Origin of the sequence: Actinokineospora guangxiensis, from assembly GCF_042657845.1 — a bacterium.
Lineage (GTDB): Bacteria > Actinomycetota > Actinomycetes > Mycobacteriales > Pseudonocardiaceae > Actinokineospora > Actinokineospora guangxiensis.
In genome coordinates this window covers 1-57,671 of record NZ_JBHSKF010000006.1, presented here as the reverse complement: position 1 = coordinate 57,671, position 57,671 = coordinate 1, and the positions used below count along the sequence as shown (strand labels likewise).

Annotated in this window: 39 protein-coding genes, 1 pseudogene and 1 riboswitch (1 of these 41 running past the window's edge); of the genes and pseudogenes, 13 read left to right on the top strand and 27 right to left on the bottom strand. The window is 75.0% G+C overall.

The genetic code is table 11. The annotated features are described in order from the left end of the window. The 12 genes from ACFPM7_RS14555 to ACFPM7_RS14500 form a co-directional block, all read right to left on the bottom strand. Positions 1-15,095 carry the 5' portion of an amino acid adenylation domain-containing protein gene (locus tag ACFPM7_RS14555; protein ID WP_378248092.1) on the bottom strand. Its footprint begins 4,090 nt before the window's first position, so 15,095 of the gene's 19,185 nt are visible here — the first part of the coding sequence; the start codon lies at positions 15,093-15,095; its stop codon lies off the left edge, out of view. Between the two features lie 101 nt (positions 15,096-15,196). Continuing rightward, complete coding sequence (locus ACFPM7_RS14550; protein WP_378248090.1) at positions 15,197-16,000, bottom strand: siderophore-interacting protein; 804 nt, start codon at positions 15,998-16,000, stop codon at positions 15,197-15,199. Position 16,001: 1 nt separating this feature from the next. After that, positions 16,002-16,247 (bottom strand): MbtH family protein, encoded by a 246-nt coding sequence (locus tag ACFPM7_RS14545; protein ID WP_378248088.1) that lies wholly within the window; start codon positions 16,245-16,247, stop codon positions 16,002-16,004. A 102-nt stretch (positions 16,248-16,349) separates the two neighbouring features. After that, positions 16,350-18,026, bottom strand: a complete 1,677-nt coding sequence (locus tag ACFPM7_RS14540; protein ID WP_378248086.1) for an ABC transporter ATP-binding protein — start codon at positions 18,024-18,026, stop codon at positions 16,350-16,352. Further along, complete coding sequence (locus ACFPM7_RS14535; RefSeq protein ID WP_378248084.1) at positions 18,019-19,659, bottom strand: ABC transporter ATP-binding protein; 1,641 nt, start codon at positions 19,657-19,659, stop codon at positions 18,019-18,021. The genes ACFPM7_RS14540 and ACFPM7_RS14535 overlap by 8 nt, the downstream gene beginning before the upstream one ends. Before the next feature lie 44 nt (positions 19,660-19,703). Then, complete coding sequence (locus tag ACFPM7_RS14530; RefSeq protein ID WP_378248082.1) at positions 19,704-20,780, bottom strand: FecCD family ABC transporter permease; 1,077 nt, start codon at positions 20,778-20,780, stop codon at positions 19,704-19,706. Further along, positions 20,777-21,814: a FecCD family ABC transporter permease gene (locus ACFPM7_RS14525; protein WP_378248080.1), complete on the bottom strand. Its 1,038-nt coding sequence runs from the start codon at positions 21,812-21,814 to the stop codon at positions 20,777-20,779. The genes ACFPM7_RS14530 and ACFPM7_RS14525 overlap by 4 nt, the downstream gene beginning before the upstream one ends. Continuing rightward, positions 21,811-22,026: a phosphopantetheine-binding protein gene (locus ACFPM7_RS14520; protein ID WP_378248078.1), complete on the bottom strand. Its 216-nt coding sequence runs from the start codon at positions 22,024-22,026 to the stop codon at positions 21,811-21,813. The genes ACFPM7_RS14525 and ACFPM7_RS14520 overlap by 4 nt, the downstream gene beginning before the upstream one ends. Beyond that, the gene (locus ACFPM7_RS14515; protein WP_378248395.1) at positions 22,023-23,678 is read right to left on the bottom strand and encodes a (2,3-dihydroxybenzoyl)adenylate synthase; all 1,656 of its coding nucleotides are present in this window, start codon (positions 23,676-23,678) and stop codon (positions 22,023-22,025) included. The genes ACFPM7_RS14520 and ACFPM7_RS14515 overlap by 4 nt, the downstream gene beginning before the upstream one ends. Before the next feature lie 5 nt (positions 23,679-23,683). Continuing rightward, entirely contained in the window at positions 23,684-24,358 is a 675-nt protein-coding gene (locus tag ACFPM7_RS14510; protein WP_378248076.1) for an isochorismatase family protein, read from the bottom strand. Continuing rightward, positions 24,355-25,425 carry an isochorismate synthase gene (locus ACFPM7_RS14505; RefSeq protein ID WP_378248074.1) on the bottom strand — a complete coding sequence of 357 codons (1,071 nt, stop codon included), beginning with the start codon at positions 25,423-25,425 and terminating at the stop codon, positions 24,355-24,357. The genes ACFPM7_RS14510 and ACFPM7_RS14505 overlap by 4 nt, the downstream gene beginning before the upstream one ends. Before the next feature lie 120 nt (positions 25,426-25,545). Then, entirely contained in the window at positions 25,546-26,316 is a 771-nt protein-coding gene (locus ACFPM7_RS14500) for a 2,3-dihydro-2,3-dihydroxybenzoate dehydrogenase (protein ID WP_378248072.1), read from the bottom strand. A gap of 216 nt (positions 26,317-26,532) precedes the next feature. Between ACFPM7_RS14500 and ACFPM7_RS14495 the strand changes: the two genes are divergently transcribed. From ACFPM7_RS14495 to ACFPM7_RS14470, 6 genes are all read left to right on the top strand, one after another. Continuing rightward, on the top strand, positions 26,533-27,648 hold the full coding sequence (locus ACFPM7_RS14495; RefSeq protein ID WP_378248070.1) for a hypothetical protein: 1,116 nt from the start codon (positions 26,533-26,535) through the stop codon (positions 27,646-27,648). Between the two features lie 111 nt (positions 27,649-27,759). Continuing rightward, positions 27,760-28,614 carry a DUF4132 domain-containing protein gene (locus tag ACFPM7_RS14490; RefSeq protein WP_378248068.1) on the top strand — a complete coding sequence of 285 codons (855 nt, stop codon included), beginning with the start codon at positions 27,760-27,762 and terminating at the stop codon, positions 28,612-28,614. Next, entirely contained in the window at positions 28,611-33,458 is a 4,848-nt protein-coding gene (locus ACFPM7_RS14485) for a hypothetical protein (RefSeq protein WP_378248066.1), read from the top strand. Before ACFPM7_RS14490 ends, ACFPM7_RS14485 begins: the two co-directional genes overlap by 4 nt. Continuing rightward, complete coding sequence (locus ACFPM7_RS14480) at positions 33,455-34,618, top strand: ATP-binding protein (RefSeq protein ID WP_378248064.1); 1,164 nt, start codon at positions 33,455-33,457, stop codon at positions 34,616-34,618. The genes ACFPM7_RS14485 and ACFPM7_RS14480 overlap by 4 nt, the downstream gene beginning before the upstream one ends. After that, positions 34,599-38,033 carry a DUF5682 family protein gene (locus tag ACFPM7_RS14475; protein ID WP_378248062.1) on the top strand — a complete coding sequence of 1,145 codons (3,435 nt, stop codon included), beginning with the start codon at positions 34,599-34,601 and terminating at the stop codon, positions 38,031-38,033. Before ACFPM7_RS14480 ends, ACFPM7_RS14475 begins: the two co-directional genes overlap by 20 nt. 27 nt (positions 38,034-38,060) lie before the next feature. Next, positions 38,061-39,932 (top strand): hypothetical protein, encoded by a 1,872-nt coding sequence (locus tag ACFPM7_RS14470; protein ID WP_378248060.1) that lies wholly within the window; start codon positions 38,061-38,063, stop codon positions 39,930-39,932. Positions 39,933-40,003: 71 nt separating this feature from the next. On the opposite strand, the gene ACFPM7_RS14465 is transcribed toward ACFPM7_RS14470, so the two are convergent. Beyond that, the gene (locus ACFPM7_RS14465; protein ID WP_378248058.1) at positions 40,004-41,311 is read right to left on the bottom strand and encodes a serine/threonine-protein kinase; all 1,308 of its coding nucleotides are present in this window, start codon (positions 41,309-41,311) and stop codon (positions 40,004-40,006) included. A gap of 52 nt (positions 41,312-41,363) precedes the next feature. Then, positions 41,364-42,014: a hypothetical protein gene (locus ACFPM7_RS14460; RefSeq protein WP_378248056.1), complete on the bottom strand. Its 651-nt coding sequence runs from the start codon at positions 42,012-42,014 to the stop codon at positions 41,364-41,366. Positions 42,015-42,045: 31 nt separating this feature from the next. Between ACFPM7_RS14460 and ACFPM7_RS14455 the strand changes: the two genes are divergently transcribed. Beyond that, on the top strand, positions 42,046-42,213 hold the full coding sequence (locus tag ACFPM7_RS14455; RefSeq protein ID WP_378248054.1) for a hypothetical protein: 168 nt from the start codon (positions 42,046-42,048) through the stop codon (positions 42,211-42,213). Here the strand turns inward: ACFPM7_RS14455 and ACFPM7_RS14450 are convergent, their stop codons facing one another. From ACFPM7_RS14450 to ACFPM7_RS14430, 5 genes are all read right to left on the bottom strand, one after another. Beyond that, positions 42,214-43,083, bottom strand: a complete 870-nt coding sequence (locus ACFPM7_RS14450) for an ABC transporter permease (RefSeq protein WP_378248052.1) — start codon at positions 43,081-43,083, stop codon at positions 42,214-42,216. A 5-nt stretch (positions 43,084-43,088) separates the two neighbouring features. After that, positions 43,089-44,057 (bottom strand): ABC transporter ATP-binding protein, encoded by a 969-nt coding sequence (locus tag ACFPM7_RS14445; RefSeq protein WP_378248050.1) that lies wholly within the window; start codon positions 44,055-44,057, stop codon positions 43,089-43,091. Between the two features lie 2 nt (positions 44,058-44,059). Beyond that, positions 44,060-45,118: a hypothetical protein gene (locus ACFPM7_RS14440; protein ID WP_378248048.1), complete on the bottom strand. Its 1,059-nt coding sequence runs from the start codon at positions 45,116-45,118 to the stop codon at positions 44,060-44,062. Then, on the bottom strand, positions 45,102-45,704 hold the full coding sequence (locus ACFPM7_RS14435; protein ID WP_378248046.1) for a sigma-70 family RNA polymerase sigma factor: 603 nt from the start codon (positions 45,702-45,704) through the stop codon (positions 45,102-45,104). Before ACFPM7_RS14435 ends, ACFPM7_RS14440 begins: the two co-directional genes overlap by 17 nt. A 157-nt stretch (positions 45,705-45,861) precedes the next feature. Further along, positions 45,862-46,212 carry an RICIN domain-containing protein gene (locus ACFPM7_RS14430; protein ID WP_378248044.1) on the bottom strand — a complete coding sequence of 117 codons (351 nt, stop codon included), beginning with the start codon at positions 46,210-46,212 and terminating at the stop codon, positions 45,862-45,864. A gap of 185 nt (positions 46,213-46,397) precedes the next feature. On the opposite strand from ACFPM7_RS14430, the gene ACFPM7_RS14425 reads away from it, so the two are divergent. Beyond that, the gene (locus ACFPM7_RS14425) at positions 46,398-47,351 is read left to right on the top strand and encodes an NADP-dependent oxidoreductase (protein WP_378248394.1); all 954 of its coding nucleotides are present in this window, start codon (positions 46,398-46,400) and stop codon (positions 47,349-47,351) included. On the opposite strand, the gene ACFPM7_RS14420 is transcribed toward ACFPM7_RS14425, so the two are convergent. Beyond that, positions 47,335-47,631 carry a hypothetical protein gene (locus ACFPM7_RS14420; RefSeq protein ID WP_378248042.1) on the bottom strand — a complete coding sequence of 99 codons (297 nt, stop codon included), beginning with the start codon at positions 47,629-47,631 and terminating at the stop codon, positions 47,335-47,337. The genes ACFPM7_RS14425 and ACFPM7_RS14420 overlap by 17 nt on opposite strands. A gap of 68 nt (positions 47,632-47,699) precedes the next feature. Between ACFPM7_RS14420 and ACFPM7_RS14415 the strand changes: the two genes are divergently transcribed. Continuing rightward, positions 47,700-48,467, top strand: coding sequence for an alpha/beta fold hydrolase (locus tag ACFPM7_RS14415; protein ID WP_378248040.1), 768 nt, complete (start codon positions 47,700-47,702; stop codon positions 48,465-48,467). A 9-nt stretch (positions 48,468-48,476) separates the two neighbouring features. Here ACFPM7_RS14415 and ACFPM7_RS14410 read toward each other — a convergent pair whose 3' ends face one another. The 5 genes from ACFPM7_RS14410 to ACFPM7_RS14390 all read right to left on the bottom strand — a co-directional run bounded on the left by ACFPM7_RS14410 (position 48,477) and on the right by ACFPM7_RS14390 (position 54,022). Next, positions 48,477-48,854 carry a hypothetical protein gene (locus ACFPM7_RS14410; RefSeq protein WP_378248038.1) on the bottom strand — a complete coding sequence of 126 codons (378 nt, stop codon included), beginning with the start codon at positions 48,852-48,854 and terminating at the stop codon, positions 48,477-48,479. Between the two features lie 45 nt (positions 48,855-48,899). Then, complete coding sequence (locus ACFPM7_RS14405) at positions 48,900-49,718, bottom strand: alpha/beta hydrolase family protein (RefSeq protein WP_378248036.1); 819 nt, start codon at positions 49,716-49,718, stop codon at positions 48,900-48,902. 76 nt (positions 49,719-49,794) lie between these two features. Then, complete coding sequence (locus ACFPM7_RS14400; protein WP_378248034.1) at positions 49,795-51,099, bottom strand: aminotransferase family protein; 1,305 nt, start codon at positions 51,097-51,099, stop codon at positions 49,795-49,797. After that, a complete protein-coding gene (locus ACFPM7_RS14395; RefSeq protein WP_378248032.1) occupies positions 51,096-52,457 on the bottom strand; it encodes an aminotransferase class III-fold pyridoxal phosphate-dependent enzyme in 1,362 nt (453 codons plus the stop codon). Before ACFPM7_RS14395 ends, ACFPM7_RS14400 begins: the two co-directional genes overlap by 4 nt. Then, positions 52,454-54,022 carry an aldehyde dehydrogenase family protein gene (locus tag ACFPM7_RS14390; protein ID WP_378248030.1) on the bottom strand — a complete coding sequence of 523 codons (1,569 nt, stop codon included), beginning with the start codon at positions 54,020-54,022 and terminating at the stop codon, positions 52,454-52,456. The genes ACFPM7_RS14395 and ACFPM7_RS14390 overlap by 4 nt, the downstream gene beginning before the upstream one ends. After that, a riboswitch (adenosylcobalamin (AdoCbl) riboswitch) is annotated at positions 54,021-54,159 on the bottom strand. Its footprint overlaps the gene before it by 2 nt. 56 nt (positions 54,160-54,215) lie before the next feature. Between ACFPM7_RS14390 and ACFPM7_RS14385 the strand changes: the two genes are divergently transcribed. The 3 genes from ACFPM7_RS14385 to ACFPM7_RS14375 are packed head-to-tail and all read left to right on the top strand — an operon-like array spanning position 54,216 to position 56,460. Next, positions 54,216-55,013 carry a CoA transferase subunit A gene (locus tag ACFPM7_RS14385; protein WP_378248028.1) on the top strand — a complete coding sequence of 266 codons (798 nt, stop codon included), beginning with the start codon at positions 54,216-54,218 and terminating at the stop codon, positions 55,011-55,013. A 20-nt stretch (positions 55,014-55,033) separates the two neighbouring features. Then, positions 55,034-55,708, top strand: coding sequence for a CoA-transferase subunit beta (locus ACFPM7_RS14380; protein WP_378248393.1), 675 nt, complete (start codon positions 55,034-55,036; stop codon positions 55,706-55,708). Further along, on the top strand, positions 55,705-56,460 hold the full coding sequence (locus ACFPM7_RS14375; RefSeq protein WP_378248026.1) for an IclR family transcriptional regulator domain-containing protein: 756 nt from the start codon (positions 55,705-55,707) through the stop codon (positions 56,458-56,460). Before ACFPM7_RS14380 ends, ACFPM7_RS14375 begins: the two co-directional genes overlap by 4 nt. A 24-nt stretch (positions 56,461-56,484) precedes the next feature. Here ACFPM7_RS14375 and ACFPM7_RS14370 read toward each other — a convergent pair whose 3' ends face one another. Continuing rightward, positions 56,485-56,712 (bottom strand): hypothetical protein, encoded by a 228-nt coding sequence (locus tag ACFPM7_RS14370; RefSeq protein WP_378248024.1) that lies wholly within the window; start codon positions 56,710-56,712, stop codon positions 56,485-56,487. Between the two features lie 107 nt (positions 56,713-56,819). On the opposite strand from ACFPM7_RS14370, the pseudogene ACFPM7_RS14365 reads away from it, so the two are divergent. After that, positions 56,820-57,323: pseudogene (locus ACFPM7_RS14365) on the top strand (DinB family protein); the annotation flags it as partial. 52 nt (positions 57,324-57,375) lie between these two features. On the opposite strand, the gene ACFPM7_RS14360 reads toward ACFPM7_RS14365, so the two are convergent. Further along, positions 57,376-57,671 (bottom strand): fasciclin domain-containing protein (locus tag ACFPM7_RS14360; protein WP_378248022.1); only part of this gene is annotated, 296 nt, incomplete at its 5' end.

Below are 57,671 nucleotides of genomic sequence, written 5' to 3'. Positions count from 1 at the left end.
GTGCGGCCGGTGGACAGCGCGGGGAAGCAGGCGCGCAGGTTGGGGTGGCGGTCCAGCAGACGTTGCGCGGCGGCGCGCAGGGCGGGGCCGTCGATCTCGCCGCTGAGCGAGAGCACCAACTGCGTGGTGTAGACGTCCATCCCGGCGTCGTCGAAGCGGGAGAGGAACAGCAGCCCCTCCTGCAGCGGGGCGACCGGCCAGACGGCGACGGCGGTCGAGTGGGCGGCGTCGATCTCATCGACCTCGCTCTGGTTCAGCCCGGCCAGCGGCCAGTCCGAGGGGGTGTGCCCGCCCGCGCCCGGCCGCTCGGCCAGGTCGGCGAGGTCGGCCACCGCGCTCAGCCAGGCGTCGGCCAGGTCGCGCACGGTGCTCTCGGCGACGGCCTCGCCCGCCCAGGAGAAGTGCGCGGTGAGCGCGGGCCCGTCGGGGGTCTCCTCGGCGAGGATGTTGAGCGCGACCGCGTGGCTGACCGGCATGCCCTGGTCCGCGCCACCGCCGAGCGCGGCGGCCTCCGGCGCGGCAGACCAGTCGCCAGCCTCGCCGACGCCGATCCGGCCGAGGTAGTTGACCAGCAGGTCGCGGGCCGGGACGTCGAGGTCGAGCACACCGAACCCGATGCCGTCGTCGGGCAGCGAGCGCAGGTGCTCCTTGACCGCGCGCAGCGTGTCGGCCGGGTCGTCGGCGGGGGTCAGGCGGACCGGGACGACGCTGGTGAACCAGCCGACGGTGCCGGTCGGGTCGAGGCCGGGGGCCAGGTCGGGGACCCGGCCGTGGCGCTCCAGGTCGACGGTGACGGCCGCGCCCCTGGCGTGGGCGACGGCGGTCAGCAGCACCTCGTCCGGCCCGGTGCGGAAAAGCGCGGGCAGCGTGGTGAGCAGGGCACGGGTGCGCTCTGCGGACACGGTCACCGTGTGCGTCCCGGCGGTGGCGACGGTGTCGATGGCCGGGTCGAGCAGGCGGTGCGCCAGGCGCGGCCCGGGATCACCGGTGATCTCCCGCCAGAACGGCTCCTCGGCCGAGCGGTCGGTCTCGGCGAGCGCCGCGGCCCACGCCCGGAACGGCGCGGTCGAGGGCTGCGGCGTCGCGCCCGAGGTCGCGGCGGCGAGCGCGGGCACGAGCACGCGCCAGGAGACGCCGTCGACCACGAGGTGGTGCACGGCCAGCAGCAGCCTGCCGGGCTCGGCGGGACCGCGGTCGAACCACACGGCGCTGACCATGGTCCCGGCTCGCGGGTCGAGGGCGGCGGTGGCGCGGTCGTGGCCGTCGGCGAGCAGATCCGTCCACAGCAGACCCTCGCCGCCGGGCGGCAGGAGCAGCCCGTCGGAGCTGGGCAGACCGGTCGCCGCCTTGGCGTCGGTGGCCAGGAGCCCGGTGGCGTCGATGCGCTGGAGCACGGCGTCGGCGCCGGGCGGCGGGACGTGCAGGCGGCCGTCGGCGAGGCGGGCGCGCAGGATGGCGTGGGTGTCGAGCAGGGCGCGCAGCCCGGCGGCGAGCGTGTCCGCGGTGAGCCCGGCCGGGGTGGTGAGAACCCTGGTCTGGGCGAAGCGGCCGATCGGGCCGCCGCGGGAGAGCAGCTCGCGCATGACCGGGGTGAGCGCGACGTCGCCGGTGTCGGTGTGCGCGACGGGCGCGGCCTCGACCGCGCCGAACTCGGCGGACTCGGCGAGCGCGGCGATGGTGCGCGCCTCGAACACCTGGCGGGTGCTGATCCGGACGCCCTTCGCGCGGGCGCGGGCGACCAGCTGCATGGAGACGATGCTGTCGCCGCCGAGGGCGAAGAAGTTGTCGTCCACGCCGACGGAGTCCAGGCCGAGGGCGCCCGCGACCAGATCGGCCACCGCGGCCTCGGCGGGGGTGCGCGGCGCGAGGCCCGCCGGGCGGGCGGCCCGGACGGGCTCGGGCAGCGCGGCGCGGTCTACCTTGCCGTTGACGGTAACCGGCATGGCGTCGAGCAGCACGATCGCCGAGGGCACCATGTAGTCGGCGAGGACGCCGCGCGACCACTCCGTCAGCTCGTCGGCGGTGAGCGGACCATCCGGGACGACATACCCGACGAGGTGATCGCCCCCGGTGCGGCGCACGACGACGGCCGCGCGGCGGACGGCCGGGTGCCGCGCGAGGACGGCCTCGACCTCTTCCAGCTCCAGGCGCATGCCGCGGATCTTGACCTGGTTGTCGGCGCGGCCGACGAAGTCCAGCGTGCCGTCCGGCGCCCAGCGCGCCAGGTCGCCGGTGCGGTAGAGCCGCGAGCCGGGCGGACCGAACGGGTCGGCGACGAACCGCGCCGCCGTCAGCGCGGGCGCGGTGACATAGCCGCGCCCGAGCAGGTGGCCCGCCGCGTACAGCTCCCCCGCGACCCCGACCGGCACCGGCTTCAGGTGCTCGTCCAGCACGTACAGGCGGGTGTTCGGGTTGGGTCCGCCGATGGAGGTGGCGATGCGGTCGGCGTCGTCGCGGTAGACCACGTGCGAGACACCGATGGTCGCCTCGGCGGGCCCGTAGCCGTGGTACATCGTGCTGTCCAGCCGCGCGCGGAAGCGCGCGAACAGCTCCGGGGTCAGCACCTCGCCGCCGCACCACACGTGCTTGAGCCCAGCCAGCGCCCCCGGCTCGACCGCAGCGGCGAGCAACGCGTCCAGCACCGACGACGGCAGGTACGCGAAGGTCACCCCGGCGCTGTCGATCAGGTCCAACAGGTACAGCGGGTCCCGCTCGCCCCCCGGCCTCGCCACGACGACCCGGCCACCGTGCACCAGCGGCAGGAAGATCTCGTTGACTGAGATGTCGAACGCCAACGGCGCCTTGAACAGCGTCGCGTCGTCGGCCCCGAACCCGAGCAGCCCCTCCTGCCAGCACAGCCGGGCCGCGATGGCCTCGTGCCGGATCATCGCCCCCTTGGGCTTGCCGGTGGACCCCGACGTGAAGATCACGTACGCCAGCCCGGCCCCGTCCACCCGAACCTCGGGCGCGTCCACGGCCTCCGCCGCGGAGTCCAGGTCCACCTCCACAACGGGCACCGAGTTGTCCCCAGCCCCCACAACTCCCGTGGCCGCGGCACTTCCGCCCTCGATAACCTGGCGGCGGGGGGCCGGACGCCCAGGCACCATGGCCGCCACCGCTCCCGAGTCGGCGAGCACCCGCGCCCGCCGCTCGGCGGGCCACTCCGGGTCCACGGGCACGAACGCCCCACCGGCCCGCAGCACGGCCACCAGCGCCACGACCATCTCCGCGCCGCGCGGCAGCGCGATCCCGACGACCCGCTCCGGCCCGACCCCCAGGGCCACCAGGTCAACGGCCAGCCGCGCGCTGCGCCGGTCGAGTTCCCCGTAGGTGAGGACCCGATCGCCGTCCACGATGGCCGGAGCGTCCGGCGCGGCGGTCATCCGCGCGTTCAGCAGGCCGGTCAGCGTCCGCGTCGGCTCCTCGACGGCGGTGTCCACGAACGTGGACAGCAGAGTCTGCCGCTCGTCCTCGCCCAACAGGTCGAGCGATCCCACCGCGCGACCCGCATCGGCCGCCAGAGCGGCCAGCGCCGCCCCGAGCCGCGCCGCCAGCTCCGCCGCCCGCGCGGGGGCTCGGTGCCGGACCCGCAGGTCGAACTCCGCGCCCGGCGTCGCGACGAGCGCCACCGGGTAGTGCGTCGCGTCGTGCCCGCTCACCCCGGTCAGCCGCAGCCCGGCCGCGGCCTCGGCGGCCCGGTTGGCGTCGGCGTCGATCGGGTAGCTCTCGAACACGGTGAGCGTGTCGAACAGCTCCCCGGCCCCGGCCGCCCGCTGGATCTCGGCCAGCCCCAGGTTCTCGTGGTCGATGAGCCGCGCCTGCTCGGCCTGCACGCGCGCCAGCAGCCCGGCCAGGCTCTCCCGCGCGTCCAGCCGCACCCGCACCGGCACGGTGTTGATGAACAGCCCGATCATCGACTCCGCGCCCGCCAGGTCGGCCGGCCTGCCGGAGACGGTCGTGCCGAACACGACGTCGGTGCGCCCCAGCGACCGCGCCAGCGCCAGCCCCCACGCCGTCTGCACGACGGTGTTCACCGTCACCCGGTGCTCCCGCGCGACCGCCGCCAGGTCGAACGGCACCCCGACGGTGATCTCCCCGAGGTCGCCGTCCCCCGCGCCGACGATGGTCGGCTCGGTGAACTCGGTCAGCGCGTCGGCCCACGCCTTCGCGCCCGCCTGCCGGTCCCGCGCGGCCAGCGCCGCCAGATGCTCCTTGAACGGGCGGCGCGCGGCGGGCTCGGTCCCGGCGTAGCGCGCGAGCAGGTCGCGCACGAGCAGCGGTCCCGACCAGCCGTCGAGCACGAGGTGGTGGTTGGTGATGACCAGCCTGTGCTTGTCCTCACCGACCTTGACCAGCAGGAACCGCACCAGCGGCGGCGCGGTCAGGTCGAAGGGCTCGGCGCGGTCGGCCGCCAGCAGCGCCTCCCACGACCCGTCACCGAGGTCGACCGCGCGCACCGGCGCCGCGGCCACCGGCAGGACGACCTGCACGGGGCTGCCCGTGACGGTGAACGCGGTGCGCAGGTTGGGGTGCGCGTGCAGCAGCCCGGTGGCCGCCGACCGCAGCCGCTCGACGTCGACAGCCCCGTCCAGTTCCAGCACCAGCTGGACGGTGTACACATCGTCGCCATCCACATCGGACAGGTAGAGCAACCCGGCCTGCAGCGGCGTCAGCGGCCAGACGTCCTCCAGCGACGGGAAACGCTCGTCCAGTTCATCCACATCGGACTGGGCGAGATCGGTCAGCGGGAAGTCCGACGGGCTGTGCCCGCCGGTCGGCGCGACGACCACGGCGGCGGCGATCCCGCGCAGCGCCTCGGCCCACGCCTGGGCCAGCCCGCTCACGTCGACCCCCGCGCACGCTCCCGGCGCGGACGTCCAGCGCGCGACCAGCACCGACCCGCCCGGCCGGTCCTCGACGGCGGCGTCGACGGTGATGGCGTGGGTCAGCGGCAGACCGGGGTCCGCCGCGCCGCCGACGGCGCTCTCCCCCACCGGCTGCCAGTCCCCGCCCGCGCCGACACCGAAGCGGCCGAGGTAGTTGACGACGATCTCCGCGCCGGACGGCTCGTGCCGCAGCCCGTACCCGATCCCGTCGTCGGGCACCGCCCTGACCTGGTCCTTGACCCGCTTGAGCGCGGCGACCGGGTCGGCGGCGCCGGTGGTGTCCACCAGCAGCGGGTGCACGGCGGTGAACCAGCCGACCGTTCGGGCCAGGTCCGCGCCCGCCACCGCCTGCTCCACGCGGCCGTGGCCCTCCACGTCGACGCGGACGGCGGGACCGGCGGCCGTGGCGAGCGCGGTCAGCACCGCTTCCCGCACACCCGCGCCGAACCGCTCGGGCAGGGCGGTCAGCAGCGCCTCGGTGGTCGCGGCGTCGAAGGCGACCCGCTCGGTGACCGCACCGCCGACGGTGTCGCGCTCGGCGTCCAGCGGCAGCGTCCCGAGGGCGCGGGCCGGTCCGGTCCGGGCGCGGTGCCAGTGGTCGGCCTCGCCTTCCGGGCGGGTGTGGGCGAGCAGCGCGCGGGCCCACACGGCGAACGGCGTGCCCTCGGCCTCGGGTGCGTCGGCGGCGAGCGCGGCGGCGAGCACGCGCCAGGAGACACCGTCGACCACGAGGTGGTGCGCGGCGATCTCCAGGGTGCGGGCGGCCGGGTCGAAGCGGGCCGCCAGCATCGCGCCGGACTCGGGGTCCAGCAGTGACACCGGGTCGGCGGCGGTGAGGGCGTCGGCGGCGCGCACCGATCCGACCGCGGGGACGACGAGGTGCCCGGCGGTCCGGTCGAGCCTGGCCCGGAGCATGTGGTGCGTGTCGAGCACCCGCTGTACGCGCGCGGTCAGCTCGTCCTCTGTCAGCCCCTCGGGAGTGGCGAGGACGGTGGTCTGGGCGAAGCGGCGGATCGGACCGCCACGGCGCAGCAGGTCGCGCAGGACCGGGGTGGCCGGGACGACGCCGAGCGGGTCGCCGTCGAGGGTGTCGCCCGCGGTCGTGCCCAGCCGGGCGAGGGCGGCGACGGTGCGGTGCTCGAACACGTCGCGCGGGCGCAGGGCGAACCCGGCGGCGCGGGCGCGCGAGACGAGCTGGATGGAGACGATGCTGTCGCCGCCGAGGGCGAAGAAGTCGTCGTCCACGCCCACCGACGGCAGGCCCAGCACCTCGGCGACGACCACCGCCAGCGCGGCCTCCGCGTCGGTGGCGGGCCGGGAGTCGGTGGTCAGCTCGGCGAACTCGGGCTCGGGCAGCGCGGACCGGTCGACCTTGCCGTTGCGGGTGAGCGGCAGCGCGCCCAGCACGACCACGGCGGCCGGCGTCGCGTGCTCGGGCTCCCGCTCGGCGACCGCGGCGCGCACGGTCGTCCCGTCCACGTCGCCGGTCACATAGCCGACAAGCCTGCCACCGCGCACGGCCGCGGCGGCCGACCGCACGCCCGGCACGGCGGTGAGGGCGGCTTCGACCTCGCCGAGTTCGAGGCGGTGGCCGCGCACCTTGACTTGGTCGTCGGCGCGGCCGAGGAAGCGCAGGTTGCCGTCGCGGGTGCGCTTGACGAGGTCGCCGGTGCGGTAGAGGCGGGTGCCGCCGGGGCAGGCGACGAAGCGGGCGGCGGTCAGCGCGGGCTGGCCGCGGTAGCCGAGCGCCACCTGCGCGCCGCCCAGGTACAGCTCGCCCGCCACGTTGGTGGGCACCGGGCGCAGGCGCTCGTCCAGGACGTGCGCGGTGCTGCCCGCGACGGGGACGCCGATGTGCGGCTGGTCTCCGGAGATCGGCCCGGCGGTGACCATGACGGTCGCCTCTGTGGGGCCGTACATGACGAAGGCGCGCGCTTCCGCCGCCAGCCGCCGCCACAGGGCGGGGGGCACGGACTCGCCGCCCATCGCCAGGGCGGGCTTGTGGGGTCCGTCGAGCGCGCCCGCCTCGACGATCATGCCGATCGTCGCGGGCGTGGCCTCCACGAAGTCGATCGCCCGCTCGGCGATCAGCGCGGCGAACGCGTCGGGGTCGGTGTAGTGCTCGCGGGTGAGCAGGTGCAGCTCGTGGCCGTCGAGCATCCAGAGCAGCTGCTGCCACGACGCGTCGAAGGCGAAGGAGAAGGCGTGCGCGACGCGCAGGCGCCTGCCCAGCGGCTCGAACAGGGCGGCGCGGTTGGCGTGGAACAGCGCGGTGATCTGCCGGTGCGTGACGGCGACGCCCTTGGGGGCACCGGTCGAACCGGAGGTGTGGATGACGTAGGCGACGTCGTCGGGGTCGATCGGGCGGGCGGCGGGGGCGTGCTGCCAGTCGGCGGCCTGGTCGAGGCGGACGGTGGTGATGTCGGTGTTCCAGTCGACGCCGCTGGTGACCAGGAGGGCGGGGCGGGCGGTCTGGATCAGGGCGTCGATGCGGGGGCGCGGCTGGTCGGGATCGATGGGGAGGTAGGCGGCGCCGGACTCGATGGCGGCGAAGGCGGCGACCACGGAGTCGGCGGTGCGGGGCATCGCGACGGCGACCGCGGTGCCGGGGCCCGCGCCGAGGGAGCGCAGGTGGCCTGCGAGGGCGGTGACGCGGGTGTGGAGTTCGGCGAAGGTGAGGGTGGTGTCCTCGGCGACGATCGCGGTGGCGTGGGGGTTCTGGGTGGCTTGGGCGGCCAGGAGCGCGGTGAGGGTCCGGGGGGTGGCGGGCTGGGGCTGGTGTGGCGGCGCCGGCGTCCGGCCCCCCGCCGCCAGGTTATCGAGGGGAGGCTGATGCGAGCCAGGTGAGGTTGGGGGCTGTGGATGGGTCGGTTCGGTGGTGGGGTGGACGTCTAGGCGCAGTTCGGTGGTGGTGCGGACGTCCAGGTCGGACAGGTGCAGGGTGGGGGTGGTGGTGACGTGGTCGAGGAGGGTGGTCAGGCGTTCGGCCAGGGATTCGGCGGTTTCGCGGTCGAAGAGGGCGGTGGCGTAGTCGACGGTGAGGTCGATGCCGCCTTCGGCGCGTTCGGCGAGGGTGATGGTGAGGTCGACCTTGGCGGTGGTCAGTTCGACGGGTTCGTGGACGCCGCCGTGGTCGGGGAGGCCGGGGGCGCCGGCCGGGGCGGCGCGGTGGACCAGGAGGGTTTGGAAGAGGGGGTTGCGGCCGAGTTGGCGGGGTGGGTTGAGGGTCTCGACCAGGCGGTCGAAGGGGAGGTCCTGGTGGGCGAACGCGGCCAGGTCGGTGCTGCGGACGCGGGCGAGCAGGTCGCGGAAGGTGGGGTCGCCGGAGGTGTCGGTGCGCAGGACGAGGGTGTTGACGCAGAAGCCGATCAGGTCGTCCAGGCCTGCGTCGGTGCGGCCGGCGACCGGAGCGCCGATGGGGATGTCGGTGCCTGCGCCCAGTTTGGTGAGCAGGGCGCAGACGGCGGCGTGGCCGACCATGAACGGGGTCGCACCCGCGTCGGTGGCCAGGGCGGACAGGCGGCGGTGGGTGTCGGGGCTGATGACGGCGGTCACGCGCGCGCCCCGGTGGTCGGGGTCGGCGGGGCGGGGGCGGTCGGTGGGCAGCGGGATCTCGGCGGGGAGTCCGGCGAGGGCGTCGCTCCAGTGGGCGAGGTCGGCGGCGGTGTCGAGATCGCGCTGCCAGAGCGTGTAGTCGGCGTACTGCACGGGCAGCGGCGGGAGTTCGGGGGCGCGGCCGGCGCGGCGGGCCAGGTAGGCGGCGCCGAGGTCGGCCCACAGGGTGGGCTCGGACCACTCGTCGGCGGCGACGTGGTGCACGAGGACGAGCAGCACGGGGGTGGTCTCGGGGGTGAAGAGCCAGGCGCGCAGCGGGATCTCGCCCGCCAGGTCGAACGGGTGCTCGGCGGCCCGGCGCAGCGCGGTCGGCAGGTCGTCGGTGTCGACCACCCGCAGTTCGGGCTCGGCGGAGTCCAGCACGTGCTGGTAGGCGCGGCCGTCGTGATCGCGCAGCAGGGTGCGCAGGCTCTCGTGGCGGGCGGTGAGGTCGGCGAGCGCGGCGCGCAGGGCGGCGACGTCCACCGGGCCGATCATCCGCGCGGTGAACGGGATGTTGTAGGTCGCCGACGGGCCTTCGACGCGGTGCTGGAACCACAGGCGCTGTTGGGCGTAGGACAGCGGCGGGTGCTCGGGGCGCTGCCGCGCGCCCACCGACGGCCGGGCCGGGCGGGCGTCGGCGACCCTCGCGGCCAGTGCGGCCGGGGTGGGGGCCTCGAAGACGTCGCGCACGGACAGCTCGCCGCCGAGGGCGATCCGGGCGCGGTTGACCAGCCGGGTGGCCAGCAGGGAATGTCCGCCGAGGGCGAAGAAGTCGTCGTGCGCGCCGACGCGGTCGATGCCGAGCAGGTCGGCGTAGACGGCGCAGAGCGCGCGCTCCCCCGGCGTGGACGGCTCGGCCGAGCCCGCCGCCTCGGCGACGGGGGCGGGCAGTGCGGCGCGGTCGGCCTTGCCGCTGGGTGAGAGCGGGATCGCCGCGACTCCGGCGATCAGCGCGGGCACGAGGTGGCCGGGCAGCGTGCGGGCGAGTTCGGCGCGCAGGTCGCGGCCGTCCTGCGGCGGGCTGACCCACGCGACGAGCCGGTCGCCGCGCACGGCGGCGACAGCCTGGCGAACACCATCCACAGCGGACAGCGCTGCTTCGACCTCGCCGAGTTCGATGCGGAAGCCGCGCAGCTTGACCTGGTCGTCGGCGCGGCCCGCGTACTCGACCACGCCGTCGGCGGTCCAGCAGGCGAGGTCGCCGGTGCGGTACAGGCGCTCACCCGTTCCGGCCGGATCGGCGACGAAGCGGGTGGCGGTCAGGGCGGCGCGGTCGTGGTAGCCCCAGGCGAGCTGGGCGCCCGCGAGGTACAGCTCACCCACGACACCGACCGGCACGGGGCGCAGCGCGGCGTCGAGCACGTGCAGCCGCGTGTTCCACACCGGCCGCCCGATCGGCACCGTCGGCGAGTCGTGAGCGACCCGGATCGCGGTGACGTCGATGGAGGCCTCGGTCGGCCCGTAGAGGTTGTGCAGCTCGGCCTGGCACACGGTGAAGAACTCGTCGCGCAGGTCAGCGGGCAGCGCCTCACCCGAGCACAGCACCCGGCGCAGCGACGGCACGGGCCGGTAGTCAGCCAGGAACGCGCGCAGCATCGACGGAACGAAGTGGACAGTCGATACGGCGTGCCGCCCAATCACCTCAGCCAAGTACGCCGGGTCCTGGTGACCGCCGGGCCTGGCGAACACCAACGTCGCACCCGTGATCAGCGGCCAGAAGAACTCCCACACCGACACATCGAAACTCGCCGGAGTCTTCTGCAAGACCCGCTCACCAGGGACGAGACCGTACTCATCCTGCATCCACAGCAACCGGTTCACGATGCCCGACTGCGGCACCACGACACCCTTGGGACGGCCCGTCGACCCAGACGTGTAGATCACATACGCCGCCCGGTCACCCGGGACCGCTTCACGCACCGGCTCACCCGAGGGCAGGGCCGAGTCCACGACGAACGCGGGCCGCGAATCCTCCACCATCAGCGCCAACCGCTCAGCCGGGTAGTCCGGGTCCAGCGGCAGGTAGGCGGCACCGATCCGCTGCGCGGCCAACAGCGACACGATCAGCTCGGCGGAGCGCTCCACCCGCACCCCGACGACCGAGCCCACGCCCACGCCGCGCTCGCGCAGCGCGCCCGCGAACGACGCGACCCGCTCGTCCAGCTCCGCATAGGTCAGCGACTCCACACCGTCGACCACCACGGCGACCGCCTCCGGCCGCAGCCGCACCTGCTCGGCGAACAGCTCCGGCAGGGTCGTCGCCGCGACCTCGGCGGCAGTCGAGTTCCACGCCGCGACGGCGGTGCGCTCGGCCGGGTCGGCGATGTCGAAGGCCGAGAGCGGCGTACTCGGCTCGGCGACGGCGGCGGTGAGCAGGCGGACGAGGCGGTCGGCGAGTCGGGCGGCGGTGTCGGGGGCGTAGCGGTCGGCGGCGTACTCCAGGAATCCGGTGAGGCCGGACCCGTCGGCGCGCTCGGTGAGGTCGACGGTGAGGTCGAACTTGGCGCGGCCGGTGTGCAGCAGCTCGGCGTCGGCCGCGACGCCAGCGAACCCGTCGGCCGACGGCAGCGGCGGGTGGTAGGCGAACAGCACCTGGAACACCGGGTGCCTGCCCGCCGCGCGCTCCGGCGCGACCGCCTCCACGATCCGGTCGAACGGGGTGCCCTGGTGGTCGAAGGCGGCCAGGTCGGCGGCGCGGACGCGGCGCAGCAGTTCGGTCAGGCCGGGGGCGCCGGTCAGGTCGGTGCGCAGCGGGACCGTGTTGACGAAGAACCCGACCAGCCCGTCCAGCGACGGGTCGACCCGGCCCGCGGTCGGGGTGCCGATGACGACGTCCTCGCCCGCGCCGTGCCGGGAGAGCAGGGCGGCGATGACGGCGTGCAACACCATGAACGCGCTGGTGCCGGTGTCCGAGGCGATGTCCTGCACCGCCTTGTGCACCTCGGCCGGGATGTCGATGTCGACCGCGCCGCCGACGCGGGAGGCCCGCGCGGGCCTCGGCCGGTCGGCGCGCGGGGTCACCTCGGCGGGCGCGCCGCGCAGCGCGTCGGCCCAGAACCCCAGGCCGTCCTCGGGGCGGGCGTGCTGCCAGAGCGCGAAGTCGGCGTACTGCAGCGGCAGCGGCTCCCACTCCGGAGCCAAGCCCCGGGTGCGCGCGGTGTAGGCCGTGCCGAGGTCGGCGACCAGCGGGCCCAGCGACCACTCGTCGCCCGCGATGTGGTGCAGCACCAGCAGGAGCATGTGCTCGTCGGCGGCGACCCGGAACAGGGTGGACCGCAGCGGGGTCTCGGCGCGCAGGTCGAACGGGTGGCGCGCGGCGGCGCGAACGGCGTCAGGGTCACCGGCGGGGTCACCGGGGTACCAGTCGGCCTCAACCAGCCCGGAGCCTTCCGCCAGCACCACCTGGCGCGGCTCGCCGTCGGGGTCGGCGACCACGGTGCGCAGGATCTCGTGGCGCGCCGCGACGTCGGACAACGCCGAGCGCAGCGCCTCGGTGTCGACCTCGCCGCGCAGGCGCAGCGCCAGCGGGATGTTGTAGGTCGGGTCGGGCCCGTCCAGCTCGTGGACGAACCACAGCCGCCGCTGCGCGAACGACAGCGGCAGCACGTCCGGGCGCTGCCCCGCGGCCGGTCCGTCGCCCGCACCCGCCGTGCCGAGCAGCGGGGCCATCTCGGCCACGGTCGGCGCGTCGAAGATCGTCCGGATGGAGACGGCGACGCCCAGCTCCGCTGCCGCGCGCACGGCGAAGCGCGTGGCCAGCAGCGATGTGCCGCCCAGGGCGAAGAAGTCGTCGTCGATGCCAACCTCGCGCACGCCCAGCACGGAGCCGACGAGCCCGCACAGCGCCCGCTCGCGCGGGTTGCGCGGCGGGCGTCCGCCCGCGCCCGCCAGGTCCGGCTCGGGCAGCGCGGCGCGGTCGACCTTGCCGTTCGGGGTGAGCGGGATGTCGTCCACAGCCACCACGACCGACGGGACCATGTACTCCGGCAGCGACTCCCGGCACAGCGCCAGCAGCCCGACCGGGTCGGCCCCGCCGCTCACGTAGGCGATCAGGCGCTGCTCGGCCAGCGAGGAGCCGTGCGCGACGACGACGGCCCGCCCGACGCCGGGGTGGCGGCCGATGACGGCCTCCACCTCGCCCGGCTCGACCCGGAAGCCGCGGATCTTGACCTGGTGGTCGACGCGGCCCAGCACGTCGAGCGCGCCGTCGGGCCGGACCCTGGCGACGTCGCCGGTGCGGTACATGCGCGCGCCCGCCGGGCCGAACGGGTCGGCGGTGAAGCGCTGCGCGGTCAGGCCTGGTCGGCGGTGGTAGCCGAGGGCCAGCCCGTCGCCCGCGATGTACAGCTCGCCGGGCACACCGTCGGGGACGGGGCGCAGGGCGGCGTCGAGGACGTAGGCGGTGGTGTTGGCGATGGGCACGCCGATGTGCGGATCGGCGTCGGCCACCTCGTGGACCGTTGACCAGACGGTGGTCTCGGTGGGGCCGTACAGGTTGCTCACGCCTCGGCTGGCCCGCAGGAGGTCGCTTGCGAGGTCGGTGGGCAGCGCTTCTCCGCCCACCAGCGCGCGCACCTCGCGCACGGCGTCCGGGCGGGCCGACAGCAGCGCCTGCCACAGCGACGGGGTGGCCTGCATGACCGTCGCGCCGCTGTCGCGCAGCAGCGCGTCCAGCAGCGCCGGGTCGCGCGCGGTGTCGGAGTCGGCGATCTCGACGGCCGCCCCCGACAGCAGCGGCACGTACAGCTCCAGCGCCGAGATGTCGAAGCCGACGGTGGTGACCGCCAGCAGGACGTCGTCCTCGGTGAGGGCGAAGCGCTCGGCCATGTCGCCGAGGAAGTTCAGCAGCGCGCCGGACGGCACGACCACGCCCTTGGGCAGTCCGGTCGAGCCGGAGGTGTAGAGCACGTAGGCGGGGGCGTTCGCGGGAACCTCGACCGGGTCCAGGGGCGCGGTGCCGGTGATGAGCGCCGGGTCGAGCGAGTCCGGCCCGTGGGCGACGGTGGCGGCCGGGGCGGCGTCGGCACGCATGTGGGCCAGGCGCTCGGCCGGGAAGCCGAGGTCCAGCGGCAGGTAGGCGGCTCCGGTGGCGGAGACCGCGATGAGCGTGGCGACCAGGTCGGTTGTGCGCGGCAGCGCCACCGAGACGATGTCGCCGCGGCCGATCCCGCGCTCGCGCAGCGCGGCGGCGATCGCGCCGGAGCGGGCGACCAGTTCGGCGTAGGTCAGGGTGCCCGCACCCGCGCGGACGGCGACGCGGTCGGGGTGGCGGCGGGCCCGCTCGGCGATGGCGGCGGCCAGCGAGCGCGGCTCGGCCTGCCGGGCGGGGCCGTTCAGCGCGGGGGTGTCGGCGCGGAGGCCGAGCCTGCCCGTCGGGGTGTCGGGGTCGGCGGTGACCAGCGCTTCGAGCAGGTGGGTGTAGGCGGCGAGCTGACTGGTCAGCTCGGCGTCGGTGTGGCGGGCCGGGTTGCCGTCGAAGGTGGCGGTCAGCGCGGCGCCGCGGCCGGACAGCCCGATCGACAGGTCGTCGACGAGACCGGCGGAGATGTAGTGCGTGGTCGCGGCGGGGCCGCCGAAGTCCAGCGACGGGGTGAACGGCTTGACGTTGATCCACGGCCCGAAGAGCCGCGCGGCGGCGGGGAGCCGCAGGTCGCGGCGCAGGTCTTCGCCCCGGTAGCGCTGGTGCGCGGCGACCGCGCGCACCTCGGCGGCCACCGAGCCCAGCAGCTCGCCGACGGTCGTGCGCGGGGTCGCCGCCACGCGCAGGGGCAGCACGTTGACCGTGGTGGTCGGGATGCGCGCCGAGATCGACCCGAGCCGGGTCATCAGCGGGAGGCCGAGCACCGCCTCGTCCGCGCCGCAGGCCCGCTGAAGCAGCAGCCCCGCCGCCGCGGCGGCGGGCACGGGGGTGCCGCGCTTGGACAGCAGCGTGGCGACGGCGGGGTCGAGTTCGGCGCGGGCGCGGCGGAAACCCCGGCCGGGGGCGGCCGAGCGGGCCGGGCTGATGACCTCGGGGCGGTCGGCCATCCGCGCCAGCCACCAGTCGCGGTCCTCGGCGAACTTGGCCGCCGAGCGGTAGGCCTGCTGCTCGGCGACGAAATCCGACAGCGGCGCGAACGGTGTCGGCGCGGGCTCCTCCCCCGCGACGAGCGCGCGGTAGACGTCGGCGACGCGGCGCGCGATCAGGGCGTAGCCGTAGCCGTCGAGCAGGATGTGGTGCGCGCGCTGGTACCAGGCGACGTGCTCGGGGCCGAGCACGAAGACCACCTCGGCCGACGCGGGACCGGCCGCCAGGTCGGCGGGCTGGGCGACGTCGGCGTCCACGAACGCCGTCACGGCCGCCCACGGGTCGGGCTCGCCGCTGAGGTCCACCACCCGCACGTCGACCGGCTCGGCCCCGCGCACCTGCCACACCCGCGCCCCCTCGGCGGTGAACACCGTGCCGAGCGCGCCGGACTCCTCAGCGGCCGTCCGCACCGCGCGCACCAGCGTGGGCACGTCGACGGACCCGCGCAGCTCCACGACCTCGGCGGTGTTGTGGCCGGGGTCGCTCGGGTCGATGTGGTGGGCGTACCACAGCCCGAACTGGGCGGGGGTGAGCGGAAGGCTCACGGACGGGGCTGGCTGGGGATCGGGCATGGAGCGGGTGACCCTTCCGGGCGCGGTCGTGGGGACCACCTGACGCTGCGGGTGGCCCGGGGGGTGTTCTCGGGCTAGTCCTCGTCCTCGGCTTGGCCGCGGCGCCAGTAACCGCTGAAGTAGAGGCGCTGGCGCGACAGATCGCGCTCGATGGCCAGGTGGGCGCGCACGTCGCGGACCATGCCCGCCTCGCCTGCCACCCAGGCGTAGGTCGTCGGGGCGATGTCGGTGAGCGCGCGGACGGCCGCGGCGGTCAGCTCGGTCGTGCCGGGCTCGGCGTCACCGCGGTGCAGCCAGGTGACCGCCAGGTCGGCGGCCGACGGCAGCGGCTGTTCCTCGCCTGCCGAGCCCACCTCGATGAGCACCCGCACCGGCAGGCCCGCCGGCGCGGTCTCGGCGATCCCGGCGATGGCGGGCAGCGAGGTCTCGTCGCCGACGAGCAGGTAGGCGGTGGTGTCGGCGGGCGGGGTGAAGCTGCTCAGGCACCCGTAGAGCCCGACGTCGTCGCCGACCTTCGCCGCCCTGGCCCAGCGCGCGGCCGGGCCGTGGTCGCCGTGCAGGACGAAGTCGATGTCGATCTCGCGCTGCTCCGGCCGCGCCGCCCGGACGGTGTAGGTGCGCACGACCGGCCGCAGGCTCTCCGGCAGCGCCCGGACGGCGTCCCAGAAGGGGACGTCGTCGGGCACGATGACGGGGGCGTCCGGGGCGGGCGGCAGCAGCACCTTGCACCGCGGCTCCGGCCCGACGGCCTGGTACTCGGCCAGGTCGGGGCCGGTCAGCGTGATCCGCGCGGTGGTCGGGGTGACCATGGCGCGGCCTGCGACGGTGAGCCGGTAGGGCCGCAGGGTCTCGCGGCCCCGGGCGGGCGCGGCGGCCACGTCAGGCGCCCGCTGCGGGCCGGGCCTGCTGGGCGGCGGAGTCCATGCGCTCGGCGAGGCTGCGCGGGCGCATGTCCGTCCACTCGCGCTCGATGTGGTCCAGGCAGGCCTGGCGGGTGTCGGGCCCCAGCGCGATGGTCCAGCCCGCGGGGACGTCCACGAACGTGGGCCACAGCGAGTACTGGCCCTCGGCGTTGACGAGAGCGTGGAAGGTCCCGTTCTCGTCGTCGAAGGGGTTGGTCGACATTGCCTCTCCTCGCGGTTGAGTGTAGTTAGGCTAACCTAATGTTTCCGGCGGATGCAGTTCTATGCCCGCCGCTGCGGGCTCGGTCACAGAGGGCGGCGCGCCTCACGACACCGACCCCCCGGACAGCCGAACCAGCTGCGGCAAACGCGCGATGGTGGCCTCGCGGTGGGCGATGACGATCAGGGTCCGGCCGCTGCGCAGCCGCTCGACGGCCCCCTCCAGCCGCTCGGAGGTCTCCGGGTCGATGTCGGCGGTGGCCTCGTCCAGGATCAGCACGGCGGGATCGACGAGCGCGGCCCGGATGAGGCCGATGATCTGCTGCTCGCCCGCCGAGAGCCGGTCGCCGCGCGCGCCGACCGGGCTGTCGAGGCCCTCGGGCAGCCCGGCGACCCAGCCGGTCAGCCCGAGGTCGGCCACGGCGCGGTCCATCGCGGCGCGGTCGGGCTCGGTGGGCGCCAAGGCGAGGTTGTCGGCGACGCTGCCCTCGACCATGTGCACCCGCTGCGGCACCAGCACGATGGCCCTGCGCAGCTCGGACTCGGCCAGCTCGTGCAGGTCCACGCCACCGAAGCGGACGGTCCCCCGGTCCGGCCGGTAGAGGCCGCTGAGGATCTTCGCCAGTGTCGTCTTCCCCGACCCGGTGTGCCCGACGAGCCCCGTCCTGCTGCCCACCGGCAGGTCGACGGAGATGTCGCGCAGCACGGCGACGCCGTCCACATAGGAGTACTCAAGTCCGGTGGCGGTCAGCTCGCCGCGCGCGGGCGCGGCGGCCTTCCCGGAACCGGCCTCGGTGTCCGTCGCGTCGAGCAGGTCGTGCAGGCGGGCCAGGCCGGTGCGCACCATCTGCAGCTCGGCCAGCAGCTCGGACAGCCCGAGCATGCCCTCGAACAGGTTGCGGGTGGCGAGCACGAACACCACCACCGTGCCGACGGTGATCGCATCGACCGACACCAGCCACACGCCGAGCACCAGCAGGACCGCCGTCGACAGGCCCTCCAGCAGCGTCATGCCCTCAAGCCGGTTGCGCACGGCCACGGTGCGGCCCGCGGTGCTCAGCACCTGGTCGTTCGCGCCGCGGAAGCGCAGCAGCCGGGCGGCGACACCGCCGTTGACGCGCAGCGCCTCGCGTGCGGTGACCAGCTCGGTGAAGTGCGCGGTCATCGTGGCGTCGGCGGCGGCCTGCGCGCCGTAGGCGTCGTCGGCGTCGCGGTCGAACCAGCGCAGCACGAGGATCGCGGCGGGCACGAAGACCACCAGCACGATCCCGGTCAGCAGCAGCGAGTGCACGGCGAGCACGACCACGGTCAGGGTCAGCGCGATCCCCACGCCCAGCAGGTCGGGCAGGCTCGCCCTGACGAACTGGGCGAGGTCGGCGATCTCGCCGGTGCCGCGGCGCAGCAGGTCGCCGGTGCGGTGCGCCTCGATGAACCGCAGCGGCGCGGACGACAGCCTGCGCACGACCAGCTCGCGCAGCCCCCGGACGATGTCCTCGCCGACCTTGGTCAGCTGGAGTTCGGCGGCGGCCAGCAGCACGAACCGGGCCAGGGTCAGCACGACCAGGGCGATGACGGCGAACCACAGCCCGTCGCGGTCCCCGGCCAGCACCGAGTCGACGGCCTGGCCGATGACCGGCGCGATGGCGACCACGGCGGCCGTGCTGAGCGCGGTCGTCAGCAGCGCCAGCAGGATGCGCGTGCGGTGCGGGCGCAGGTGCGGGCCGAAGCGGCCGTAGACGCCCTTGGTGGGCGGCTCCTCCGAGAGCAGGCGGACCTCAGCCACCGATGACCTCCATCCCCGCGGGCGCGCCGAGGCGCACCACGCGGTCGGCCGCCGCCACCACGGCGGGGCGGTGCGAGACGAACACCAGCGCGGTGTCCGGGGCGTGCGTGCGCAGGCGCCGCAGGATCGTCGCCTCGGTCTCGGTGTCCACAGCGGACGTCGCGTCGTCCAGCAGCAGCACGGGCGGGCGGGCCAGCAGGCCGCGGGCCAGCGCCAGGCGCTGCGCCTGGCCGCCGGAGAGGGTTTCGCCGCGCTCCCCCACCGGGGTGTCCAGCCCCTCGGGCAGACCGTCGACGAACTCGTCCAGGCAGGCCGCCCAGCACGCCTCGACCACGTCCGCGCGGTCGACCGAGCGGCCGAGGGCGATGTTGTCGGCGATCGTCCCGGACACGACGACCGGCCGCTGCGGCACGAGCCCGACCCGCAGCCACACCTGCTCGGGGTCGGCCTCGCGCAGGTCGACGCCGCCGAAGCGGACGGCGCCGGAGTCCGGGTCGTCCAGCCTGCACAGCACCCGGGCCAGCGCGGACTTCCCCGACCCGGTCGGCCCGGTCACGACCAGCAGTTCCCCGGGCCCGACGGCGAGGTCGACGGGACCGGCGATGACCCGGCCCCCGCGCACCACGCTCACACCCTCGGCGCGGAGCTGACCGGTTTCGGGCAGCTCCACCGGCTCGGCGGGCGCGGCGACGGCGGGCCGGGCGGCCATGACCTCGGCGAGCCTGCGCACCGCCACCCTGGCCTGGCCCCGGTTGACGAGCAGGTCGACCAGGACGGTGACCGCCGTGGTCAGGGTGACCATCCACGACACGAACGCGACGAGCCCGCCGACGGTGATCCGCCCGTCGATGGCGGCGAACCCGCCGATGCCCATGCCGACCGCGATCGCCATGCGCAGCACCGCGGGCGGGCTGGAGACCCACCACGCCGAGACCCGCGCGACGCCGATGGTGTGCCGGGTGACGTGCCCGCTGGCCGCGTCGTGCCTGCGCACCAGGACGTGCTCGCCGCCGAGGCCGCGCACGGCCGCGCTCGCCGACAGCAGGTCGGCGACGGTGTCGGCGCGGTCGCCGTGGGCGGCGGACAGCTTCTCGTTGGCCCGCCGGTAGCGGGCGGGGAACTGGGCGTTGAGGACGCCGAGCAGCGGCATCGCGACGGCCACGACCCACAGCAGCGCCGGATCGAGCAGGGCGATCGCGGGCACCACAGCGACCACGGTGACGATCACCCTCGCCCACCGGGTCAGCCCCTGCACCCAGCCGGTGATGAACTCGACGTCGCGGGTCACCCGCATCGCCAGGTCCCCCTCGCCGAACTCGGCGGCGGCGGCCCGGTCGAGGCCGACGGCCGCCGCGGCGAGGTCGGTGCGCAGGCGGTGGCCGATGCGGTTGGCCGCCAGGTTCGACCACCACGACGCGGCCACGCCCGCGGCCATCATCAGCACGGCGACCGCGGCGGTGATCCCGGCCCACAGCCAGGTGCGGCCCGCGTCGCCGGGCGTGATGCCGTCGTCGAGGCCGTGCTGCACGCAGAAGGGCAGGGCCAGCAGTGCGGTCTGCTGCACGGCCGAGGCCGCCAGGCCCGCGCCGTAGGTCAGCCGCTCGCGCAGCAGCAGGCTCCTGAGCAGGTCCACGCGGTCTTCCTCCACAGTCGTTCCGGGGGTGCCGGTTACGCGGGTCAGCGCCATCCGGACCGCCATTCCCTGGCGAGCAGCCAGGCCAGGTACACCCCGCCGACAGCGGCGGTCGCCACGCCGACGGGCAGGGTGTTCTGCCCGAAGAAGCGCTGCGAGAGCACGTCGCTGAGCAGCAGCAGGAACGCGCCCATCGCCGCGGCCGGCACGAGCCCTGGCCCGGTCGAGCGGCACAGCCGCTTGGCCACCTGGGGCGCGGCGAGCGCGACGAACCCGATCGGCCCGGCCGCCGCGGTCGCCGCGCCGGTCAGCGCGACGCTGACCACGACGAGGGCTAGCCTGCTGCGCTCGGGCCGCACGCCGAGCGCGGCGGCGGTGGCGTCGCCCATCTCCAGCAGGGACAGCCGCCTGCCCAGGGCGATGGCGGCGGGCAGCAGCACGGCGACCGCGCAGGCGATGAGCAGCACCTGGTCCCAGCCGCGGCCGTTGAGGCTGCCCATCAGCCACACCTGCGCGGCCTGCGCCTGCCGCAGCCCGGCGCGGGTCAGCACGAAGGTGTTGACCGAGGCCAGCACCGCGGACACGCCGATGCCGATGAGGATCAGCCGGTAGCTCTGCACCCCGCCGCGGTAGGCGAGGACGTAGACGACGACCGCGGTCGCGATCCCGCCGATGACCGAGCCCGCCGCGATGGCGAGCATGCCGCCGCCGGTGCCGATCAGCACCACGATCGCGCCGGTCGCCGAGCCCGCCGAGAAGCCGATGATGTCCGGGCTGCCGAGCGGGTTGCGCGACAGGCTCTGGAACACCGCGCCGCTGACGGCGAGCGCGGCCCCCACCAGCACGGCCGTGGTGAGCCTCGGCAGCCGCAGGTCGAAGACGACGTACTCCATGCCGCCGGTGCCGAAGCCGTTGAGCGTGTCGACGATCTGGCCGACGGTGAGCGGGAAGTCGCCGGTCACCAGCCCGAGGACGTACACGCCGAAGGTCCCCGCGAGCAGCAGCACCACCACGACGACCGAGCGCGGGTGCACCCGCACCGACCGGTCGCCGAGGCGGGCCACCACACCGGACAGGACCGTCGTGTGCACGCGGGACTTGCCCACCAGCCGGGACGTCACGCCGCCACCAGCTTCCTGCGCCTGCACAGGGCGATGAAGACCGGTGCGCCGAGCAGCGCGGTGACGATGCCGACCTCGATCTCCCGCGGCGACATCACCAGCCTGCCGAGGACGTCGGCCATGAGCAGCAGGGTCGGGGCCAGCACGGCGCAGTAGGGCAGGACCCAGCGCTGGTCGGGGCCGGTGATCGCGCGCGCAATGTGCGGCACGGTGAGCCCGATGAACGCGATCGGCCCGGCCAGCGCCACCGACGCCCCGCACAGCAGCGTGATCGCCAGGACGCAGCCGACGCGCACCTGCCCGACCCGCACGCCGAGCGCGCGCCCGGTGTCCTCGCCGAGCGCGAGGGCGTTGAGCGGCGCGGCGAGCAGCGCGGCGACCCCGAGCCCGGCGCACACGAAGGTCGAGACGGTCATGACGGCGTCGAGGTCGCGGCCGTTGATGGACCCGATCTGCCAGAACCGGAACTGCTGGAAGGCGGCCGGGTCCAGCAGCAGCACCGCGGCGACGACCGCGCCGAGCGCGGCGCTGATGGCCGCGCCCGCCAGCACCATGCGCTCGGGCGTGACCATGCGCCCGGTCGCGCCCAGCAGGTAGACCAGCACGGACGCGACGGCCGCACCGCCGAAGGCGAACCAGATGTAGTCGCCGATGGCGGTCACGCCGAACAGCGAGAGCGCCGCGACGACCGCGGTGGACGCGCCGATGTCGACACCGAGCAGCGACGGGTCCGCGAGCGGGTTGCGGGTCAGCGCCTGCATGAGCGCCCCGGCGACGCCGAGCGCGAGACCGCAGGTCAGGCCGATCAGCGTCCTGGGCACCCGGTGGTCCCAGATGATCGTGTACTCGTCGCCGGTGATGATCTCGCCGGTCAGCACCTTCCAGACGACGTCCAGCGGCAGCATCCGCGACCCGACCGCGACGCTGACCAGGCACACCATCGCCAGGACGACGACGGCGACCAGCAGCCAGCCCGCCCGTCTGCCCACCGGGCGGGAGACGGTCGGGCTCGCCGCCGTGATCGCCGTGCTCACGGGGTGAGCAGCTTCTGCCACCCGGCGAGGGTGGGCTGCTCCATCAGCGCGGCGACGTCGGCGTCGACGCCCTGCTGGCGCCAGGTCTCGGCGAGGGTCATCAGCCGCATCGAGTCCAGGCCGAGGTCGACCAGGTCGTCGTCGGCGCCGATGCCCGCCGGGTCGACGTCGAGCATCTCGGCGACGTCGGCCAGCAGCGATTCCGGGGTCATGGCTTCTCCTCGCGCAGCTGGGCGGCCACGGCCGCCCGCAGGTCCCGCTTGCTCGTCTTGCCCACCCCGGTCTCGGGGAAGGCCGCCACCACCTCGACCCGGTCGGGCACGGTCACCGCCGCCACCCCGCGGCCCCGGACGAACGCCCGCAGCTGCGCCGGAGTCGGCGCGGCGTCGGGGTCGACCGCGACGACGAAGGCGCAGCTGCGCTCACCGAGGTAGGGGTCGGGCATGGCCACCACGGCGGCGTCGAGCACGCCGGGGTGGGCGATCAGGTGGTTCTCGATCTCGTCGGCGGCGACCTTCTCCCCGCCCCGGTTGATCTGGTCCTTCACCCGGCCGCTGACCACCAGGTAGCCCTCAGGGGTCATCCGGACCAGGTCGCCGGTGCGGTAGAAGCCGTCCGCGGTGAAGGACGCGGCGTTGTGGGCGGCGACGTCGGGTCGGGTGGCGTCGTAGTAGCCGCGGATCGTGTACGGGCCGCGGGTGAGCAGCGCGCCGATCTCGCCGGGCGTGACGTCGTCGTCGTTGTCGTCCACCACGCGGATCTCGTCGTCCGGGGAGATGGGCCTGCCCTGGGTGTTGACGACCAGGTCCTCCGGGTCGTCCAAGCGCGTGTAGTTGACCAGGCCCTCGGCCATGCCGAACACCTGCTGCACCGCGCAGCCCAGCGCGGGCCCGATCCGCTTGGCCAGTTCCGGGGCGCAGCGCGCCCCGCCGACCTGGAGCACCGCGAGGCTGGACACGTCGAAGCCCGCGGTCGGCGCGGCCTGCGCCCACAGCGCGGCCAGCGGCGGCACGACCCCGGTGAAGGTGACCCGCTCGCGCTCGATCAGCCCGAGCGCGGTCGCGGCGTCCGGGCGCGGACACAGCACGACCCGCCCGCCGACGTGCAGCACCCCGAAGAAACCGGGCGAGGACATCGGGAAGTTGTGTGCGGCGGGCAGCGCCACCAGGTACACGGTGTCGCGGGTCAGCTCGCAGATCTCCGCGCTGGCCCGGACGCTGTAGAGGTAGTCGTCGTGGGTCCTGGGGATGAGCTTGGGCAGCCCGGTCGTCCCGCCGGAGAGCTGCAGGAACGCCAGGTCGTCGGCGGCGGGGCCGGGCAGCGCGCGGGCGGTGGCGCGCAGCGCGGCGAGGTCGACGGCACCCTCGGTCAGATCGCGGCCGTCGAGCACGCAGACGATCCGGTGCCGCACCGACGGCACCGCGGCGGCCACCCGCACGGCGGCCTCGGCGGCGGCGAAGCCCTCGTGCGCGTCGGAGGTCAGCAGCGCGACCGCGCCCGCCTGCTCGGCGATGTGGCGCAGCTCGGTCTCGCGGTGCGCGGGCAGGGCGAACACCGGCACCGCGCCGAGGCGGAACAGCGCGAACACGACCTCCAGGAACTCCGGCACGTTCGGCAGCTGCACCACGACCCGGTCGCCCTTGCCGACGCCGAGGTCGGCGAAGCCGGTGGCCATCGCCGATGCGCGCTCGTCCAGCTCGCGGTAGGACCAGCGGGCGTCGCCGCCGGTGAGCGCCTCGCGCTCGCCGTGCTCGGCGGCGCGGGCGGCCAGCAGCTCGCCGAAGGTCTCCCCCACCCAGTAGCCCGCGGCGCGGTAGCGCTCGGCCGTGTTCTCCGGGACCCCGACGACGGGCGCGGCGGTCACCGCGGTCACCGCGCGTCCAGCCAGCAGAGCACCGAGTCGGTCGCGGCGACCACGGCGCACCGGTTCGCCGCGTAGCGCAGCGCCATGTCGTGGTCGGCGCGGGAGAAGTCGGCGACCGCGTCGGCGACCAGGAACGCGCGCACGTCCCGGCAGAACGCCTCGGCCGCGGTGACCATGCAGCCGATGTGGGCGTAGATGCCGGTGATCACCAACTGGTCGCGGCCCTGCGCGGCCATGATGTCGGCCAAGTCCGTGCGGTGGAAGGCGTTGTAGCGCCACTTCGTCATGGTGATCTCGGCGCCCGAGGGGGCCAGCTCGTCCACGATCGCCGCGTCGGCCGGGTCGGCGCCGATGCCACGGCCCCACATGTCCAGCTGCAGGCCGCGCTGGTCCTCGCTCTGCCCGCCGGGCTGCGCCGAGAACACGACCGGCACCCCCGCGGCGCGGCAGGCCGCCCGCAGCCGGTTGATGTTGGCGAGCAGGTCGGTCAGCGGGGCCGCGTCCCGAGGGAAGGGGCGCAGGAAGTAGTTCTGCATGTCGTGCACCAGCAGCACCGCGCGCGCCGGGTCGACCTGCCACGAGGTGCGCGAGAGCGGCAGCTCGGCGGCGGTCGGCATCGGGTAGGCGTCGATGGCGGGCAGGCCAGGCCGGGTCCCCGGGTTGGCGCTGGGGGCGCTCATGCGTTCTCCTCGGCTCCGAGCGCGGACAGGAAGGTGCGGAACTTGGCGCTGGTCTCGGCCAGCTCGGCGTCCGGGTCCGAGCCCGCGACGATGCCCGCGCCCGCGAACAGCCGCGCCGTGTCGCCCGCGATCTCCCCGCAGCGCAGCGCGACCGCCCACTCGCCGTCGCCTGCGCTGTCGCACCAGCCGACCAGGCCGCTGTAGAAGCCGCGGTCGAACGTCTCGGTGCGGGTGATCAGCTCGCGCGCGGCGTCGGCGGGCGTGCCGCACACCGCGGGCGTCGGGTGCAGGGCGAGCGCGAGGTCGAGCGCGGTCGCCTCGGAGGTGGCGGTGACCCTGGTCGACAGGTGCCACATGGCCTCGGTGGCGATCAGCTCCGGCTCCGCCGGGACATCGATCGTGGCGCACAGCGGGGAGAGCGCGTCGGCGATGGCGCTGACGACGTAGGCGTGCTCGCGGCGGTCCTTGGCCGAGGCGAGCAGCTCGGCGGCGGTGGCCCGGTCGAGCGCCGGGTCGGCCGAGCGCGGCCGCGACCCGGCGAGCGGGTTGGACACGACCAGGTCGCCGCGGCGCGACAGCAGCAGCTCCGGCGTCGCCCCGACGAGGTCGCCGCGGCCGGTGGGCGCGGCGAAGACGTAGCCGTCGCGGTCGCGGGCGGCCAGCGCGCCGAGCACTGCGCCCGGGTCCAGCGGGCCATCGGCGGTCAGCGCCAGCTCGCGGGCGAGGACCACCTTCGACACCTCGTCGGAGGCCAGGGCGGCCAGTGCCGAGCGCACGCCGTCGCGGTAGGCGGCCGGGTCGCCCTCCTGGCGGACCCAGCGCGCGCGGACGGGGCGCGCCGCGGCGGGCAGCTCGGCCAGCGGGGCACCCCACCGGACCGTCTCCGGCACGGTCAGCGCGCACGCGGCGGCCGGGTCGAACGGGATCAGGCCGACGACGAGCGCGCCTGCGTCGAGGGCGGCGGGGACGGCGCCGAGGGCGCCGATCCGCTCCACCACCCCGTCGGCGGCGAGGACCCCCGCGGGGGAGGCGAAGCGGAAGCCGCCCCTCCGGTAGCCCGTGAGCAACGTCGAGCCCGCACCTCCGTGTGCGGCTTCTACCGCTTGCACTCCCAGCTCCGTCCCATCAGCTCGCAGGTCAGCGCGCGGCCCCGCCCGGGTCCGCGTGTTGCTTCTCTTCCGCGCGCCTCACGCGCGCAGCGTCGCCCCACCATCGACGTACAGGTCTTGCATGGTGATGTGCCGCGCCTGGTCGGAGGCCAGGAAGACCACCGCGTCGGCGATGTCGGCGGGCTCGGCGATGCGGCCGAGCGGGATGCCGACCCGGTAGGTGGCCGGGTCGCCCGCGATCACCGCCGCCGCGCTCTCCGGCCCGGTCCACAGCCGGCGCTGCATGTCGGTGTCGGTCGAGCCGGGCGAGACGGTGTTGCAGCGGATGCCGTGCCCGGCCAGCTCCAGCCCGAGGCAGCGGGTGAGCATCACCGCGGCGGCCTTGGACGCGGCGTAGGCGCCCATGCCGATCCTGGGCACCCCCGCCGCGTTGGACCCGACCGTCACCAGAGCGCCGCGCCGCCGCGGCACCATCCGCGCGGAGATCTCCCGCAGCACGGTGAACACCCCGGTGGCGTTGACGGCGAAGGTGTCGGCCCAGTCCTTGTCGGTGGTGTCGATGACCGACCCCGGCCGCAGCACGCCCGCCACGGAGACGCCGATGCCGATCGGCCCCAGCTCCCGCTCCGCGGTGTCGACGGCCTCGGCGACCGCCGCCGAGTCGGCGACGTCGGCGGGGCAGGCGAGCACCCGGCCGCCGGCCTGGGCGACCCGCTCGGCGAGCGCGTCCCGATCGATGTCGACGGCCGCGACTGTGGCACCCTCTCTGACGAGGGCGTCGACCACCGCTGCCCCGATACCCCGGGCGGCTCCCGTCACCAACGCGACCGAGCCCGCGATACCGCTCACTCCGACACTCCTACCTGGGACAACGGACTTCGGTTAGCCTAACCTAAGGGCCAAGGGCTGAGAAGGGCCTCTGGTGAGTCGAACGTCGCACCCGACCAGTGCGCCACCCGTTGGCCGACAAGGCTGATCCGTTCGGACCGGGCCGATCGGAGCAGCGCGCTCGCGTCCGCGGCATCCGCCGTCCCCGAACGCGGGCGGTGGTGCAGGATGCCGCCCATGCTCGCCGGACCCGCGCAGGCGGAGATCGACTGGAACGGCCTGTCCCACGCCTACGACAAGGCGGCGGACACCCCCGGCCACCTCGCCACCCTGCTCGACGCGGACGCCGCCGTGCGCGCGCGGGCGATGGGCCACCTGTGGTCGGCGATCCTGCACCAGGGGACGGTCTACCCGGCGACCGCGCCCGCCGCGCGGGTCGTCGCCGGCCTTCTGGCCGATGAGCGCGCAGAGCTGGAGTTGGACGGCGCCCCCATCCGGATCGCGCTGCTGCGGTTCCTCGGCGAGGTCGCCGAGAGCACGTCGTACGCCCCGGTCGAGCTGGACACCGCCTGCCCGCCGGGCCGTGAGGACGAGCTGCGCGGGGTGACGGCGGGCGACTGGGAGGACGAGGAAGAAGGGGTCGACTTCTCCGACGTCCTGTTCGAGGTCATGTGGTCGCGCGCGGTCGCCGCGTGCCGAGACAGCGTGGGCGACCTCCTGGCCGCCGTCACCCCGTGGCTGGCCGATCCGGGGTGCGGGCGTGCCGCGCGGTACGCGGCGGTGCGCCTGCACAAGGCCGGTGACGTGCCCACCGAGTCGATCACCGAGCACCTGCGTGACGTCGCGGTCTCCGGCGCGCCCGCCACCGAGCGGGCCGAGGCGGTCCTGGCGCTCGGCGACCTCCAGGCGGACACCTCCGGCTATCTCCACGACGCCGAGCAGGTGGTGCGGGTGTGCGCGGCCCTGCACGCCACGCGGGACACAGCCGAGATCCTCGCGGGCCTGCTCGCGCTGCCGGAATCCGACGAGTGGCTGGTGGACACTCCCTACTTGTCCGGCAAGCTGCGCTTCCACCTGGTCGCCGCCGCGGTGGAGCGGGTGGACGACTTCGCCGACCTGCTGCCCGCGGCGCTGCACGTCCTGCGCTTCGCGGGCCCCTTCACCGTCGAGCGGGACTGGGGACCGCTGCTCGGCAAGGCGCTGGAAGGGCCAGCCGACGCGCGACGGACCTTCTTGGACGCACTCATCGAGACCGAAGGGCTGTGGGACCCGCGCAACGGCAACGCGTCGGTCTACCTGAGGAAGCTCGGGCTGCCCAGCGAGCGCGAGGCGTTCCGGGCAGCCACAGCGTGACGAGCCGGATACCGGATGTCCTTTGAGAACAGATCATCAGGTTCCGCCACGGATTGTCGGGCGGCGTCGCTAGTCTCGCCGCATTCGTCACGAACCATCGCAGGAGGAACCGTGGGCTGGCTCGACGCCGCTTCCGGATACCAGGTGCGGCTCGGGGAGAACCGGCGGGTCCAATGCCGCAACGGCAAGGGCAAGCAGCTTTCCGCGGTGCCGTCGTCCCTCAAGGACGATCCGCAGGTTGTCCGGTTACGCCAGTTGGCCGAGTGGCTCGACCGCCACGAGGCGTCGTGCGAGTCGGCTGTGGACGGCTGGATGACACGGTCGCTGCCGGTGCCCTCGGCGCTGCTGGTCCGGGTGTGGCCGGACGCCGGCTGGGCCGCCGCGCTGCGCGACCTGGTCGTCTCCGCCGGTGACGAGGTCGGCTTCCTGCGCGACGCCGACCCGGACAAGGGCATCGGCGTGGTGAACCTCGACGGCGAGACGGTCCGGCTGCGCGCGGAGACGGTCACCATCCCGCACCCGGTGCTGCTGGCCGACCTGGAGGAGCTGCGCGAGTTCGGCGCCGAGCTGGGCGTCGAGCAGAAGGCCCAGCAGCTCTACCGGCGGACCTTCGCCAAGCCCGCGGAGTTCGCCGCGGGCGCCACCTCGGTCAAGGACTTCGCGGGCGGCAAGTTCGCCCAGCTCACCCACGCGCTCAGCCGCTGCCGCACGCTCGGCTACCCGGTGCGCGGAGGCGACGCCGTCTACTCCGCGTTCGAGGGCGGCCGGGAGGTCGAGGCCCGGTTCTGGCTGGGCGGTGACTACCCGGAGGCCGAGGCGTGGACGGGCGACCTGCGCTGGTCGACCGCCGACGGCGTCGGCATCGCGCCGGCCGAGGTCGGGCCGGTGGCGTACTCGGAGGGCATGCGCATGGCGGCGGCGATCCACGCCGGGCGCGAGATCGAGGAGAAGGCGGACGAGGCGTGAGCGACACCGACACCGCGCTGATCGCGGCGGGCGCCGTGCTGCCCGGCACCGACCCCACCGGTGAGGACCGCGACGTCATCACCGCGCGCAGCTACACCCACCCGGCGCTCGACGGCCGCGTCGTCGTGCGGCTGGTGCCCCAGGTGCTCGGCGAGGCCGAGGACCTCACCTGCGAGTACCTGGGCTTCGACGCGCCCACCAGCACCGAGGCCGTCGGCACCGGGCGGCGCAGCGCGCTGGGCTTCCCGGCCTGGGCGCTGATCAACGACCCGGCCAACGCGCGGCACGCGCTCAACCTGGTCAAGGACGTCGAGCGGCTGGCCCGCACCGCCCGCTCCAAGGCGGGCGCGGCCAAAGACGGCTTCACCGCGCTCGGCGAGATGCTGGGCCGCTCCGCCCCGCACTTCCTGCCCACCTTCTACGAGCAGGCCGGGCGGATCTTCCTGGAGCACGGCAACGACACCTACGCCGCCACCATGTTCGGCAAGGCGCGTGAGGCGGAAGAGGTGCACAGCCTCGACGTCGACCCCGACCGCCTGCGCGAGGTGTTCCTGGAGTTCGCCTTCGCGGGCGCGCTGACCGCCAAGGCGCTCTCCGCCCACGCCAAGGGCCTGGGCAAGCGCTACGACCCGGCCGCGGCCCACGAGCTGTTCCTGACCCTGTGCGTCGAGCGCACCCGCGGCGGCCTGCCCCCGTACACCGGCATGCCGGAGGACCTGCGCAGGCTGGCCAAGGCCGCCAAGCTCGACCTGGCCGCCGAGGACGAGCGCCTGCTGCGCGCGGTGCTCGACAGCAGCGCCATCGACAGGGCGGGCGCGGGCTTCTGGAAGAGCTACCGGGCCGCCCTGGTCCGGCTGGCCACCGCGGACGCGCAGATCCGCGCCGCACTGCTGACCTTCGTGCCCGACTCGGCCGCCGCCGTGGAGCTGTGGCTGGGCATCCTCGGCGAGTGCGGCGCCACCGAGGCGCTGGTCGCCCAGCCCGCGCGCGAGGGCGACACCGTCGTGCCCGCCGACTGGCTGTCGTCGGTGGTCTCGGCACGCGCCAGCGGCTGGAACGCCGCCCCGCGCTCGGCCGAGCTGCTGGAACTGGTCGAGCGGATGGGCCCCCGGATGGCCGCCGACGGCAAGGAGGTCAAGGTCCTGTACGGCCGCGGCCACGAGCTGGACCTGCTCGACCTGCTGCTGTCGATGGGCGTCCCGGTCGCCCGCCGCAAGCACAACCGGTCCGGGCTGTCGGTCGGCACCTGGCTGGGCGACGAGGCGCCCGGCCGCCGCGACCTGGCCGCCATCGCCGCCGACGCCGACCTGATCGACCCGCTCGCCGACGGCTTCATCACCTACGCGAGCGGCACGGCCACCGCGCGCGGCATGGGCACCGAAGCCGTCACGGCCGCCATGTCCACCCCCGGCCTGCGGGCCGCGCTGCGCCACTGGGTGACCGCACAGGCGAGCACCAAGGAGTCGCTGAGCCTGCCGCGGCTGACGCACCGGCTCGACACGCTGTCGGTGGCGCGCAACCCCGAGGCGTTCGTGGACGCCCCGGAGGCGGCCGCCGCCATCGCGGGCACCGACGTCGCCCGCGCGCTCGCGGCCACCCTGCGCACCGGCCTGCTGGACGAGCTGGGCTGGCCCGCGCTGGACGAGGCGGTGATCCGGCTCCGCGAGGGCACGATGGCCAAGGACGCCGCCGTCGAGATCTGCGGCGAGGGCTGGCCAGCGCTGGTGCTGCGCCGCGGCGAGCAGTTCGTCGTCGTCGGACCCGACGGGGTGCTCGCCGAGCACACCTCGCGCATCCCAGCAGACGACCGCCACGACTACCGCTTCTCCCCCACCGCATCGTGGTTCGACGGCGTGCTGCTGGTGCGCTGGCACGGCAAGGACGAGGAGCGCGCCTACTGGAGCGACGCGCCGACGGAGATCTTCACCGTCTCCTCCGGCCCGTCCACCTACTACCGTTCGGAGACGGTCGCCTCGCTGGGCATGCCCGGCGGTGGGCGCTGGTCCGGCGGGCGCACCGCGCACCGCGGTGACACGTCGTTCTCCGGCGGCTCCGTCGGCTACAGCGACGGCACAACGGTGTGGATTCCCTCCTACCACGACGACGCGTGGCGCTGGCGCGAGGTCGACCCGGCCACCGGCGACCGCGGCAGGCACAGCATCCCCCGGTTCATCGAGGACTTCGCCGCCGACGGCGCGAGCATCGACCACACCGCGAGCAGCCTGCGCCCGGCCGCCCCGGGCACCGAATCCAGCCCGCTGGGGTGCGCCGACGGCATGCTCGGCTGGCGGGTCCGCCGCGAGGGCGGCCGCGACGACGTGCCGCTGACCTGGGTCGGCGAGGGCATTGACGGCAGGCGGGTGCTGACGGCAGGCGGGAGGCGCGCCCCGGTCGGTCTGCTCGACGTGCCCGGCGCGCGGCTCACCCTGGCCAAGTCCTACAGCGGCGTCGAGGTCATGGACGCCGAGGGCGTCCGCCAGGGCGGCGTCGACTCCGGGGACAGCCACCCGGACATCGCCGCGGGCACGCCGCTGATCACCCCGCTGGCCTGGTGGCACGTGCTGCGCCCGCGCGACGAGGCGGGCTCGGCCGCGCTGCGCGCCGTCACCGCCGAGACGGCGGCGGCGCTGCTCGACGCGGCCACCGCCGAACCCGCCGAGGAGTCCGCCCGCGGGGACCGGGCCGAGCACGCCGCCCTGCGCTCCGGGCAGTGCGGCGCGCTGGCCACCGCCGTGGCCGCGGCGCTGCCCGGCATCGCCGATGCCGGCCTGCTGGCGGGCGTGGTGTCCACGGTGCGCCGGGCGGCGCGCCTGCGCACCGGGTACACCGCGTTCGGCCCGATCGCCGAGGCGGCCCGCGCGGTCGACCCGACCGCGCTGACCGACACGAGCCCCGCGGTGACCGAGGGCGAGGTGCAGGCCGCGCTCGGCTGGTTCGGCGGCTACCGCTCGCACAACTCGCGCGCGGGCGCCCGCACCGTGCTGCCGGAGCTGTTCGCCGCGCTCGTCGCCGCCACCTCCGCGCCGGAGAAGGCGGGGGGCGTGCCCGAGACGGCGGTGCGCGACTGGTTCGAGCACTTGGGCGTGCTGGGCGCGGTGGCCCACCGGGCCGCATCGCCGCTGACCGGCGAGCAGGACAGGGCCGCGCTGACCCTGGTGCTGCGCTCGCTGGTCGACAGCGGCCTGCTCGCGGGCATCGGCCACTGGCGGATCACCATCACCACCCCGCCGAAGGACGTCCCCCGCGACACCGACAAGGTCGTGCCGGTGCCCGGCGGGTTCTTCGTCGCCTTCGACACGCACTGGTCCCGCAACGACGGCTACAGCCTGGAGGGCCTGCACCACGCGAGCACCCCCGGCGACTTCCGCCTGCCCGACGGCTGGGTGCTGGACCGGGCCACCGAGATCGCCGAGCCGTTCGGGCCCGCGCGGGTGACGGCGTTCCTCGACGCCCTCGCCGAGCACGGCCCCACCACCTGGTCGCCCGAGGCGGTGACCGCCCTGGTGGAGGCCACCGGCATGGGTGAGGCCGACGCCGCGGTGCTGCTGGCGGGCATGCCGGGCGTCGACACCTGGGGCGCGAACTACCTCGACGCCGCCCAGCGCAAGGCGATCGGGCTCAGCGCCCCGGCGGGCAAAGCCGCCCGGCAGCGGTTCAAGCGGCTCGACGACACCACCCGCCGCAGGCTGCTCGCCGCGGCGATCCCGGCCGACCCGGCCGAGCTGTGGACCAGCGGCCCGGACGTGGCCGCGATCGCGCAGGTGTGGATCGCCAAGCACGGCAAGCGCACCCCGGTGCCCGAGGACGTGCTGGTCGACGCCGCGTCGCAGCTGGGCAACGACCGCTCCGGCGAGCTGCTGGCAGCCATCGCCAACCCGGAGGCCACGGCCTGGCTGACCGAGGACTGCGCCATGCGCGTCGAGGACAACCGGCTGGTCGCCCGCAACGACGGCGGCTTCGGCCACCGCGACTTCACCGCGCTGCCCAAGGCGCTGCTGTGGGTCGCGCAGCGGCTGACCGCCGGTTCGTCGATGCGGGCGCAGCTGCCGCGCGCGCTGGAGCTGCTGCGCGCACGGGTCTCGGCGCCGGACTTCGCGCTGGACCTGGGCCGCTGGAACGAGGCCCCGGCGGTGTGCAAGCTGCTCGGCGTCGAGCTGCCCGACGAGGGCGCGCTGGTGCGGGTGCGGCCGTGGCTGCACCTCGTCGGCGGCGACAAGCACCACGTCGGCGTCATCGTCCACATCGGACTCATCGGCGACGCGGACCTGCCGCTGTTCACCGCGCTCTGCGAGATCACCTACGACCAGGAGCTGGCCCGCTCGCTGGAGCTGGTGCGCTCGCCGGGGCTGACCGAGGCGTGCGCGCTCGCGCCGAAGCAGGACACCGACCCGGACGCCTTCTACCAGGACCCCGGCCTGTCCGTGCCGCACCTGGTCACCGAGGTCGCCGCGCACCACGGCATCGATGAGGACGCCGCCGCGCTGTACCTGCAGCTGCTGGCCCTGCCCGACCCCACCGACGCCAACGTGGCCAAGTGGACCGGCTGGAAGCCCGCACGGCTGCGCAAGGCACGCGCGGCCCTCGCCGAGACCGACCTGGTGCTCAGCGCGAAGCGGGCGCGCGCGGGCCGGTCGCTGTTCCTGCCCGGCGGGTGGCTGGCGCTGGCCAAACCGCACCTGCCGCTGGAGCGGTGGAAGGCGCCGCTGTTCGACTTCACCGACCACCCGCACGGGGCCATCGCCCCGCGCGGCACGGTCGCCGACCTGTTCACCCGCGCGTGGCGCCGCGTCCTCGACGGCGACGCCCCCGCCTACGAGCAGCTGACGACCGGAGGACGCCGGTGAGCGCGCCCGACACCACCCACGCCCGGCAGGTCGAGCCCGCCGAGCACGCCCACGCCCAGGAGCTGGCGTTCCTGGCCGCCTACGACCAGGGCCGCCGCCCGCCCGGCTGGCGGCTGACCCCGCGCGCCGCGGTGACGTTCGTGATGGGCAGCGGCGGCGACGCACTGCCCCTGCCCAAGGGCGCCGCCGCCGACGGCCTGCCGAACCGGCTGGTGATCAGCCCGAAGTTCGTCGGCGAGCGGGCCCTGGTCGAGCGGGCCGTGGTGACCCTGGCCGGGGAGCGCGGGCTGCTGCTGGTCGGCGAGCCCGGCACCGCGAAGTCGATGCTCTCCGAGCTGCTGGCCGCGGCCGTCTCCGGCACCAGCGAGCTGACGGTGCAGGGCACGGCGGGCACCACCGAGGACCAGCTGCGCTACGGCTGGAACTACGCGCTGCTGCTGGCCGAGGGCCCGTCACCGCGCGCCCTGGTGCCCTCGCCCGTGCTCCAGGCGATGCGCACCGGCGGCGTGGTGCGGGTCGAGGAGGTCACCCGCTGCCTGCCCGAGGTGCAGGACGCGCTGGTGTCGATCCTGTCCGACCGGCGCATCTCGGTGCCGGAGCTGTCCGGCACCGAGCACGCCACCGTGCACGCCGCCCCCGGATTCACCGTGATCGCCACGGCGAACCTGCGGGACCGGGGCGTCTCGGAGATGTCGGCCGCGCTCAAGCGCCGGTTCAACTTCGAGGCGGTCGGCCCGATCGGCGACCTGGCCGCGGAGACCGAGCTGGTGCGCAGGCAGGCAACCGCCGCCCTGGGTCGGGTCGAGGCCCCGTACGCGGTGGACGACGTGGTGCTGGAGACGCTGGTGACGGCGTTCCGGGACCTGCGCACCGGCACGTCGGCGGAGGGCTGGGCCGTGGAGCGGCCCTCGACGGTGATGAGCACCGCCGAGGCCGTGTCCGTGGCGACGGCGATCGGCCTGGCCGACGCGTACTTCCCCGGCGACCGCGACCCGCTGTCGCTGCTGCCCGGCCACCTGCTCGGTGTGGTCCGCAAGGACGACCCCGCCGACGCGGCCCGGCTGCTGGGCTACTGGGACGGCGCGGTCCGGCGGCGGGCCGAGGGCGGCGCGCGGGCGTGGCGACGGCTGTGGGAGCTCCGTGACGTCCTCGACAGCTGACCAGGCCGTGCTGCTCGACCAGCTGGCCGGGCACCAGGCGCCGCACCTCATCGGGGTGCGGCACCACTCGCCCGCGCTCGCCGCGGTGATGCCCGCGCTGCTCGACGCCGCCGCGCCCGAGGTGCTGCTGGTGGAGCTGCCGGAGGAGCTGGGCGAGTGGCTCCCGCACCTGTCCGACCCCGACCTGACCGCGCCGGTGGCGCTGTCCGGCGCGCAGCGGGACGGGGGCGGTCTGGCGTTCTACCCGTTCGCGGACTTCTCCCCCGAGCTGGCCGCGGTGCGGTGGGCCCGGCGGGCGGGGGTGGAGGTCCGCGCCTGCGACCTGCCGATGGCGCTGCGCGGCGGCTACCGCGCGGGCGGGGTGGACCACGGCTCGCCGCTGGCCGACGCGCTGCGCGGGCGGATCACCGGCCGCGACGGCGACGACCTGTGGGACAGGCTGGTCGAGGCCACCGCCCCCGGGCAGTCGCCGGAGGCGGTGCGGCGGGCGGCGCTGTACGTCGGCTGGGCGCTGCGGGTGGATTCCGGGGGCCCGGACGGCACCGGCGTCGACCCGTACGACCTGCGGCGCGAGGAGTGGATGCGGCACGCCGTGGCCGACGCCGCCGGACGGCGGTGCACGGCGGTGATCGGGTCCTTCCACGCCGCGGCGCTGCTGCGCGGCCCGGACGGCCCGCGCCCGCGGGTGCCCGAGTCGACGGTGGTGACGTCGCTGGTGCCCTACGGGTTCGGGCTGCTGGACGAGCGTTCCGGCTACCCGGCGGGCATCCGCGACCCGGAGTGGCAGCAGGCGGTGCTGGCCGCGGCGGGCGATCCCGCCGAGGTGGAGGCCGCCGCGGCGCGGGTGATCGTGGCGCTGTGCGCGCGGGTCCGCGAGCTGGGCCACCCGGCCGGGCCCGCCGAGGCCAAGGAGGCGCTGCGGCTGGCGGTCGACCTGGCGCGGCTGCGCGGGCTGCCGGCGCCGGGCCGCGGCGAGGTCGTGGAGGCGGTGCAGAGCACCCTCACCCACGCCGACCCGATCGGCCGCGGCCGGGTGGTGGCCCGCGCGGCGCAGGAGGTCCTGGTCGGGCAGCGCACGGGCGCGCTGGCCCCCGGCACGCCGCGCTCGGGCCTCGCGCCCGCGGTGGAGCGGCTGTTCGACGAGCTTCGCCTGCCGGGACCGGGTTCCCGCGAGCCCGCCCAGCTGCGGCTCGACCCACTGAGGTCCCCTTTGGACGGTCGACGCGAGGTCACGCTGCGCCGCCTGGGAGTGCTCGGTGTCCCGTACGCCGAGGAGACGGGCACGACGGGCGTCGGCGGCGGCGAGACGCTGTCCACCCGGTGGACGGCGGCCTGGACGCCCGCGACGGCGGCGACGCTGCCGGTGGCCGGGATGTGGGGCACCACGCTCGAACTCGCCGCGCGCGGCCGGTTCCTGGCCCGGCGCGCCGAGCGCGAGACCGGCGCCGGGCACACCCCGGCCGCCGTGCTGGGCGAGCTGTCGGCCGCCGCCGGGTGCGGCCTGCCCGAGGTGGTCGACGCCCTGCTGGGCGACGCGGGCTCCGTGCTGGTGTCGGCGGCGACGCTGCCGGAGCTGCTGAGCGGCCTCGACCAGCTCGACAGGCTGCGCGCCGGGCACTACCCGGGCGTCCCCGCCACCGTGCTCGACGCGCACCCGCTGCTGGCCGAGGAGCTGGAGGCGGCGGCGGTCGCCCAGGTCGACGGCTTGGCGGGCGCGACCGACCCGGCCGACGCGCGTGCCATCGTGGAACTCGGCCTGCGCCACGACAGCCGGGGCACCGGGCTGCGGCTGGCCGCCGCGCTGAAGGCCCTGTCGGAGGAAGGCGCACCGCTGGTCGCCGGCGCCGCCGGGGCCGCGCGGGTGCTGCTGGGGCTCATCGAGCCGCACGAGCTGGGCGACCGGGTGGCGTCCTGGGTGGACGGCGCGAGCACGTCCGAGCGCCGAGACGTGCTGCGCCTGGGCCTGACCGGCGTGCTCGCGGCGGCGGGCCCGCTGCTGGAGACGCCCGCCGCGCTCGTCCCGCTGCTGGAACGGGTGGAAGCGTTGGCGGACCAGGACTTCCTGGAGCGGCTGCCCGCGCTGCGGGGTGCTTTCGTGACGATCGGCCCGGCGGCGCGCGCCCAGGTGCTGGCCGTGGTGGAGGAGCGCACGGGCGGCAAGGTCGACGCCGTCGGCGTGCCCGACCCGGAGGACTTGGCCGCGTGGCTGGCCGCCGAGCGCGCCGCCGTCGCCGTGGCCGCCGCCCACGGCTTGGGAACGCCCGCTGACGTGGAGCTGGGCGAGGCCGCAGAGCCTGGCGAAGCCCCGAAGGCGGCGGGCGGGTTGGCCGCCGAGATCCGCTGGCGGCTGGTGCTCGGCGCGCGCGGCGACCGCCCGGCGGGGGCGGCCCGGTGGGCGGCGGCGCTGGACGAGCTGTACGGCCGCGAGCGGGGTGAGGGCGCCGAGCGCGGCGACCTCGGCGGGGACAGGTCCAGCCCGTTCCCGGACGTGCGCGAGTGGTCTGACGAGCTGCGGGAGCTGTTCGGCGACCGGGTGCGCGAGGAGGTGCTGGCCGCGGCCGTCGAGGGCGGGCGGGTCGAGGCGGCGCTGGAGATCGACCCGGACAGCGTCCGGCCGTCGGTCGAGCTGCTGCGCACCGTGCTCTCGCTGGCGGGCGGATTGTCCGAGGCGACGGTCGCGCGGCTGCGCCCACTGGTGGCGCGGCTGGTCCGCGAGCTGAGCGACCAGCTGGCCAACCGGGTCCGGCCCGCGCTGTCGGGCCTGCTGCTGCCCACCCCGACGCGGCGGCCGAGCGGGCGGCTCGACCTGCCCCGCACGCTGCGGGCGAACCTGGCCACCGCGCGCCGCGACGCGGCGGGCCGGGTCGTGGTCGTGCCGGAGCGGCCGGTGTTCCGCAGCCGGGGGCGCAAGGCCAGCGACTGGCGGCTGGTGCTGGTGGTCGACGTGTCCGGCTCGATGGAGGCCTCCACGGTGTGGTCGGCGCTGACGGCGTCGGTGTTCGCCGGGGTCCCGTCGCTGTCGACGCACTTCCTGGCGTTCTCCACCGAGGTGGTCGACCTCAGCGAGCATGTCGGCGACCCGCTGTCGCTGCTGCTGGAGGTCCGCGTCGGCGGCGGCACCCACATCGCGGGCGCACTGCGCCACGCCCGCTCCCTGGTCACCGTCCCCGAGCGCACGATGGTCGTCCTGGTCAGCGACTTCGAGGAAGGCGGCCCGGTGGCCGCGCTCACCGCGCAGGTCCGCGAACTGGTGGCCAGCGGCGTGACAGTGCTGGGCTGCGCCAGCCTGGACGACACGGGCGCGGCCCGCTACTCCACGTCGGTGGCGGGCGCACTGGTCGCCGCCGGGATGCCGGTGGCGGCGCTGAGCCCCGGCGAACTGGCCCGCTGGGTCGGCGAGAAGGTGCGCGGATGATGTCCGCTTCGAGGAAGGTGCGCTGAGGTGCCCGCGTTGTCCGACCCGTCCGCCGGTCCCCTGCCTCGCGTCGCTCCCGCCGTGGTCGCCGACGTTCTGGACGCGTTGCCGCCCCGGCTGCGCAAGCGCGTCGACGCCGCGCTCGACCGGGCGGCGGAGTGGTCGGTGGCGGTCGACGGCGACGTCGCGCGGGTCGAGGTCGACGAGGAGACCAGCCTGGTGTGGACGCTGCGCGGCGGCGTCCTGGCTTCGGCGGACGACCTGGTGTGCGGCTGCCTGCTCGCCCCCAAGTGCCTGCACCGCGGCATCGCCGTCGCCGCCGCGGGCGTCGCGGACCCGGCTGCCGACCCCATCGCCGACCCGGTTGCCGACGACCCCGGCGTCCCCGTCGGTGGCGAGTCGGGCGGTCCTCGCGAGGAGGAGCCCAGCGGCGACGCGCCTGTCCCGGACGTGACCGAATCGGAGCGGGTGGCGGCCTCGGCGCTGTGGGAGGCCGCGGCGGCGGTGCTGCGGGGCGGCGCGTCCGGCAGCGGCGCTGTCGTCCGCGCCGAGCTGCTGCGGGCCGTGCACTCCGCGAGGGTCGCTGGTCTGCACCGCGCGGCGGCAGGCGGGCTCCGCGTGGCCGCCGCCCTCGCCGCCGCCCGCGCCTCCGACGGCTCCTTCGACCGCGAAACCCTCAGCACCGACCTGCTCGACCTGCTCCTGCTCTGCCACGACCTGCGCTCGGGCGCCGGCTCCCCCGCCCACCTGCGCGGCACGGCCCGCCGCGAGTACCGCCCGGTCGGTTCCCTGCGCCTGTACGGCCTGTGCACCGAGGCGGTGGTGTCGGCGACGGGATACGCGGGCGTGGTCACCCACCTGGCCACCGAGGACGGTCGACTGTGGACGGTCCCCGCGCTGATGCCGGGCACTCGGGAACGGGTCGCCATCGCGGCGGGCGGCCCGGTCGCCCTCGGCGAGTCCGGCCACACCCACCGGGCCCTGGGACGCGGCGGCCTGCTGCTGACCGGCGGCACCGCCTCCCCCGACCGCCGCCTGGGCGCGGGCAAGTCGGTCCGCGCCGTCGCCGCCCCCGGCGCCGCCTGGACCGACCCCGCCCTGGACGCCCTGTGGGCAACACCCCTCACCGACCAGGTGTCCCGCGCCTTGGCCGCCTACGACCTCCCCGACGAGGACCGCCCCGCGGGCGACACCCTCCTGTTCCTCACCGCCGAGGTCCTCGGCGCCGCGGGCTCGGCCCTGCGAGTCCGCACCGCCGAGTCCCACCCGGACGACGCCGCCGGCGCCCACCTGGACCTCACCGCCGACGACGACCTGACCCGCCAGAACCTCCGCCTCCTGGCCGCCGTTCCCGGCGTCACCCGCCGCTTCATCGCCCGCCTGCACCCCGACCACCCCGGCACCGCCACCGCCATCGCCGTCTCCGGCAACCTCACGCTCCCCGCAACCTGGTCTTCCCTCGCGAACCTCTCCCTAGACCCCCTCCAACGCGCCCACACCGCCCTCCCGAACACCACCCCGCAGGACACCCAGCCCTCACACGACATGCCTCCGTCGCATCGCCCCATTCCGCGCCCCGACCGCGTCCCCGCCCCGATGCGCCCGCTCGCCAACGCCGTCCACCGCGCCGCCCTGGGCGGCCGATCCATCGCCGCCCTCCCCGACACCGCCCAGTACGCCAAGCGCCTGTCGGCCGTCGGACTCACCACCAGCGCGGCCATCCTCACCGCGCTCAGCACCGCCGCCCGAGACCGCCACCGCGACCCCTTCGGCCGTCTCAACGCCGACACCACCAGCGCGTTCCCCACGGCCTGGCTGCTCGCCGCCCTGCACGTCCGGGAAACCACCAGGAGCCTGACCCGCCACACCTGGCTGTCAACGGCCGAGCCCCACCCCTGACCCGCCGGGCGGATCACTCTCCACCGGATCCGAGCCTGCCTGCGCCGATCCGGCCGGACCCGCGCTCGCTGTCAGGGTTTGGCGGGCTTGCGTTTGCCCGCCTGAGCGGGCGGGGTCTTGTCGTGCTTGGGCCCGCCCCCGACCGACTGCCCCGGTCGCGGCTTCTTCGGCTTCTTGGCGTCGTTCTGCGCTGAACCGACCACCACCTCAGCAGGAACCTGCACCGGCACCGTGGTCTCCGCGACGGTCTCCGCCACCGGCTTGACCGGCTCGTTGACCACCTCGCCCCGCAGCACCCCGGACGACGTCCCGTCCAGCACCGCCGTCCCGCCATCCCCCGGCGTGCGCACCGAGCCGTCGACCCCCGACACCGCCCACACCCCGAGAACCCCGACCACACCGGCGGCCACCGCCGCCAGTCCCCGCCGCGCCCATGCCCCGCCGACCCCACGGGCGGATCCCCTGGCCGCGACTGCGCTCTCGCGCGCCGGCAGCCCCACCAGGGTCACCGCCGCACCTGATGCTGACCCGCTTCCCGAGCGAGTTCCCTCCGCACCGCCGAGAGGCCGCTCGACGGCCAGTGACAGCCCAGGCTCCCCAACCCTGGACAGCGCGTCTCGGCACTCCTGCGCGCTGGGCCTGCGCCGGGGTGTCAGCGATGTCATCCGGGTCAGCAGAGCGCTCAGGTCAGCGGGCACGCCGGCGGGGATCACCGGCGCGCGGTGCAGTCGGGCCAACGCGCTCTCGACGTCGGTCCCGTCGTATTCCAGCGTCCCGGTCAGGCATTCCAGCAGGACCAGCCCGAAGGCGTAGATGTCCGCCGCGCTGCCCACCTCGTGGCCGCGCACCTGCTCGGGGGCGAGGTAGGCCGCGGTGCCGATCATCTCGTTGGTCGCGGTCACCCGCTCCGACCCGATAAGCTTCGCGACCCCGAAGTCCGCCAGGTGGGGCCTGCCGCCCGCGTCGAGCAGGATGTTCGAGGGCTTCACATCCCGGTGGGTCACGCCCCGGGCGTGCACGTACGCCAGCGCCTCGGCGAGCCTGGCACCCAGGTGGCGGACGGCGTCGACCGACACCGGTCCATCCGCGATCCGGTCGCGGAGCGTATGGCCCTCGATGAGCCGCAGGACGATGAACGGGCGATTGCCGTCGGCGCCCGCGTCGAACACGTCGACCAGGCCGGGGTGCGACAGCATCGCCAACATGTGCGCCTCGTTCTGGAAGCGGTGCAGCTCAGCGCCCTCGGGAACACCGCGGAATACCTTCACCGCCACCGGGCGCAACACCCTGGTGTCCCAGGCGCGGTGCACCTTGGCGGCACCACCGGAGCCGAGCACGGCGCCGATGCGGTAGCGCCCGGCCAGCAGTTGGTCCTCCATGCAGCCCTCCACTCCACGGCCATACCCGGGACAGTCCCGGCGCAAACATTGATCAAGAACCGGAGGGAACACTCCCAGCGGGCACGTCGACGGGAATCTCCGCCCCCAGCGCCGCCCCGCCGAGCAGCGGGAGGTCGTCGCCGCTCCAGAAGCGGCCGGGGTCGTAGGAGTTCGGGCGTTCGCCAGCGGGCAGCAGGCCCATCGCCTCGTAGGTCACGGCGACGACCTCGGCGCAGTAGGCGCTCTCCAGGCTCGCGTCGGCGTTCGGCCTCTGCCAGCGGGTCCGGGGCAGGCTGCCGAGGGCCCAGCGGCCCGCCAGGCGCGCCGACGAGGGGAACGGGGTGCCGTCGAAGCGGGCGATCGTGCGCAGGACGGCGTCCTCCTGCTCGGCGGTGACCGGATCGGCCAGCTGGCGCAGCCAGGCGCGCTGGCCGTACCTGGTGCCCCACACGACGACGGCGTCGCGCAGGTCGTGCAGCTGGACGCCGCGCTGGCGCTCGCCGGTCCAGCGGTCGGGCAGGGAGCGGCCCAGTTCGGCGTGCCACATCAGCGGGGGCAGGTCGTCCAGCACGACCGCCATGCCGACGTGGTTGACCGGGGAGTTGGTCAGCGTCTGGATGGCGCGGTCGGGCAGGGAGCGGCCGCGGAACAGCCACAGGTCACCGGTGCGGGTCAGGTTGACGGCCTCGTCCAGTCCGAGCATGCGGGCCAGCCTAGGGCGCTACCCTGCACCGATGCGGAAGGTGTGGAAGTTCCTCGGCCTGGCGGGTGTCCTCGGGGTCGCGGCGGGCGGGGTCGCCGTCGCCAGGGCCGAGCGCGAACGCGCCGCCTACACCCCCGACGAGGTCCGCGACCGCCTGCGTGCCCGGGTCACCGAGGCCGACCGGGGCAAGCAGGGCTGATCAGAGGTCCCGGCGCCGCAACGACACCGCCGCCAGACCCCACACCATCGCCACCCACACCCCGGCCCACACCAGGTACCCGTAGGTGAGCGGTGCTTCGCTGAGGAACGGGAACCCCTCCATCCCCTGCCCGAACTGGGCCAGCGCGCTGAGGTCCTGCAGGTTGTGCATGGCGCCGCGCCAGAGGCCGTCGGTGGGCAGCAGCATCCGCGAGATCGTGCCGATCCTGGCGACGCCGTCGTTGCCCAGCGCCTGCCCGATGCCGCCGACGACACCGGCGATCCAGGTCGCTCCGAAGAGCCCGACCGCGATCACACCGGAGGCCATCGGGGAGATGACCGTGGACAGCAGCACACCCAGCGTCAGCAGCACGACGGTCTGGCCCGCCAGCAGCGCGAGGGCGGCGACCGGCTGCGGCGGCCAGTAGTCCACCGTCCACAGCACCACCAGGAACTGCGCGAGCCCGGCGATGACCACGAACCCGGTGCCGAAGGCGACCAGCCCGAGCCACTTGCCCAGCAGCACCGCCGACCGGCGGACCGGCCGGGCCAGCACCGCGAGCGCGATGCCGGACTCGGTCTCCCCGGCCAGTGTCGGGCCTGCCAGGAACGCGGTGCCGAGCGCGGCGATGAGGCTCATGCCGAACATGACGAGGTTGAGCAGCTGCGAGGCCACCAGCCGGGCCTGCCCGCTGGTCAGCGTCACGAACTCCGCGGACTCGGCCGCGACGCGGGAGAACCCCCACGCGCTCAGCACGAGCAGCGCGACGGTGAGCCCGGCCAGCGCCCACAGCACCTTCCTGCGCGAGGCCTCGCGCAGCGTCAGCCCCGCGATGGTCAGCACGGTGCCGACTGGGCTGACTGGGCTCACTGGGCTCATTGGGCGCCCCCTTCTCCGGCCCGGAGGATGCCGAGCAGCCGTGCCTCCAGGCTGATCCGCGCGGGCTCCACCGCGTGCACGCGAACATCCAGCGCCGCCAAGTCGCGCACCAGGTCGGGGACCAGCACGCCGTCGTCGTCGGCGGGCAGGGCGACGGTGAACCAGTCTCCCTCGCGCTCGACCACGCCGGTCTCGGCCAGGCGGGACTCGGCGGGCGGGGTGAGCCCGGTCAGGTGCAGGCGCAGCTCGCGCTGCCCGAGCAGCTCGGCCAGCGAGCCCGACGCCGCGACCCGGCCGCGGTCGAGGATGACCACCCGGTCGCACACCCGCTCGACCTCGCCGATCAGGTGCGAGTTGAGCAGCACCGCCACCCCGCGCTCCTTCAGCGACAGCACGATGTCGCGCACGTCGGCGCGGCCGACCGGGTCCAGCGCGCTGGTCGGCTCGTCCAGGACGACCAGCTCCGGGGCGGCCACCAGCGCCACGGCCAGGCCGAGGCGCTGCTGCATGCCCTTGGAGAACCCGCCGACCCGGTCGCCCGCCCGCTCGCCGAGGCCGACCCTGGCGAGCCCGTCGCGCCGATCCCGCTCGGTCAGCGAGATCCCGGCCAGGCGCATGTGGAGGGTCAGCACCTCGTAGGCGGTCAGCCAGGGCTGGTAGCGGAACAGCTCGGGCAGGTAGCCGACCCTGGCTCGGGCCGCCGGGTCGCCCGAGCGCCCGCCCAGCAGCATCGCCTCACCGCTGTCGGGGTGGACCAGGCCAAGCAGCATCTTGATCACCGTGGTCTTGCCCGCCCCGTTCGGGCCGAGCAGACCGACCACCTCCCCCCGTCCGACCTGGAACGACACGTCGTCCACGGCGTGGCGCCCGCGGTACCGCTTGCGCAGTCCCGTGCACCACACCGCCGGTGACGGGGGCAGGGCGGCGACCAGGTCGGCCGCCGGGCGGAGGTGGTCGGCAACCATCGTCAGCGCAGCTCCCCGGCGATCTGCAGCACCTCGTCGGCGTCCAGCGCGCCCGCCACGCCGGTCACCTGCCCGTCGGACACCCACACGACGGCGGCCACGGCCCCGTCGCGGGTCGCCAGCACGGTCGCGGGGACCCCGTTCACCTCGGTCTGCTCGGTGGTGACGTAGTCGCCGGGAACGGGCAGGGGCAGCGTCGAGCCGTCCGCGGTGAAGGTGCCCAGCTGGGTGGCCAGGTCGGCGGGCAGGCCCGGCATCGACAGCAGGTAGTCGCGCACCGTCTCGAACGACGCGCCCGTGGAGAACGCCGTGGGCGCGACGGCGCGGCCCACGACCAGGGTCGGCATGCCCTGGCCCCACGTCGCGGCGACGGCGGGACCGGCGACCAGCTGCACCTGGGTGCCGTCCAGACCGGGCGGCGGGGTCGGCAGCGACCCGCCCGCAGTCTCGGCGGCCTTGTCCAGGGAGAACGTGAAGGTCGCCGTCACCGTGCCCGCGACCTGGTACTCCGGCACACCGGAGACGCCCTTGGGCAGCTCGGCCACCTCGGGCACGTCGAGGCCGGTCTCGGCGGCGGCGACGGCGGCGTCGGGCACCATGCGCACGTCGCCGTCGCTGGTCATCTCGACCACGCCGTAGGCGCTCAGGTCGGGCAGCGCCATCACGTCGGCGGTGGAGAAGCTGACCGGGGCGACCTTCTCGGTGGCGAAGATCTGGAACCAGTCGTTGGCCGCGGCCGTGCCCGCGCCCGCCACCACGACGGCCACCGCGGCGACGGCGACCACCGGCCTGCGCAGGAACCCGCCGGAGCGGCGGGGACGCCGGGCCTTCACCGGGGCCGGGCTCGCGGTGGCGCTGGAGAGCCGCTGCCAGGCCGCCCCCACGTCCACGCTCCCGTCGGCGGGGGTCAGCGCGGCGCCGACGAGTTCGGCGTCCTCGCGCATGGCGGTCAGCGCGCCGAGGCAGGTCGGGCACTCGGCGACGTGCCGCCGATCGGCGTCGGCGACGCCCGCGGGCTCATCGATGAGCCTGCGGAGCACTCCATCAACCGGATGACGCATGGCGGGTCAACTCCTCGCGCACAGCGGATTCGGCGCGCCGCACCGTGGTGCCGACGCTGCCGGGGGACAGATCGAGGGCGGCCGCGACCTCGGCGTAGCTGAGGCCGCTGTGCCGCAGGACGAGGGCGACGGCCTGCTTGCGGGGCAACCTGCCGAGCGCGGCTCTTACCCGCTCGCGCTCGGCGCGGGTCACCACCGTGTCGGCCACGTCGGGCACCACGGCCGGGCAGGCGGCCGACTCCTCCCGGGTGGCGCGGCGGCGGCCGGAGCGCAGCAGGTTGAGCGCGGTGTGCGCGGCGGCGACCGCGAGCCAGCCGCGTGCCTCCCCGCCGGGCACCGACGAGCGCCCGAAGGAGAGGAAGACCTCCTGCGCGACGTCCTCGGCCTGGTCGCGCGAGCCGAGAACGCGCGCGGCGACGCCCACCACCCCCGGGTACTCGCGGCGGAACACCGCGTCGAGGTCGGCGCGCACGCCGCCCCGCCCCGCACCCGCCACGCGCGCACCCCTCTCGTCCCGCCCGACCCCGGCGCTGGGGGCGACCAGGACGGCGGCCGGGGCCGCCTGACCGTGCTGAACCAGGTCCATACCCGTACAGCACCGCCGCGGCCGAGAATGTGACATCCGGCTTCGCAGTGTGCCCCGGGCGCGACCGGGCCCGGCCGTGCCCCGCCGGAGAACCCCCCGATCGGAGCCGGCGGAGGAGATCGTCGCCACTGCGCGCTGGGCCGTGCCGGGTTCCGGCTCAGCGCACGACGGGCCACCCGTTCTCGCAGACGAGCGGGTTGAGGCCCAGGTAGGCGGTGCCGTCGCCGGCGTACCAGTGGTAGGTCAGGACGTCACCGTCACCGTCGGCCAGGACGCCTGGGTGGCCGGGGCCGTGGACGCTTCCGCTGGGCCGCTCGACGATCGTCGGGTCGTGCACGCGGGTGTCGCCGGTGACGTGGCCGGGGTTCGGATAGCTCGGAGCTGCCGCGGCGACGCGGATGAGCAGCCACCGCTGAGCGGCGGCGTCGACGTCGGCATTGCGCACGACGCGCGCGCCGTCGGCTGTGGAGCCACGGACGTCCAAGGCCGTGCCGCTGTGCCTGTTCACGAGCACGTACCAGGCCGGGGTGTCGATGTGATCGTTAACGCGATTCCTACCTCTGCACAACCAACAGTTGGCCAGATGTACGAACCAATCATGTGAGCGTGCACATCCATCCTGGAGGGGGACTACCGCCGCCATGGTCGGTGTTGAGCCTGGCAACCGACTCGACAGGAGAACAGATGCCCACGATGCGCGCGGTGGTCCAGCACGGCTTCGGCGGACCCGAGGTGCTCGCGACCGAGCAGGTGCCGGTGCCCGAGCCGCTGCCCACCGAGGTCCTCGTGCGGGTCGTGGCCGCCGGGGTGAACCCCGTCGACTGGAAGACGCGGGCGGGCGGGGGCATGGCCGGGGTGCTGGGCGAGCCGCCGTTCACCCTCGGCTGGGACGTCTCCGGTGTGGTCGAGGCGGTCGGCTTCGGGGTCACCACCCTCGCCCCGGGCGACGAGGTGTACGGGATGCCGTGGTTCCCGCGCGCGGCGGGCGGCTACGCGGAGTTCGTGACCGCGCCCGCCCGGCAGTTCGCCAGGAAGCCCAAGGCCGTCGACCACGTCCACGCCGCCGGGGTGCCGCTGGCCGCACTCACCGCGTGGCAGGCCCTGGTCGACACCGCCCGCGTGCAGGCAGGCCAGCGGGTGCTGGTGCACGCCGCCGCGGGCGGGGTCGGCCACCTGGCGGTCCAGTTCGCCAAGCACCTCGACGCCCACGTCGTCGGCACGGCCAGCGCGCCCCGGCACGACTGGCTGGCAGGCCTCGGCGCTGACGAACTGGTCGACTACACCGCGACCCGCTTCGAGGACGTGATCAGCGACGTCGACATCGTGCTGGACCTCGTCGGCGATGTCCGGGACGACACCAGCACCCGCTCACTGGACGTCCTGCGCCCCGGCGGCCTGCTCATCGCCGTGCCTGGCGGGGTCTCCCCCGAGCTGCGCGACGCGGCGGCGGCCAGGGGGCTGCGCACGAGCCCATTCCTGGTGGAGCCGGACGGTCCCGCCCTGGCCGCGATCGGCGGTCTGATCGACAGCGGCGCGGTGTCGGTCGAGGTCCAGGAGGTGCTGCCCCTCGCGGAGGCCGCCGCCGCGCACACCCTGGGCGAGACCGGGCGGACCAAGGGCAAGATCGTGCTCAGCGTGGCGGAATAGCCAGGTCGCTCAGCGCGGCCTCCCAGCGCAGCCGCCGCTCCTCGGCGCTCTGCTCCCACCACGGGGTGCCACGCTCCCCCAGGCCCACCTTCGCCGCCTGCACCCTCGCCCTCGCGGGCGAGGGGTCGGCGTGGGCGCGCAGTGCGGTCCCGACGTCGCGGCGGGCCGCCATCAGCGCCGTGCGCAGCGAGGCGGCGACGTCCTCGGGGATGGCGGGGTCCGTCGCCCGCCAGCGACGCCCCGAGATGACCACATACCGCCCGTCGTCCGTGCGCTCCACGCCCCCGGAGGTACCCGCGGGGCGGCGCGCCCACACCGGTCCACCTGGGCCTGGGTAGCCTCGACGCCATGCGGGTGCGGGCGGCCGATGGCAGCGGGATCGGGTTCGACGTCGTCGGCGAGGGCGAGCCGCTGGTGCTGCTCGCCGGGCAGGCGAACTCCAAGGCGTGGTGGGATTCCGTGCGCGCGGAGTTCGCGGGCGCGCACCGCACGATCGCCGTCGACGCGGCGGGCACCGGCGACAGCGACGACGCGGCCGACGGGCGCTACGGCACGGCCCGCTTCGCCGACGACGTCGTCGCCGTGCTCGACCACCTCGGGGTCGAGAGGGCGCACGTGTACGGCACGTCCATGGGCGGCAAGACAGCGCAGCGCCTGGCGATCGACCATCCCGGACGCCTCGGCGCGCTAGTGCTCGGCTGCACCGCACCCGGGCGCAGACACGGCCTGACAACGCCGCCCGACGTGGTCCAGCTCCTCATCGGCCCCAAGCGCCGGGAGACGCTGATCGACCTCATGTACACGCCCTCCTTCACCGGTGATCCGATGAAGGTCCTCGGCGACGCGGCCATGTCCCCGGAGGCGACCCGGGGCCACAAGCGGGCCAGCTCCCAGCACGAGGCCTGGGACGGCCTGCCCGGCATCACCGCGCCCACCCTGGTGGTGCACGGCACGGACGACCTGCTCGCCCCCGTGGCCAACGCCCGGCTCATCGCCGACCGCGTCCCGGGCGCGAAGCTGTTCCTGCTGGAGGGCGCCCGCCACGCCTACTTCGACGAGTTCGGCTGCCAGGCCACCCCGGCCGTGCTGGACTTCCTGCACGGCCACCCGCTCTGACGGACCCGCTCAGCCGCCGGTGTGGGCGTCCAGGTACTTGCGGTAGGTCGCGCGGGCCAGCAGCTTGTTCTGGATCACGTGGATCGCGTCGACCATGTCGGGCAGGTCCGACGGGTGCTGCGACGGCAGGGCGAGCAGCTTGGCGCCCGCCCTGTTCATGAGCAGCCAGGCGTCGGCCTCGGCCTCGCTGAGGCCGGCGGCGAGGACGGCGCGGCGGTCCTTCAGCTCGAACTCGGTCCACCTGGCCGGGCCGGGTCCCGGCGGAGCCGGGGGCGCGGGCTTCGGCTTGTCCTGCGCCGCGGCGATCCCCGGCGCGGCGACCCCCGCGGCGGTCAGGCCGGCGACACCAGCGGAGCGCAGCGCGGTTCGGCGCGTCATCTCGTCCACAGCGCGAACCCTTCCACACCGACCGCCGGTTCTCCGCTGCGCCGATCAGGTGATGGCATCACCAGTGACCTGCTCGCTGAACCACTCGGTCAGCACCGCGTCGACCGCACGGGCGGCAGGCGATGGCGGCGCGGGCTCCAGCCCCGGCTCGTCGGCCAGGGCGTGCCCGAGCCCCTCGACCGTGACGACGTCCGCCCGCAGGCGGCGGGAGCGCAGCGCCGCGACCAGCTCGGCCGCGTCCGCCCTCAGGTTCGCGTCGTCGTGCTCGCCGCTGACGATCAGCAGCGGCGACGCTTCCCCGATCTCGCCCGCGCGGGCGACGAAGTCCAGCGCGGCGGCGACCGCGTCCGACTCCGCGCTCCACGCGTACTCCCGGCCCGCCAGCCCGGCCACCATGCCGATGGCGGACCGTATCCGCACCGCCGGGTTCACCAGCGCCGCGGACCTCACCGGCACGGCTCCCCCGGTCAGCACCTCCAGCGCCACGGCGCCCCCGAGGGACGCGCCGAGCAGGTGCACCGAACCGCCGTCCACCGGCAACTGTTCGCGCAGTGCGGCGAGCGCGGCCGGGAACTCCGCCGCCGCCTGGTTGACGAACGGGGCCATGAAGTTCAGCAGCGGGTCCTGCCGCGCCAGGGCGATGATGGCGTCCAGGCTGCCGTCCACCATCCGGGCCCCGCACATCGGCATGCCCAGGTGGACCCGCCAGGCGGGCACCCCGGCCATGGGAAGCGCGGCGGCGAAGGCGGCGTCGGTGCGCGGGGCGTCGAGCATGTGCCAGCTCACGACCAGCGGCGCTGGTCCGTCGGTCGCGGGCGGCAGCGCCGTGAACGGCACCCCGGCGGCGGTTCCGGTGATCGTCATCAGTCCCCCTGGGTCGGCCTGCCGCCACCGTAGGCGGGGCCGGGGGTGCCCGCGGCCGTCTTCGCCGAGAGCGCAATCAGAGGGCGCGGCGCACGGCCGTGGCGCAGCGGGTGACGATCTCGGCCAGTTCGGCGGTGGTGGCCGACAGCGGAGGACCGAGCAGGAAGCAGTCGCCGTCCACACCGTCGGCGCAGCCAGTGGACGGATAGAGGAGCAGACCCGCCGAACGCGCCTCGGCCACTACCCGTTCGACCACGCGTTCCTGGCGGGGATACGGCGCGGCGGTGGCGCGGTCGGCGACGAGTTCCACCGCCCACAGCAGACCGAGCCCCCGGATGTCGCCCACCGACGGGTGCTCGGCCAGCGCGGAGCGCAGCCCGTCGCCGAACTCGGCGCCGCGCTCGGCAGCCGCGGTCACCAGGCCGTCGCGGTGGAGAATCCGCAGCACCGCCCGGCCCGCGGCCGCACCGACGACGTGGTGGGAATAGGTGTGCCCGTGCACGAACCCGCCCGCGCCCACGACGGCGTCGTGGACCTCCGCGGTGCAGGCCACCAGGCCCAGCGGCCAGTAGCCGGAGGCCGCGCCCTTGGCGGCGACGAGGATGTCCGGGCGCACCCCCCAGTGGTCGCCGCCGAACCAGCGGCCGGTGCGGCCGAAGCCGGTCATCACCTCGTCGGCGATGAGGAGCACGCCGTGCGCGCGGCAGACGGCGCTGACGGCGGGCCAGTAGTCCTCGGGCGGCACGCAGGCGCCGAGCGCCGCACCGGAGACCGGCTCGGCGATGAACGCAGCGACCGGTCCCGCCGTCCGGATGAGACGGTCCAGTTCCGCGGCGTGGCGGGCGCCGCAGCCGACGGGGTGCGAGTCCGGGAACGGGCACCGGTACTCGTAGGGAGTCGTGGTGTGGCGCGCCGAACCCAGCCACGGCAGGTAGGGGGCGCGCAGGGCCGCCCGCCCGGACACGTCGAGCGCGCCGCGGGAGTTGCCGTGGTAGGAGCCTTGGCGGGCGATCACGACATGGCGGTCCTCGCCGCGCGCGAGGTGGTAGGCGCGGGCGAGTTTCATGGCGGTGTCGACCGCCTCGCTGCCGCCGGAGACCGGGTACACGCGCGGATCGGCGATGGGCAGCACCTCGGCGAGTTCGTCGGCGTAGGCCGAGACCTCGGCGGAGGCGAACGCGGTCGGGTGCACGTAGGCGGCCTGGCGGGCCTGGGCGGCGATGGCGTCGGCGACCTCGGCGACGCCGTGCCCGATGTTCACCACGATCGCGCCACCGGAGGCGTCCAGGTAGGACCGTCCATCGGTGTCGGTGATCTGCACACCCCGCGCGCGGGCGACGACCGGCAGGTCGCCGCCCGCGCGGGAGAAGACGTGGCTCACGCGGGAATGCCCGCGAGGACGTCACCGAGGATGTCGAGCGCCGTGCGCGCCTGGTCCGCGGTGATGACCAGCGGCGGGGACACCCGCACCGTCGTCTCCCCGCACTCCAGGACCAGCAGGCCCCGCTCGAAGCAGCCCTGCTGCACCGCCGCCGACTGCGCCGCGGTGCGGAACTCGACGCCGATCATCAGCCCGACCCCGCGCACGTCGGTGACCACCGACGGGTGCCGGGCGGCCAGGTCGCGCAGACCCTCGGTGAGCACCGCGCCGACCTTCGCGGCGTTGTCCAGCAGCCCCTCGTCCCGGATGACCTCCAGCGTGGCCAGGGCCGCGGCGCACGGCACCGGGCTGCCGCCGTAGGTGGAGCCGTGCGCGCCCGCGCCCCAGCTCTCCATCAGCTCGGCGCGGGCGATGAACGCGCCGAGCGGAAGGCCCGACGCCAGGCCCTTGGCGCTGATCAGCACGTCCGGGGCGACACCTGCGTGCTCGATCGCCCACATCGCGCCCGTGCGGCCCATGCCGGACTGCACCTCGTCGGCGACGAGCAGGATGCCGTGCCGGTCGCACAGCTCGCGCAGCCGCCGCATCCACCCCTGCGGCGGGACGAGGTAGCCGCCCTCGCCCTGGATCGGCTCGACGAACACCGCGGCGACCTCGCTCGGGTCGACCTGGTGGCGGAAAAGCGTGTTCTCCAGGAAGTCGAAGGTCAGATCCTCATCGTGCGAGCGCGCGCCGGTCTCGGGGTCCCGGACGCTCCAGGCGTACGGGGCGTGCAGCACGCCGGGCACCAGCGGGCCGAAACCCTTGTGGTACTTGGCTTTCGAGGCGGTCAACGTGACCGCGCCGTAGGTGCGGCCGTGGAACGCGCCGAAGAACGAGATCACGTACGGGCGGCCGGTGGCGTGCCGGACCAGCTTCAGCGCGCCGTCGACGGCCTCGGCGCCGGAGTTGGTGAGGAACACCCGCACCGGTCCGGGCATCGGCGCGGTGGCGGCGAGCGCGGCGCAGGTCTGGGAGTACACCGGCAGGTAGAAGTCGCTGGCCGAGTAGTGCAGCAGCTCGGCCGCCTGCGCCTGGACGGCGGCGACGACCGCCGGATGGGTGTGGCCGGTGGAGTTCACCGCGATGCCCGCGTTGAAGTCCAGGAACAGGTTGCCGTCCACGTCCTCGATGACGCAGCCGGAGGCGCGGCGCGGGGCCAGCGGGTAGGCGCGCGGCAGCGACGGGCTGGTGATCGCGGTGTCGGCGGCGAGGATCTCGCGCGCGAGCGGCCCGGGCAGCTCGGTGCGCACGTCGGGCACGGGCCTGCCCGTGTCGAGGGAAGGCGTGTCGGGGGAAGCCGTGTTGATGGAAGTCACCGGGCCACCACCGTTCGGGACTGCTCGCGCAGGTAGAGCTGCACGTAGTGGGGTCCGCCCCCGGCTTTGCCGCTGCTGCCCGAGCCTTTCCAGCCGCCGAAGGGCTGCACGCCCGGCCAGGCGCCGGTGGTCGCGCCCGCGGCGCGGTTGACGTAGACGACCCCGGCTTCGATCTCGTCCAGGAAGCGCTCGATCTCGGCGTCGTCGCCGGAGAAGAAGCCCGCGGTGAGTCCGTAGTCGGTGGCGTTGGCCAGGGTGATCGCCTCGTCGAGGGAGTCCACCGCGACGACGGCGACGAACGGCACGAACAGCTCATCGCGCAGGAGCGGGTCGTCGGCGGGCAGCCCGGTGACGACGGTCGGGGTGACGAAGTGCCCGCGCGAGCGGCCTTCGTCGGGGCGCAGGACGTCGCCGCCGACGACGATCCTGCCGTGCTCGCGGGCGTGGTCGACGGCGGCGGTGTAGCGGGCGACGGCGGCGGCGTCGATGACCGGGCCGAGGAAGACCGCGCGCTGGGTGGGGTCGCCGACGACGAGCGCGTCGGCCTCGGCGGCCAGCGCGGCGAGGAAGTCGTCAACGACCTCGCGCTGGACGTAGACGCGCGAGCAGGCCGAGCACTTCTGCCCGGACAGGCCGAACGCCGAGCGGGCCACCCCGGCGGCGGCGACGGCCAGGTCGGCCGACGCGGTGACCACGGCGGCGTTCTTGCCACCGGTCTCGGTGATCACCGGCTTCGGGAAGCGCCGGGAGAAGCGGGCGCGCACCAGCGCGCCGGTCGCGGTGGAGCCGGTGAAGGTGAGCCCGGCGACGCCATCGTGCTCGACCAGGGCTTGGCCGACCTCGTCCCCGCCGGGCAGCAGGTGCGCGACGCCGGCGGGGATTCCCGCGTCGATCAGGCAGTCGTGCAGCTTGGCCGCGGTGAAGGTGCCCTGCGGGCTCGGCTTGATGAGCACGGGGTTGCCCGCGACGAGCGCCGCGCCCGCGGGACCGGCGGCGAGCGCCATCGGGAAGTTGAAGGGGCTGATCACCGCCCACGGACCGTAGGGGCGCAGGACGCTGCTGGTCGTCTCGGCGGGCGAGAGCGTGTCCATCGGCGCGGTGAACCCGTCGGCGGCTTCGTACTGGTCGCAGTAGTAGCGGATCAGGTCGGCGGACTCCTCGACGTCGCCGAGTGCCTCCAGCCGGTTCTTGCCGACCTCCATGCTCATCAGCGCGGCCAGTTCGGGCGCGCGCTCGCTGATGAGGTCGGCGGCCCGGCGCAGCAGGGCGACCCGCTCGGCCCACGGCGTGCGGCGCCACCGGCCGAACGCCGCGGCGGCGGAGCGCACCGCGTCGTCGGTGTCCTCCGGGGTCGCGGCGTGCGCCGTGCACAGCCGGATCGCGGTGTCGCTGGGGCTGGTGACCGCGAACGCCGCCCCGGCGGTCCTGGCCTCCCCGGCGACCTTCGTCGGGATGGTCGCGCCCAGCCAGGACTTGGCGACCCTCAGACCCTCCTCGTAGGAGGTGTGCAGATCCTCGTTGTCGGCCGACAACGTCGCATACGTAACGCGAACGCGCGCAGTCATGCGGTTTCGCTCCATCCTCGTGGACCAACCGTGTTCCCGCGAGCGGTGGCCTGGCTCCCGGGCTCGCGCCCGGTCACAGTGGCGGGACCGCGCCGGATTCGCACCGGACTTCCCCGCTCCGCGGTCTGACACCCGATGTATAGTCCAGGTTCGTATCAAGAACAAGTGTGCGCTATGCGAACACGGAGGCGTGATGGCGCGGATCACCGCCCTCGCCGACGCCGTCGCCGACCTCGTGCGCGACGGCGACAGCGTGGCCATGGAGGGGTTCACCCACCTCATCCCGATGGCGGCCGGGCTGGAGGTCATCCGGCAGGGCCGCCGGGATCTCACCCTGGTCAGGATGACCCCGGACCTCGTCTACGACCGGCTCATCGGCGCGGGCTGCGCCCGCAAGCTGGTGTTCTCCTGGGGCGGCAACCCCGGCGTCGGCTCGCTGCACCGGTTCCGCGACGCCGTCGAGCACGGCTGGCCGGGGCCGCTGGAGCTGGAGGAGCACAGCCACGCGGGGATGGCCAACCGCTATGTCGCGGGCGCGTCGGGACTGCCGTTCGCGGTGCTGCGCGGCTACACCGGCACCGACCTGCCGGGAGTGACCGCGACGATCGCGACCGTGACCTGCCCGTTCACCGGGGAGGAGCTGTCGGCGGTGCCCGCGCTGAACCCGGACGTGGCCATCGTGCACGCCCAGCGCGCCGACCGGGCGGGCAACGTGCAGCTGTGGGGCCTGGTCGGCGTGCAGAAGGAGGCCGTCCTGGCGGCGAAGCGGAGCCTGGTCACCGTCGAGGAGGTCGTGGACGAGCTGACCCCGGTGCCGGGGGCCGTCGTGCTGCCCGGCTGGGCGGTCGACGTCGTCGCCGAGGTGCCCGGCGGGGCGCACCCCTCCTACGCGCAGGGCTACTCCGAGCGCGACAACGACGAGTACCGGCGCTGGGACGCGATCAGCCGCGACCGCGCCGCGTTCACCGCCTGGCTGGAGGGAATCCGGTGACGCCCACCCCCGACGAGACGATGACCGTCTCCGCCGCCCGCGCGCTCGCGGGCGCGATAACCTGCTTCGTGGGCATCGGACTGCCCTCCACCGCCGCGAACCTGGCCCGCCGCACGCACAGCCCCGACCTCGTCCTGATCTACGAGTCCGGCGCGCTCGGCGCCAAGCCCGGCCACCTGCCCGCCAGCATCGGCGACGGCGTGCTCGCCGAGACGGCCGACGCCGTCGTGGGCGTCGCCGAGGTGTTCAACTACTGGCTTCAGCCCGGCCGCATCGGCGTCGGCTTCCTGGGCGCCGCCCAGCTCGACCGGAGCGGGGCGATCAACACCACGGTCGTCGGCGACTACCATGCGCCCGGAGTCCGGTTGCCCGGCGCGGGCGGTGCGCCGGAGATCGCGTCCGGCTGCCGGGAGGTGTTCGTCGTGCTGCGCCACACGCCGAGGGCGCTCGTCGAGCGGGTCGACTTCGTGACCACGCGGGGACGAGGCCCGTCGCTGGTGATCACCGACCTCGGGGAGCTGCGACCGGAGGGCGGGGAGCTGGTGCTGACCGCCCTGCACCCCGGCGTGGACCTCGCGCGGGCGAAGGCGATGACCGGCTGGGAACTGCGGGTCGCGCCGGACCTCGCTGTCACACCCGCCCCGACCGGGGACGAGCTGTCCGCCCTGCGCGCCCTCAAGGCAGCCACCGGGTGAGCGAGCACCACGTGCAGTCACTGGCCCGCGGCCTCGCGGTGATCAGGGCCTTCGGCCCGGACGCCGCCGAGCTGACGCTGAGCGACGTCGCCCGGCGCACCGACCTCACCAGAGCGGCGGCCCGGCGTTTCCTGCTGACCCTGGTCGACCTCGGCTACGTGCGCAGCGACGGCAGGCAGTTCGCCCTGACCCCGCGCGTGCTGGAGCTGGGCTACGCCTACCTGTCCGGCCAGACCCTGCCGGAGATCGCGACCCCGCACCTGGAAGCCCTCTCGGCCGAGGTCGGCGAGTCCTGCTCGGTGTCGGTGCTCGACGGCGCCGACATCGTCTACGTCGCCCGCCATGAGGCGTCGCGCATCATGAGCGTGCGCATCGCCGTCGGCACCCGCTTCCCCGCCTACCCCACCTCCATGGGCCGCGTCCTGCTCGCCGACCTCCCCCAGCCGGACCTCGACGCCATCCTCGCCGCCCTCCCCGACACCGGCCCCACCCCGAAGACCACCACCTCCGAGTCCGACCTGCGCACCGTCCTGGCCACCGTCAGCGCCCAGGGCTGGGCACTGGTGGACCAGGAACTGGAAGTCGGCCTCCGCGCCATCGCCGCCCCCATCCGCGACCGCACGGGCCGCGCCGTCGCCGCCGCCAACATCTCCACCCAGGCAGGCCGCACCACCCTGGACCACGCCCGCCGCGTCCTGCTCCCCCGTCTCCTGGACGCCTGCCGCGCCATCGAGGCCGACCTCAGCCGCTGACCGCCGCCCGCACATCGGCGACGCTCAGGCGAGCCTGGCGCGGATCGCCACGACGGCATCGTCGCGCGCCGAGACGTCCCGCTCGAGGATGGTCGTCGTCCGCCGCCGCGCGACGATGAACACCGCCTCAGCGCCGTCCCGCCGCCGGATGCGCAACCACGCGGGCCTGCCGCCACCCGGCTCGACCGCAGCGATCTCGGCGACCGGAAACCGATGTGTGCGACCGAATCCGGCCAGCGGGATGAACTCCACGACGTGGCTGATGACAGGGACGGACCGGACACCCCGGTCGGGGTGCGGGTGCTGGCGGCCAAGGACCCGATGGCCCGCGCTCAGCGTGGGCGCGGGTCGAGGAGACCTGGGCCGCGACGCTCGACCGGGTCGCGGGGATGCCGCCGGGCACGGAGGACATCTCCATCGATGGGGAGTGGACGTTCGCCCAGGACGTTCGCCACCTCATCATGGCCACCGACACGTGGTTCCGGCGCGGGGTGATGGGCATCGAGCAGCCGTTCCACCCGATCGGCCAGCCGAACGCCGAGTACGAGACCGACGGTCTCGACATGTCGGTCTTCGCCGGGGGCATACCGCCCCTCGCCAAAGCCCTGGAGGTGCACGCCGAGCGGGTGTCGAGTGGGAGCACCACCGGTACGCGGTCCGGGACCTCGACGCGATCGGACCCTAGGCGACCCCACTCGCCCCAGCGGGGTCGCCGCCCATTCCCGGTGCGGCGGACAAGCCCGCTTGCTGTCCACAGAGGAACGGCCGTGGCTCGGCGACATCGCCGATCCGCGGCCGGAATCCGCTGTGGATGGACCGCGCCGGCCCCTGGAGTGAGAGTCCGACCGGCGCGGTCCACCTGAGCGACACGCGTCCTGCCAGTGACCAGGACGCCGTCGGCTCAGTTCGTGGGCGTCAGCTCGTGGGCATCAGCACGGTGTCGATCAGGTACACGGTGGCGTTGGCGGTCTTCACGCCGCCGCAGATCACGTTGGCGTCGTTGACCTTCAGGCTGTCACCGGAACCGGTCACCTTCACCGTGCCGGTCTCCACCGTGGTCTGGTCACCCACGATCGCGTCGGGCGCCTTCTGGCCGGGCACCACGTGGTAGGTCAGGATCTTCGACAGCAGCGCGTCGTCGGTCTTGAGCTTCTCGATGGTCGCGGCGTCGATCTTCTTGAAGGCGTCGTCGACCGGCGCGAACACGGTGA

Bases quoted from the DNA above. Each gene is read 5' to 3' on its own strand.
- ACFPM7_RS14390 (WP_378248030.1), bottom strand. From the start codon at position 54,022: ATGACTGCGCGCGTTCGCGTTACGTATGCGACGTTGTCGGCCGACAAC.
- ACFPM7_RS14495 (WP_378248070.1), top strand. From the start codon at position 26,533: ATGCTCGCCGGACCCGCGCAGGCGGAGATCGACTGGAACGGCCTGTCC.
- ACFPM7_RS14545 (WP_378248088.1), bottom strand. From the start codon at position 16,247: ATGTCGACCAACCCCTTCGACGACGAGAACGGGACCTTCCACGCTCTC.
- ACFPM7_RS14440 (WP_378248048.1), bottom strand. From the start codon at position 45,118: ATGCGTCATCCGGTTGATGGAGTGCTCCGCAGGCTCATCGATGAGCCC.
- ACFPM7_RS14445 (WP_378248050.1), bottom strand. From the start codon at position 44,057: ATGGTTGCCGACCACCTCCGCCCGGCGGCCGACCTGGTCGCCGCCCTG.
- ACFPM7_RS14510 (WP_378248076.1), bottom strand. From the start codon at position 24,358: ATGAGCGCCCCCAGCGCCAACCCGGGGACCCGGCCTGGCCTGCCCGCC.
- ACFPM7_RS14415 (WP_378248040.1), top strand. From the start codon at position 47,700: ATGCGGGTGCGGGCGGCCGATGGCAGCGGGATCGGGTTCGACGTCGTC.
- ACFPM7_RS14520 (WP_378248078.1), bottom strand. From the start codon at position 22,026: ATGACCCCGGAATCGCTGCTGGCCGACGTCGCCGAGATGCTCGACGTC.
- ACFPM7_RS14465 (WP_378248058.1), bottom strand. From the start codon at position 41,311: ATGGAGGACCAACTGCTGGCCGGGCGCTACCGCATCGGCGCCGTGCTC.
- ACFPM7_RS14425 (WP_378248394.1), top strand. From the start codon at position 46,398: ATGCGCGCGGTGGTCCAGCACGGCTTCGGCGGACCCGAGGTGCTCGCG.
- ACFPM7_RS14455 (WP_378248054.1), top strand. From the start codon at position 42,046: ATGCGGAAGGTGTGGAAGTTCCTCGGCCTGGCGGGTGTCCTCGGGGTC.
- ACFPM7_RS14380 (WP_378248393.1), top strand. From the start codon at position 55,034: ATGACCGTCTCCGCCGCCCGCGCGCTCGCGGGCGCGATAACCTGCTTC.
- ACFPM7_RS14460 (WP_378248056.1), bottom strand. From the start codon at position 42,014: ATGCTCGGACTGGACGAGGCCGTCAACCTGACCCGCACCGGTGACCTG.
- ACFPM7_RS14435 (WP_378248046.1), bottom strand. From the start codon at position 45,704: ATGGACCTGGTTCAGCACGGTCAGGCGGCCCCGGCCGCCGTCCTGGTC.
- ACFPM7_RS14405 (WP_378248036.1), bottom strand. From the start codon at position 49,718: ATGACGATCACCGGAACCGCCGCCGGGGTGCCGTTCACGGCGCTGCCG.
- ACFPM7_RS14385 (WP_378248028.1), top strand. From the start codon at position 54,216: ATGGCGCGGATCACCGCCCTCGCCGACGCCGTCGCCGACCTCGTGCGC.